We start from the raw sequence: 41,989 nt of genomic DNA, 5'->3' as shown, positions 1-41,989 counted from the left end.
GGCGGCGAGGGCGTGGACGTGCTGGAGGCGCAGCTCACGGTGCTCGGTGATCTCGCCGAGGTCCCGACGGGCGTGCGCGGGGTGCCGTTCCTCGTCCAGCTCCCGGGGCGCGGTCCCGGCGCGGACGCGACCGGGCGGACGGCCGCGCTGCTGCCCGGCCTCCCCGTCGAGCTGGGCCCCCACGGGTGGAAGCTCGCGGACCACGGGGGTGCGGACCTGCGCCGGGCGGACGCGTACCTGCGCGAGGACCTCGAGGCGCTGGCCATCGCGGGCGCAGGGTACTCCGGGCCGCTCGCCGTGACCGTCACCGGTCCCTGGACGCTCGCCGCGGACGTGTACCTCGCGCGCGGCGACCGCGTGCTGTCGGACCGGGGCGCCGTGCGTGAGGTCGTCGAGGCGCTCGCCGTGGCCGTGGGCGAGCACGTCGCGCAGGTGCGCCGGCAGGTCCCCGGGGCGGACGTCGTCGTGCAGGTCGACGAGCCGCTGCTCGCCCAGGTCGGGACGGGCGTGCTCCCGTCGTTCTCGGGCTACTCGCGCCTGCGCGCGGTCCCCGGCCCGGACCTCGTGGACGGGCTGCGGCCCGTGCTCGACGCCGCGCGCGCCGCGTCGGCGTCGACGGTCGTCCACGTGGGTCCGGCGTGGGTGGGCGTGGCGCCCGTCGTGCTCGCGGGCGCGGACGCCGTCGGCCTCGCGCTCGGCACCTGGGACGAGCGGCTGTGGGAGACCGTCGCCCGAGCCGTCGAGCGGGGCGTCGGGCTCTGGGCCGCGCTCCCGCCCGCGAAGGTGTCGCAGTGCGCCGGCCCCGCGCTGGGCGAGCTCGCCGACGCGGTGAGCGTGCCGTGGCGCCGCATCGGGCTCCCGCTCGCCGCGCTCGACGACGTGGCGCTCCTGGGCGCCTCGCGCGCCGCCGGGGGAGGGCCGGGCCGCGGCGTCGCGGGCACCCCCGACGAGCACCGCGCGCTGCTCGCGAACCTCGGCCGCGTCGCCGACGTCCTGGCCGAGCGGGCCCACGCCTGAGCGCTGCCTGGGCGTCGGCTCGGCGGCTTCCCGCACACCGCTCGTCGTGCGTACGCTTGACCTCGCGCGGCGGTCACGACGGCGACGTGCGGACGGCCGCGCCCCGGCTCTCCGGACGGCACGGACGTGGCCCGGCGCCGATCCCGTCCCCTCACCGCGAAGGACCCCCATGCCCTTGCTGCGAGCCGTGCTGTTCGACCTCGACGGCGTCCTCACGCCCACCGCCGAGCTCCACATGCGCGCCTGGGAACGGCTGTTCGCGCCCTACAGCGCCGCGCACGGCCTCGCCCCGTACACCGCCGCGGACTACTTCGCGTCGATCGACGGCAAGCCGCGGTACGACGGCGTCGCGACGTTCCTCGCGTCGCGCGGCGTCGAGCTGCCGCGCGGCGAGGTCACGGACGCGCCCGGCGAGGGCACGGTGTGCGCGCTCGGCAACCGCAAGGACGAGATCGTCAACCGCATGTTCGCCGACGAGGGCATCACGCCCTACCCGGGCTCGGTCCGCTTCCTCGACGCCGTGACCGGGGCGGGCGCAGCCGTCGCGGTGGTGTCGTCGTCGCGCAACACGCCCGCGGTCCTCGCGGCGGCGGGCCTGGCCGACCGGTTCGCGGTCGTCGTCGACGGGAACGTCGCGGCCCGCGAGCACATCGCCGGCAAGCCGGCCCCCGACACGTACCTCTACGCGGCGCAGCTCCTCGGCGTCCCGGCCGCGGAGGCGATCGTCGTGGAGGACGCGCTCTCGGGCGTCCAGGCCGGCGCCGCCGGGGACTTCGGGCTCGTGCTCGGCGTCGACCGTGGCGTGGGCGCGGACGCGCTGCGAGCCCACGGGGCCGACGTCGTCGTCACCGACCTGGGCGAGCTGGACGCGACGGTCCTCGACCGCCCGCGCACCGCCGCGGCGTCGACCACGGCCGCACGACCCGACGAGGAGAGCGCGTGATCCGCAAGACCGCCGACGAGCAGAGCACCGTGGACCGCCTGCGCTTCCCGGCCGAGCCGTGGCGCCTCGTCGAGTCGCAGTTCTCCGCCGAGGACCTCGGCGTGACCGAGACGCTCTTCGCCGTCGCGAACGGCTACCTCGGCATGCGCGGCAACGTCGAGGAGGGGCGCGAGTCCCACTCGCACGGCACGTTCGTCAACGGATTCCACGAGACGTGGTCGATCCGGCACGCCGAGGAGGCGTACGGGTTCGCGCGCGTCGGGCAGACCATCGTCAACGTCCCCGACGCGAAGGTCATCCGGCTGTACGTCGACGACGAGCCGCTCCTGCTGCCCGTCGCGGACCTCGTCGACTACGAGCGGTCGCTCGACCTGCGCGACGGCGTCCTGCGCCGCGAGCTGCTGTGGCGCACGCCGTCGGGCAAGCGCGTGCAGATCCGCTCCGAGCGCATGGTGTCGTTCGTCGAGCGCCACCTGGCGATCATGACGTTCGAGGTCACGCTGCTCGACGCCGCGGCACCCGTCGCGATCTCGTCGCAGATCCTCAACCGGCAGGACGGCCAGGACGAGTACCACGTGCGCTCCGCGTCGCTCGGGGAGGGGTTCGACCCGCGCAAGACCGACCAGTTCTCCGGTCGGGTGCTCCAGCCGCAGTCCCAGTGGGGCGACGACGAGCGGCTCGTGCTCTCCTACCGCGCCACGAACTCGGGCATGACGCTCGCCGTCGCGGCGGACGACCTGCTCGAGACCGAGAACGAGTGGGACGTCCGGACGCAGGTGGACGAGGACCTCGCCAAGCACGTGTTCCGCGTCCACGCGGAGCCCGGCCGGCCCATCCGGCTCACCAAGCTCGTGGCGTACCACACGTCGCGCGGCGTGCCGTCGCGCGAGCTCGTCGACCGCTGCCGCCGCACGCTCGACCGCGCGCGCGAGACCGGCGTCGAGGCCCAGGTCGCCCTCCAGCGCGAGTGGCTCGACGACTTCTGGGCGCGCTCCGACGTCGAGGTCCCCGGCCAGCCCGGCATCCAGCAGGCCGTGCGCTGGAACCTGTTCCAGCTCGCCCAGGCGACCGCGCGCGCCGAGGGCAACGGCGTCCCCGCCAAGGGACTCACCGGCTCCGGGTACAGCGGGCACTACTTCTGGGACACCGAGATCTACGTCCTCCCGTTCCTCACCTACACGAGCCCCCGGTACGCGCGCAACGCGCTGCGCTTCCGCTACCAGATGCTCGACGCCGCCCGGCGGCGCGCGGCCGAGCTGTCGCAGAAGGGCGCGCTCTTCCCCTGGCGCACGATCAACGGCGAGGAGGCGTCCGCCTACTACGCGGCCGGCACCGCGCAGTACCACATCGACGCCGACGTCAGCTACGCGCTCGTGCAGTACGTCCGCGCGACGGGCGACATCGACTTCCTGCGCCGCGAGGGCGTCGACATCCTCGTCGAGACCGCGCGCATGTGGGAAGACCTGGGCTTCTGGCGCGCGAACGGCGACGACAACTTCCACATCCACGGCGTGACCGGCCCCGACGAGTACACGACCGTCGTCAACGACAACCTCTTCACCAACGTCATGGCGCGGTTCAACCTCCGCGCGGCGGCGATCGTCGTCGAGCGCATGAAGGCCGAGCACCCCGAGGACTACGCGCTGCTCGTGGACCGGCTCGGGCTCGGCGCGTACGAGGCGGCGGAGTGGGTCCGTGCGGCCGACCACATGTCGATCCCGTACGCCGAGAGCATCGGCATCCACCCGCAGGACTCGCACTTCCTCGAGCGCGAGATCTGGGACCTCGCGCACACCCCCGCGAACAAGCGCCCCCTCCTGCTGCACTACCACCCGCTCGTCATCTACCGCTACCAGGTGCTCAAGCAGGCCGACGTGGTGCTCGCGCTGTTCCTCCAGGGCCAGCACTTCACCGCGGAGGAGAAGCTCGCCGACTTCGAGTACTACGACCCGTTGACCACGGGCGACTCGACGCTGTCCGGCGTCGTGCAGTCGATCGTCGCGGCGGAGGTCGGGTACCACGAGCTCGCGCTCGAGTACTTCGTGTCGTCGCTGTTCGTCGACCTCGCGAACCTCCACGCGAACGCGGCCGACGGCGTGCACGTCGCCAGCGCGGGCGGCACGTGGTCCGCGCTCGCGTGCGGGTTCGGCGGCATGCGCGACTCCGACGGCGAGCTGAGCTTCGACCCGCGCCTTCCCCAGGACTGGGAGTCACTGACGTTCCGGGTCCAGTGGAACGGGTCGCGCCTGCGCGTCACCGTGCTCCCCGACGCGATCGAGCTCGACGCCGAGACCGGCGACGGCGCGCAGGTCACCGTGCGCGGCGAGAAGGTCAAGGTCGTCCCGGGCGAGGTCGCGCGCGTCGCGCTCGACGGTCAGGGCCCCGTGAAGCCCGGTCGCCCGAGCCTGCGCGCGCTCTCCGGCAACCGCCGCGACGACGGCACCCTCATCACCGCGACGGTCCCGCACTCCTGATCCGGGCTCTTCCGGAGCGGCGCTCCGGCCCGCCCAGGTAGAGCCGTGGTCGCGCGAGGGAGAGCCGTGGTTCTTGTGCTCGACGGCGTGTGGTCGCCCTGGGTGGTCGGGGTGGGTGGTGGTGCCGCGTCTACCATCCGCCGCTCGTTCCTCGCGGCTCCCGCCAGGCCCGCCACGACGCGGCACCACCACCCACCCCGCCCTACGTCGTCTCGCCCTGGTCGGTCCTCACCCGGGTGACCGCCCGCCGTGTCGGGTTCGCCTGCACCTTCCCCCTGCCGCACGCGGTCTCCGCCGTGGACCCGGCCATGCCGGCACGGGACCTGGCCTCACGCCGGGGACGCTCGCGGGAACTGCCCGGAACCTCCTCGCGTCGTCCCAGGTCGTGGTGCGCCGACGGCGGTAGGTTGCCGACGAGAGTGGGTCGGTCGAGCGCGGGGGAAAGAGATGAGCGGTCGTCGGTACGGGCGCGCGTGGACCGTTGCGGTCGCGGTCGTCGGCGTGGGGGCGGTGCTGTCGGCGTGCGACGGCGGCGGGGACCTGGAGGTCGCCAACGACAGCGGGGAGGACGTGACCGTCCGGACCGGGGACGAGGAGTCGGAGGTCGACGGGGGCGGTGGGGTCGTGCTCCTCGACTACGGCTGCACGCCGGGTGACGTGACGGTCGTGCGGGCGTCCGGGGCGGAGGAGGTCGTGGACGGGCCGGTGTGCCCGGACGAGAAGATCGTGATCCACGCCGACGAGGTGGTGCTGGTCCCCGTCGACGTGGACGACGACTCCTGAGCGGACGTCAGCCGAGGCGCTCGGCGAGGAAGCGGTAGTGCACCGCGGCCATGTGCGCGGCCTGGGCGTTGTTCGCCGCGCCCCCGTGGCCGCCCTCGATGTTCTCGTAGTAGGTGACGTCCTTGCCCTCGCCGAGCATCTTCGCGGCGAGCTTGCGCGCGTGACCGGGGTGGACCCGGTCGTCCTTGGTCGACGTCGTGAAGAGCACGGGCGGGTACTCCCGCTCGGCGTCGAACAGGTGGTACGGCGAGAACGTGCGGATGAACTCCCACTGCTCCGGGTCGTCCGGGTCGCCGTACTCCGCGGCCCACGACGCCCCGGCGAGGAGCTGGGTGTACCGGCGCATGTCGAGCAGCGGGACGCCGACGATCACGGCGCCGAAGAGCTCGGGGTACTGCGTGAGCATGTTGCCCGCGAGGAGACCGCCGTTGGAGCGACCCTCCATGCCGAGGTGCTCGTGCGTCGTGATCCCGCGGGCCACGAGGTCGCGCGCGACGGCGGCGAAGTCCTCGTACGCGCGGTGCCGGTTCGCCTTGAGCGCGGCCTGGTGCCAGGCCGGGCCGTACTCCCCGCCGCCGCGGATGTTCGCGACGACGTAGACGCCGCCGCGCGAGAGCCAGGCCCGGCCGAGCGCGCCGGAGTAGGCGGGCGTGAGCGAGATCTCGAAGCCGCCGTACCCGTACAGCAGGGTCGGCGCGGTCCCCGTGCCGCCGTCGCCCGCCCCCGCGACGAGGTCCGCGCGGCCCACGACGAAGTACGGCACGCGCGTGCCGTCGTCGGACGTGGCGAAGTGCTGGGCGACGGTCATGCCGTCGGCGTCGAAGAACGCGGGGTTGGACTTGACGACCTCGGGCGCACCGGCGTCGCCGGGACGCTCCCCGAGCGACAGGAGCGAGAGCGTCGTCGGCGTGAGGTAGTCGGTCGTGACGAGCCACAGGTCGTCGGTGTCGACGGGGTCGACGGCCCCGACGGCGACCGTGCCGAGCTCCGGCAGGCCCGGGATCTCGGAGCGCACCCACGGCGCGTCGGCGGTGTCCTGCCCGACGGCGGTCCCGCCGCCCCCGGGCGCGGCGGCCTCCGGCGGCGTCAGCACGTGCAGGCGGTTCTTCACGTCGTCGAGCACGTTGACCACGAGGTGGTGGCGCGTCCACGTCGCGCCGGCGAGCGACGTCGTCGCCGTGGGCTCGAAGAGCACGGTGAAGCCGCGGTCGCCCGCCAGGAAGTCGTCGAACCGTGCCGCGAGGAGCGACCCGGCGCGGTACGTGGTGCCGCCGACCGTCCAGTCGTCGCGCAGCTCGACGAGCATCCACTCGCGCCGCACGCCGACCTCGGCGGAGTCGGGCACGTCGATCTTCGTGAGGCGCTGCTCGGGCGTGCCGGTGCGCTCGGCGAGGTAGAGCTCGTCGGAGTAGAACGCCTTGGAGCGGTGGACGAAGTCGCGCTCGAACCCGGGCGTGTGCGAGCGCCACGCCGAGATGTACATGTCCTCGGCGGTGCCCTCGTAGACGGTCACCGCGGCGTCGAGCGGGGTGCCGCGCGTCCAGCGCTTGACCACGCGCGGGTACCCGGACGGCGTGAGCGTGCCCTCGCCGAAGTCGGTGAAGACATAGACGGTGTCGGCGTCGATCCAGCCGAGCGAGCCCTTGGCCTCGGCGCGGTGGAAGCCGCCGTCCTCCGGCGCGACGAACCGCTTCTCGACGAGGTCGAACTCACGCGTGACGTCGGCGTCGGAGCCGCCGGGGGAGAGCTCGACGAGCGCGTGGCGCCACGGCTCGCCCGCGGCGAGCTGCTCGGGCGTCGGGCGCAGGACGCTCGCGCCGTGCCACACCCACGACTCGCCCTCGGCCGCGGCGAGCGCGTCGAGGTCGAGCACGGTCTCCCACTCGGGGTCGTCGGTGCGGTAGGAGTCCAGCGTCGTGCGGCGCCACAGGCCGCGCTCGTGCTGCGCGTCGCGCCAGAAGTTGTAGTACCGGTCCCCGATCTTGGAGACCTCGGGAATCTTGGCGTCGGAGTCGAGCACCTCACGGATCGCGCGCTCGGTCGTGGCGAACTCGTCGGCGACCTCGAGCGTGTCGGCGACCTCGGCGTTGCGGGCGCGGACCCAGGCCAGCGCCTCGTCGCCCTCGACGGACTCGAGCCAGAGGTACGGGTCGTGGGGCGCGCCGTCGTCGGGGAGAGCGGTCTCGGAGGGGTTCTGGGGCGCGGGCGCAGGGCTCGTCGTCTGCTCGGCGGTCATGGTCCCCCACCCTACGGCGGCGCGGGCGGTGGTGCGGAGGTCACCGAGGGACCGGGACCTTCGACCTCGAACGGCCCTCCAGCCTTGCCCCACCGACAGGCTTGTGAAAACATTCACAAGTAGAGAGACCGCTGAAGGAGCCGGGGCAATCCGGCCCCGGCAGCACCCGCGGCCCGACGCCCGGCCCCGGCTGGGCACCGGAGGGGACGCATGAGCGCGAAGAGCGCCGGCACGAAGGTCGAGAACCGCACCGAGGACACCCGCACGACCCAGGAGATCGACGTCCTCGTCGAGCGAGCGCGCAAGGCGCTCGACCAGTACATGAGCCTCACGCAGGAGGACGTCGACCGGATCGTCCTCAAGGCGTCCGTCGCGGGCCTGCACCAGCACGGCCACCTCGCCCAGATGGCCGTCGCCGAGACCGGGCGCGGGGTGTTCGAGGACAAGGCGACCAAGAACATCTTCGCGTGCGAGCACGTGCCCAACTCGATGGCGAACCTCAAGACGGTCGGCATCATCGGCCGTGACGAGCTCACGGGCGTCGTCGAGATCGCCGAGCCCGTCGGCGTCGTGTGCGCCGTGACGCCGGTGACCAACCCGACGTCGACCACGATCTTCAAGTCGCTCATCGCGCTCAAGACGCGCAACCCCGTCGTGTTCGCGTTCCACCCGAGCGCGCAGCGCTCGTCCGTCGAGGCGGCCCGCATCGTGCGCGACGCCGCGGTCGCGGCCGGCGCGCCCGACGACTGCATCCAGTGGGTCGAGCACCCGTCGATCGAGGCGACCAACACGCTCATGCACCACCCGGGCGTCGCGCTCATCCTCGCCACGGGCGGCAACGGCATGGTCCGCGCCGCCTACTCGGCCGGCAAGCCCGCGCTCGGCGTCGGGGCCGGCAACGTCCCCGCCTACGTCGAGAAGAGCGCCGATCTCGGCCGCGCGATCAACGACGTCGTCATGTCGAAGTCGTTCGACAACGGCATGGTCTGCGCGTCGGAGCAGGCGCTCATCCTCGACGACGTGATCTACGACGACGCGATGCGCGAGCTGGCCCGTCTGCACGCCTACCGCGCGACGCCCGCCGAGAAGGCGATGCTCGAGCGCCTGATCTTCGGGGTCGAGGCGAACGGCACGAACTGTGCCGGCGCCAAGCTCAACCCGAAGGTCGTCGGCAAGTCGCCCGTGTGGATCGCGCGCGAGGCCGGGTTCGAGGTCCCCGACGACACGTCGATCATCCTCGCGGAGATCGACGACGTCGGCCCGGACGAGCCGCTGAGCCGCGAGAAGCTCACGCCCGTCCTCGCCGTGCTGCGCGCGCGCGACACCGAGCACGGCGTCCGCCTCGCGGAGCGCATGGTCGAGCTCGACGGCCTGGGGCACTCGGCCGCCATCCACACGGCGGACCAGGAGCTCGTCGAGCGGTACGGCTCGCGGGTCAAGGCCGTGCGCGTGCTGTGGAACAGCCCGACGTCGCTCGGCGGCATCGGCGACATCTACAACGCGCTGCTCCCGTCGCTCACCCTCGGGTGCGGCAGCTACGGCGCGAACTCGGTGTCGAACAACGTGTCGGCGGTCAACCTCATCAACGTCAAGCGGATCGGGCGGCGCAACAACAACATGCAGTGGTTCAAGGTGCCCGCCAAGACGTACTTCGAGCCGAACTCGATCCAGTACCTCGCGCAGATGCGCGACGTGCACCGCGTCACGATCGTCACCGACAAGGTCATGAGCCGCATCGGCGTCGTCGACCGCGTGCTGGACGTCCTCGCCCGCCGCGAGGAGAAGGTCGCGATCCAGATCATCGACGCGGTCGAGCCGGAGCCGAGCGTCGGCACCGTGAACCGCGGCGCCGAGTCGATGCGGGACTTCGAGCCGGACACGATCATCGCGATCGGCGGCGGCTCGCCGATGGACGCGGCCAAGGTCATGTGGCTGCGCTACGAGCACCCGGAGATCGAGTTCTCCGACATGCGTGAGAAGTTCTTCGACGTCCGCAAGCGCGCGTACAAGTTCCCGGAGCTCGGGGGCAAGGCGAAGCTCGTGTGCATCCCGACGTCGTCGGGCACCGGCGCGGAGGTGACGCCGTTCGCGGTCATCACCGACCCGGAGACGGGCTTCAAGTACCCGCTCGCGGACTACGCGCTCACCCCGACCGTCGCCATCGTCGACCCCGTGCTCACGGACACCATGCCGGCGAAGCTCGCGGCCGACTCGGGCTTCGACGCCCTCACGCACGCGACCGAGGCGTTCGTCTCCGTCTACGCGAACGACTTCACCGACGGGCTGTGCCTGCAGGCGATCAAGATGGTCTTCGAGCACATCGAGGACTCGGTCACCCAGGGTGCGGCCGCCCCGAAGGCGCGCGAGAAGATGCACAACGCGGCGACCATCGCGGGCATGGCGTTCGGCTCGGCGATGCTCGGCATCGTGCACGCCATGGCGCACACCGTGGGCTCGACGTTCCACCTCGTGCACGGGCGCACCAACGCGGTGCTCCTGCCGCACGTGATCCGCTACAACGGCCAGGTGCCCACGAAGCTCACGAGCTGGCCCAAGTACGAGCGCTACGTGGCTCCCGAGCGGTTCCAGGAGATCGCGAAGCACCTCGGCCTCCCGGCCTCCACCCCGGAGGAGGGCGTCGAGTCGTACGCGAAGGCGGTCGAGGAGCTGCGCGCCAAGGTGGGCATCGAGTCGACGTTCGCCGCGCAGGGCGTCGACGAGACGGTGTTCCTGAGCCGCCTGGACGACCTCGCGCTCCGGTCGTTCGAGGACCAGTGCGCCCCCGCGAACCCGCGGATGCCGGTCCTGGAGGACATGCGCGACATCCTCGTCGCGGCCTACCGCGGCAGCAGCCGCGAGGTCGTGCGCGCGGAGCGGCTCGCGGCCCACGAGGCCGCGAGCGCCGAGGACGGGCAGGCGGCGACCCCGCCTGCCGAGACCGTGGCGGCCGGCTGACCCTTCCTGGCCCCACGAAACCCGGAGCCCGACGGCGCGAGTCCCCTTCCGCCGTCGGGCTCCGTGCGTCTTCCGTACGTCCCCCGTTGCGTCCCCTGTGCGTCGCGGGGACGTCAGTCGCGCGTCCCCGGGCGCACGAGCCCGGCCTCGTAGGCGAGGATCACGAGCTGGACGCGGTTGGTCAGCCCGACCTTGGTGAGCAGCGAGCGCACGTGGCTCTTCACGGTCGCCTCGGTGAGGTGCAGCTCCGCGCCGATCTCGCGGTTCGACAGCCCGCGCGCGACGGCGAGCAGCACCTCGCGCTCGCGGGGCGTCGCGGCGTCCAGCCCCGTCACGGGTGCGCCGGTCTCGGCGGCGTCCGGCCCGAGCGGCGCCGTCCGCGCGAGCTCGACGTACGTCGAGATGATGCGCCCGGTGACGGCCGGGTCGAGCAGCGAGTCACCCGCGCGGACGCGGTGCACGGCGTCGACGAGCGTCTGCGGGTCCGCGTCCTTGAGAAGGAACCCGGCCGCCCCGGCGCGCAGCGCGCCGTACACGTACTCGTCGTCGTCGAACGTCGTGAGGACGAGGGTGCGCACGTCCGCGAGCTCGGGGTCCGCGACGAGGCGCGCGGTCGCCTCGATGCCGTCGAGCCGCGGCATGCGCACGTCCATGAGCACGACGTCGGGCCGCAGCGCGCGTGCCATCGTCACCGCGGTCTCGCCGTCCCCGGCCTCGCCGACGACGGTCACGTCCGGCTCGTTGTCGAGGATCATGCGCAGGCCGAGCCGGATCGTCGACTGGTCGTCCACGACGACGACGCGCACGGGAGGCAGCGTGCCGTCGTCCCCGGTCGTGGCGGGCGACGTCGTGCTCACGCCGCCTCCCGGGGGAGGCGCGCCTCGACGGTCCAGCCGCCGCGCCCGTCCGGCCCGGCGGACAGCTCGCCGCCGGCGGCGAGCGCGCGCTCGCGCATGGAGGTCAGGCCGTGCCCTTGGCGCCCCTCGGTGCTCGGCAGGGGAGGGCCCGGGTCGTGGACGCGCAGGCGCAGGTCGGGGGCGTCGTCGGTCAGCGTCACCGTGACGCCGCGGGCGAGCGAGTGGAGGAGCACGTTGGTCAGGGCCTCCTGGGCGATGCGGACGACGGCGAGGCCGGTCTCGGCGCTCGTCGTCGGCCACGGGCGGGGGAGCGTGAGGTCGACGGCGCGGCCCGCGTCGCGCAGGCGGCGCGCGGCCGCGCGGAGCTCGTCGGGCGCGCGGGTGCCGTCGGGCGTCGGGGCGAGGGCCGCCGCCCCGCCGTCGGCCTCGGTGCCGCGGCGCAGCACCTGCACGACCGAGCGCATCGCGGTCAGCGCCTGCTTGCCCTCGTCGCTGATCCAGCGCACCGCCTCGGCGGGAGCCTCGGGCTGGTTCGCCGCGACGCGGTCCGCGGCCTGCGCCCGCACGACGATCGCGGACATGTGGTGCGCGACGACGTCGTGCAGCTCGCGCGCGATCCGTGTGCGTTCGGCGAGCACCGCGCGCTCGGCCAGCTCCGCCTGGAGCGCCTGGAGCTCGGCGTTGCGCTCGCGCAGCCGCTCGGACGTCAGCGCGAGGCGACGGAAGAAGTAGCCGGCCGCGACCGCGCCCAGGACGAGCGCGAGGGCGAGCAGCACGTCCGACGGCGACCGGGCGAGCCCGATCCACAGCGGGGAGAACGGGGTCGGGGGGAACGTCAGGTGCGGTCGGGACCAGAGCTGCATCGCGAACGCCGAGAGGCCGCCGGCGAGGCCGGCGAGCGCCCACGGGACGGCGCCCGAGCGGGTCGCGGCGAACCCCGCGACCAGGAGCGGCAGGAGCTCGAACGGCGTCTGCATGGTCCACGGGAGGGCGAGGGGGTAGAGCATGGCCGTGGCCCAGAAGAGCGGGCCCGGCACGACGCGGCGCAGGGCGAGGGTCAGGACGATCCACAGCCCGGCCACGCGGTACGACTCGGGGTTGCGGGGGTACCAGTAGTCGCCGCTCTCCATCACCGTGATGACCGTGAACCACACGAGGCCCGCGGCGAGCGCGGTCACGAGGTCCTGCGCCCACACGGGCAGACGGGTGAGCTGGGGCACCCGTCCACGGTAGCGGGACGCCCCGTGCCGGAGGACCGTCCTCGGGCGGGCAGGCCGGGGCGCCCGCCTCCGCCCCAGGGCGGAGGTCACGCGGTGCTCCCTGACCGCCCTCGGGCGGTGTGCGTCCCCGCCACCGGGCCGATGCGGCGGTGCGCGAGACCACGGGACGCTCGCCGCCATGCGGAGAATCTCCCAACCGGTCCGCGCACGGGTGGTCACCTACGGCGTCGTCGGCCTGCTCCTGGCGACCGCGGCCACGGGCACCGAGGCGTGGCCGCTCACCTCGTTCCGGCTGTTCAGCATGGTGCGGACGAGCACGGCCACCGAGCTCGAGCTCGTCGCCGTGCATGCCGACGGGGCACGGTCGCCCGTGCGCTTCGGTGCGGGCAACCCCGTTCTCGAGACGACGGCCGACCTCCTCGACGACGTCGTCGACCAGGAGCCGGAGCGGCAGCGCGCCATGGTGCGCGCCTGGCTCGGCGCCGCGCACCTGGCGCCCGACGACGTCGACGTCGTCCGCGTCGAGCGCGTCGAGCGGACGGTGGGCGCCGATCTGTCGCGGACCGAGGTGTCGCGCCAGGTCGTGGTGGAGGTACGGCCGTGAGCTCCCGCCAGGTCGACCCGCCCGTCGCGAGGTCGACCCCCCCGAGGGGCGGTCCCGACCGCTCGGGTCGATCTCGTGGCCGCCGTCGTCCGGCGCGCGCGGATGATCGACTCCGCCCTGCTGGGGCCCGTGCCCGAACGCACGCTCGCCCTCGTCCACGCCCTCGTCGCCGTCGTGATCGGGCTGCGGCTGCTCGGCGGGGACTGGACCCTCGTGGCAGCCCGGCCCGCAGTCCTCACCGGCGGCCCGACGTCGTTCGGCTGGCTCCCGTTCGCCGTGCCCGTGGCCGTTCTCGTCGGGTTGCGGGTCGTGGGTCTCCTCGGCGTGGCGCTCGTGCTCGCACGGGTGCGCGTGCGTGTCGGTCTCGCCGTCGCGTGGGGCGCGTACGTGCTGCTCACGGCCCTGTGGGGGAGCTCGGGAAAGGTGCTGCACAACGACGTCCTGACCATCACGGTGGGCATCGTGCTGCTCGCGGCGACCGTGCCGACGCGACCCCGGCCCGGGACCGTCGCTCGGTCCGGATGGGCGGTCCACGGGGCGCTCGCGGTCGTGGGCTGCATCTACCTCCTCACGGGTGTGCAGAAGCTCGTCCACAGCGGACCGGCCTGGGCGTTCGGCGACAGCATGGCGTGGATCCTGCGGCAGGGGACGTCCCCGCTCGGGGAAGGGCTCACCCGTGCCGTCGCCGACCAGCCGGTCCTGACGCGCGCGCTCGCGACGGGTGCGCTCGTCCTCGAGCTCACCGCGCCCCTCTGGCTCGCCGTCCGCGTCACGAGGATCCCGTTCGCGGTCGCGGTGGCGGCCATGCACACGAGCATCTGGGTGTTCCTCGGCCTGGACTACTCCGCGTGGGTCCTCACGGTCGCCGCGGTCGCGGTGCCGACCGGGCTGCGGGACGCCTCGCGCGCGACACCTCCCGCGGACGGCAGGGCTGGGACACCGCCCGCGGGCTGAGAGGGCGTCGGACCTCGGGTGGACCGGACCGAGGGCGGTGCGCCGGACGGCGGAGATCCGGGTGCCGCCGTCGGGTCGATGTGACGAGGTGGCGCGGCGGGCGAGCCTCGAGGCATGACCACGACACCCTTGCGCCCCGCCCGTCCCGCCCGCCACGTCCCGGGTCGTCCCGGTCCCCGACGCGTCGGCCGCGCCGTCGTCGGCGTCCTCGTCGTCGGTGCGCTCGGTGCGGTGGGGGCGTTCACGTACCTCACCGTGACGACGCGCGCCGGCGGCGCCGTCGCCGACCCGTCGCCCACCCTGCGCCCGCAGACCGCGACCGGTCTCGACCCGGAGCTCGAGCGCCGCTTCGACGCGGCACGCGCCGCCGCGGACGCCGACGGCGTCGAGCTCACCCTCACGTCCGGGTGGCGCACCGCGGCCGAGCAGCAGGAGCTCGTGGACGCGGCGCTGGAGCGCTACGGCTCGGCCGAGGAGGCGCACCGCTGGGTCCTGCCGCCCGAGTCGTCCGAGCACGTCGCGGGGCTCGCGATCGACGTCGGGCCGACGGACGGCGCGCTGTGGCTCGAGCAGCACGGCGCGGAGTTCGGCCTGTGCCGCACGTACGCGAACGAGCTGTGGCACTTCGAGGCCGCGACGGAGCCCGGCGGCACGTGCCCGCCCATGCACGACGACGCGTCCCACGGCTGGGGGTGACCGCCCGTCGGCCGGGTGTCACGACCTGACGGTGGCCTCCTGTCGCTGGAGCCAGGCGAGGATGAGGCGGGTGGTCTCCTCCGGCAGCTCCTGCTGGATCCAGTGGCCGCAGTCCAGCTCCACGACCTCGACGCGCGGGACGAACACCTCGAGGTTCGGCGCCCTCATGACCGTGTCCCGGGCGCCGTAGATCATCAAGGCACGTTGGCGGACGATCGGGTCGACGTCCTTCATCAGCTCCCAGTTGCGGTCCAGGTTGCGGTACCAGTTCACGCTCGGGGTGAATCCCGACGCCTCGAACGCGTCGACGAACACCTCCAGCTCGGCGTCGCTCATCACCGGCTCGCCGCGCGGAGCCTCGGCGTGGGCGAGGCCGAGGAGCCACACGCCCGGCTCCGGCTCGGCCGCGGGCTCGTTCGTGCGGTACAGGTTGCGCAGGAACCGGCGGGCGTTCGCGTCGAACACCGCGTCCGCCACGCCCGGCCGGCGGTTGAAGTGGACGAAGTACGAGTCGCTGCCGGCCACCGCCTCGATGAACGCGAGGGGCGGCACCTCGCCGCGCTCCATGTACGGCACGCTGAGCGCGACCACCTCGTGCACGCGGGTCGGGTGCAGCACAGCAGCGCTCCACACCACGTTCGCGCCCCAGTCGTGGCCCACGAACGTGGCGTCCTCGTACCCGTAGTGGTCCAGGAGCCCGACGAGGTCGCCGGTCAGGTGCACGACGTCGTAGTCGGACACCTCGGCGGGGCGGGACGACCTGCCGAAGCCGCGCTGGTTGGGGGCGATGACGTGGTAGCCCGCGTCGGCGAGCGCGGCCATCTGATGGCGCCACGAGAAGGCCAGCTCCGGCCAGCCGTGGCAGAGGACGACGGGTCTGCCGGCGTTCGCCTGCCCCGCCTCGAAGACCTCGAGCTCGATGCCGTTGACGGCGACCATGGTCGGTTCGGGAAAGTCGAGGGTGTGTGACACGGTGCTTGTCCTTCCGGTGATGCGCCGATGCGCGCGGTGCGGCGATCGATCGGCGCGACCGTAGAGACCATCGCGGACAGGGGCTGTCCGCGGTGCGCGGGAGGCTGGGAACATGTCGACGAATCCCACCGGTCGCGCGCTCAGGCTGCTCTCGCTGCTCCAGACGCACCGGTTCTGGCCGTGTGCCGAGCTCGCCCGGCGACTCGGCGTGACCGAGCGGACGGTGCGCCGCGACGTGGATCGTCTCCGAGGGCTCGGCTATCCCGTCGCCGCCACCTCGGGCCGGTACGGGGGCTATCGCCTCGAGTCCGGAGCGCACCTGCCGCCGCTCGTGGTCGACGACGACGAAGCCGTCGCGCTCGCCGTCGGGCTCGGGTGTGCGGCGGTCGCCGCCGTCGACGGCATGGAGGAGACGTCGCTGCGTGCCTTCGCCAAGGTCGAGAGCCTGCTGCCGCACCGACTGCGCCGGCGGGTGGCGGCGCTGCGCTCCAGCATCAGGCCCGTGCCGTCGCCGACCGACCAGGGCCTGGTCGACCCGGGGGCGCTCAGCGTGCTCGCGGCCGCGTGCCGCGACCACGAGCTCGTCCGGTTCCCCTACCGCGCCGGCGACGGCACCCTGACTCGGCGCCTGGTCGAACCGCACCAGCTCGTCGCCGCCGACCGCCGCTGGTACCTCGTCGCGTGGGACCGGGACCGCGACGACTGGCGCACCTTCCGGCTCGACCGGCTCGCGCGTCCGCAGGCGACCGGGGGCCGCTTCGCGCCCCGCGAGATCCCCCGTGGTGGCGCGGCGGCGCTCGTCGCCCACGCCCTCGGCGCGGTCCCCCGAGAGCGGGTCGCCACCCTCGTCCTGGACGCCGAGCCCGACCACCTCGCCGAGGCGCTCCGGTGGGTGGACCACGACGTGGTCGACGCCGCGCCGCGGGCCGTGGTGGTCCGGATCCGTGGCGAGGACGTCGGGCGGCTGGCCATGACGGTCGCACGGTTGGCTCTCAGCGCCCCCGTGCGCGTGGTCGAGCCCGACGACCTGGCGGACGCCGTCGAGCGCCTCGGCGCCCACCTCGCGCACCGGCGTCGGCCCTGAGCGCGACGGCCTCGCGCCGGCCGCGCCCGACGGGGAGGGCGGCGGATGTCGGCGGTCCGCGCGATGATGTGCGGGTGAGCGAGAGCACCCCCGCGACGTCCGCCCCGACCCCTCCGACCGTGACGGACCAGGAGGTCCCCACGGCCACGTCTGCCGCCGAGCTCGACGAGGCCGCCGCGCAGCGGCGCTGGGCCGAGCTCGTCGCCCAGGTCGAGGCCGACCAGCGCGCGTACTACGAGGAGGACCAGCCCGTCTCCTCGGACGCCGAGTACGACGCCCGGATGCACGAGCTCCAGGCGCTCGAGGCCGCGCACCCCGCTCTCCAGTCGCCCGAGTCGCCCACGCAGCGCGTCGGGGGCCGGGCCGCGGCGGGCTTCGCGACGGTCCAGCACCTCGAGCCGATGCTGTCGCTCGACAACGCGTTCAGCGAGGAGGACCTCGCGGCGTGGGCGGCACGCGTGCACCGCGACCTCGGCGTGGCCGCCGACGCCGAGGTGGACTACCTCTGCGAGGTGAAGATCGACGGGCTCGCCATCGCGCTGCTCTACGAGAAGGGCCGGCTCGTCCGGGCGGCCACGCGCGGGGACGGGCGCACGGGCGAGGACGTGTCCGCCAACGTGCGGACGATCGAGAGCATCCCGCAGCGCCTCGGCGGCGACCCGGCGACCCACCCCGACGTCATCGAGATCCGCGGCGAGGTGTTCATGGGCGTCGCGGACTTCGCGGCGCTCAACGAGAAGCTCGTCGCTGCGGGCCAGGCGCCGTACGCGAACCCGCGGAACACCGCGGCCGGGTCGCTGCGGCAGAAGGACCCGGCCGTCACCGCGAGCCGCAACCTGCGCATGTACGCCCACGGCGTCGGCGCGCTCCAGTGGGAGGCCGGCGAGCACGCCGAGCTCGCGCGGCAGTCCGCCGCGTACGACCTGTTCGAGCAGTGGGGCGTCCCGGTGTCGCCGCACAACCGGGTCGTCCACGGCCTCGACGAGGTCATGGAGCGCATCGCCTACTTCGGCGAGCACCGGCACGACATCGAGCACGAGCTCGACGGGATCGTCGTCAAGGTCGACGAGCTCGCGCTCCAGCGCCGGCTCGGGGCCACGAGCCGCGCGCCCCGGTGGGCCATCGCGTACAAGTACCCGCCGGAGGAGGTCAACACGCGCCTGCTCGCGATCCAGGTCGGCGTGGGCCGCACGGGCCGCGCGACCCCGTACGCCGTCATGGAGCCGGTCAAGGTCGCGGGCAGCACGGTGCGCCAGGCGACCCTGCACAACCAGGACGTCGTCCGGGCCAAGGGCGTGCGCATCGGCGACATGGTCGTGCTGCGCAAGGCGGGCGACGTCATCCCGGAGATCCTCGGCCCCGTCGCGGCGCTCGCGGACGACGGCTACCCGCGCGAGGACTTCGTCATGCCGGCGGACTGCCCCGAGTGCGGCACGCCGCTGCGCCCGATGAAGGAGGGCGACGTCGACCTGCGCTGCCCCAACGCCGAGTCGTGCCCGGCCCAGGTGCGCGGCCGCGTGGAGCACGTCGGCTCGCGCGGGGGGCTGGACGTCGAGGTGCTGGGCGAGGTGACGGCGGCGGCGCTCACGCAGCCGCTCGAGCCCGCCGAGCCGCCGCTGCGGACCGAGGCCGGGCTGTTCGACCTGAGCGTGGACCAGCTCGTGCCGATCCGGGTCGTGGTGCGCGACTCGGAGACGGGGCTGCCACGCGAGTACGACGGCACGGGCGAGCCCGCCGAGATCACCATGCCTGACGGCTCGACCGCGACGGTCAAGTCCGTCTGGCCGTTCCGCAAGAAGCGCAAGCTCTCCAAGGCGGCGGAGCGCGAGGCGATCGAGGCGGGGGAGCCGCTCTTCGAGGCGTCGACGAACGCGACGAAGCTCGTGGAGGAGCTCGAGCTCGCCAAGACGAAGGACCTGTGGCGCATCCTCGTGAGCCTCAACATCCGGCACGTCGGCCCGGTCGCGGCGCGCGCCCTGGCGGACTGGTTCGGCTCCCTCGACGCGATCCGCGCGGCGTCGCGCGACGAGCTCGCCGCGGTCGAGGGTGTGGGCCCGGTGATCGCGGACCAGGTCGTCGAGTGGTTCACGGTCGACTGGCACGTCGAGATCGTCGACCGCTGGCGCGCCGCGGGCGTGCGGTTCGACATCCCGGACCACCCGGGTCCCGGCGCGCGCCAGGAGCCGACGGGCCCGCTCGCGGGCCTGACGGTCGTCGTCACGGGCTCGCTCGAGGGCTTCAGCCGCGACGGCGCCAAGGAGGCCGTGATCGCCGCGGGCGGCAAGTCGTCGGGGTCGGTCTCGAAGAAGACGGACTTCGTGGTCGTCGGTGCGAACGCGGGCTCGAAGGAGACGAAGGCCCGCGACCTCGGCCTGCCGATCCTCGACGAGGAGGGCTTCGTCGCGCTGCTCGCCGGCGGCCCGGACGCCGTGGCCGACCGCGTGCGCACGGGCGACGGTGCCGACGAGGAGGATCCGCGCGCGGACGGCTGAGCCGGACGTCGCGCCGCGGTGCTGCGCGCAGACCGACGCGCCGGGCAAAGGTCCGCTACCCGACGAGCGGCCACCAGTGGCGCTCGACGAGGTCGCCCGGTGCTGCCCGGGGCACCCAGGCGCCCGGGACCCGGACGTCGACGGCGCCGGTGCGGAAGACGACGAAGTGCGCGTGCGGGGTCGGCCAGGGATAGCCGGAGCCGGAGCGCACCGTGTTGCGGACGTAGCCGACGACCGTGAGGTCGCCGGGGGCGCCGAGCACGTCACCGGCCACCCGTCGGGCCGCGGCCCACCCCGACTCGCCGGGCTCGACCCGCGTGGTCGGGAGGTCCCGCTTCCCGGTGCCGTCCCGGGGGACGCAGAACACCGCGTCGTCGCGCTCGACGAGGAGCCGGACGAGGCTCGCCGGCTCGGGGCAGCTCACGCCCTCGGCCCGCACCACGGCGGCGCGCCCGCCGGGCGGCAGCCACGGCGCGTCCGCGACGGTCCGGACGATCTGCTCCGACGCCGTCATCCGGCGGTCGGGCGTCCCGGCCGCCGGGCCACGACCTCGCGCAGCCGCGCGACGCCGTCGGACGGGACGGGGAGCGACGGGCCGCGCGGGGGAGCGGTCGGCACGCCGAGGAGGGTCGCGAGCGCGTGGAACCCGCTCACCGGGCGCAGCGACGCCAGGACGTCCGTGAGCGCGCGCAGCCAGTCCGCGACCTGGGCGTCGGGTGCGGTGCCCGCGGCCCGGGCGCGCCGGAGCGTCACGTACTCGGCGGGCACGAGCGCCGCGAGCCCCGTGTGCCAGGCGTCCGCTGCTTCGGCACCGCCGACGATCGCCGCGTCGCCGCTGAGCCCGACGCTCACGCCGAGACCCTCGGTCGCCGCCCGGAGCGCCGCGACGCGGCCCGCCGGCCGCGCGGGCGTGGCCGCCGGGTCCTTGACGGCCGTGACGGTCGTGGTGCGCGCGAGCCGGACGAGCGCGCCGGGCGTGACGTCGTACGCCGTCTGCACGCTCCGGTTGTAGTAGCAGACCGGCAGGTCGACAGCCGACGCGAGGGCCTCGAACACCGCCACGACCTCGTCCTCGTCGAGCGGGAGGTAGGAGAACGGCGCGAGCACGAGCCCGTCGGCCCCGGCGTCCCGCGCCGCGCGGGCGCGCGTGACGACCTCGCGCGTGGACGCGCCGCTCACGGCGACGTGCACGGGGACGCGCGGCGAACCGGCCGCGGAGCCTGCCGCGACGGCGGCACGCACGGCGGCGTCGCGCTCCTCCGGCGCGAACGTCACCCCCGCTCCCGACGACGCGAGGACGACGACGCCGTCGACCCCCGCGCGGGCGGCACCGCGCACGAGCGCGGCGAGCGCGTCGAGGTCGGGTGCGTCGTCGGGGGTGAGCGGCGTGATCGGGTAGGCGAGGAGGCCGTGGAACGAGGTCACGCGCCGAGTGTAGGGAACGGGGTGCGGGGCGCGCCGGGGGTCAGCGGCTCGCCCAGAGGATCCCGCGCTCCACGATCGTGCGGACGGGCGGGACCTCGAGGTCCGCGAGCTGGTGGCCCGCGGCGCACACGAAGATGCGGCCGGCGCCCCAGCGGCGCGTCCACACGGCGGGGGAGACCACGGGCTCGTGCCACGGGTCGCCGTCGCGCGGGACGATCGTCGTCGTCGCGAGGACCTCGTTGTACGAGTCGGCGAGCACCCAGTACTGCTCGGAGTGCAGCGCGATGGAGCTGATGCCCGCGACGATGGGGTGGTCCGCGTGCTCGGGGGCGATCTCGATCGTGTGGTCGATGAGGTCGTGCGCATGGGCCGCGAACTGCCCGCCCACCATCTGGAGGTAGTCGGTCGCGAGCCGGAACGAGTCCACGATCCCGCCGTGCCAGCCGGCGAACCCGGTGCCGTTCGCGATCGCGGTGCGCAGCCCGCGCATCTCGTCGGGGAGGATCTCGCCCATCGTCCAGCACTGCACGACGAGGTCCAGGCTCGCCATGAACTCCTCGTCGGCGTACGACTCCAACGATCCCTCGAGCGTCACGTCGTAGCCGGACGCCTCCAGGAACGGGACGAACAGCTCCGCCGCCTCCTCGGGTGCGTGCCCGGGCCAACCGCCCCGGACCACGAGCGCTCGACGGTCCCGCTCGGTCATGACTCCTCCTCGTGCCTCGTCACACTCGTCACGCCCGCGTGTCGCGGGCAGCGGCCCCCGGCGACCGCGCTCAGGCGATGAGCGCGTCGATCGCTGCGGGCGAGAGTACGTGATCGACGGCCATGGCGCTCGCACCGAGCACGCCGGCCTGGCCCCGTGCCTGCGACGTGACGATGCGCAGGTGCTGCGTCGCGAGGGGGAGCGACCGCTGGTACACGATCTCGCGGATGCCCGCGATGAGGTGCTCGCCGGCCTCGGCGACGATGCCGCCGATGACGATGAGCGACGGGTTGAGGAGGCTCACGCATGCCGCGAGCACCGAGCCGATGTCGCGTCCGGCCTGGCGGACCGCCTGGCTCGCGGCGAGGTCCCCGCCACGGACGAGGGTGACGACGTCGGCGCTGTTCGTCGCGTCGAGGCCCGCGGCCGCGAGCGCGGCGGCGACCGCCTGGCCGCTCGCGACGGCCTCGAGGCACCCGACGTTCCCGCAGCGGCAGGGGACGTCGGCCGCGCTCGGGACGGCGACGTGGCCGATGTCGCCGGCGGCGCCCTGCGCGCCGCGCCGCAGCTCGCCGTCGGCGATGATGCCGGACCCGATGCCGGTGGCGACCTTGACGAACAGCATGTCGGTCACGGCGGGCCACGCGGTGCGGTGCTCGCCGAGCGCCATGATGTTCACGTCGTTGTCCACGAGGACCGACGCGTTGAACCGCTTCTGGAGGATCCCGGGGACGTCGACGTCGTCCCACGCGGGCATGATCGGCGGGTTGATCGGCCGGCCGGTCGAGTGCTCGACAGGCCCGGGCAGGCCGACGCCGACGCTCACGAGGTCGTCGAGGCTGCGCCCGGTCGTCGCGACGAGCTTCTCGCCCGTGTCCGCGACCCAGGACAGGACGACGTCGGGGCCGTCGGCGATCGCGAGCGCGGCGTCGGTCTCGGCGAGCACGTTGGACGCGAGGTCGGTCACGGCCAGACGGGCGTGGGTCGCGCCGAGGTCGACGGCGAGGACGATGCGCGCCTCAGGGCTGAAGGCGAAGGTCACGGGCGGTCGCCCGCCGGTCGAGCTCGCCTCTCCCGCGGGGGCGATGAGGCCCGCCGACATGAGGAGGTCGATCCGGGCGGCGATGGTGGATCGCGCCTGCCCCGTGATCGCTGCGAGGTCCGCGCGGGTGCGCGGCTGACCGTCCCGGAGCAGCTGGAACATGTCGCCGGCGCCGGTCGGGCGCGGCGCGAACTTCAGCAGTTCCTCCATGGGCACAGTGAATCACGGAGCCTCTCGTCGGTCGTCCGTACATGCCGGACGAGTCATCGGCTTTTGCTTGACGATCGCCAAAAGGTACCCTACTGTCCCCTCCCAAGGCGACACGGACGTCGTCGGAAGTTGTGGAGACCCGAGGACGGGCCTCCCGTCCGGGCGAAACCCGCCCCACGCGCTCGCGCAGACCCCCGCAGCCAGGCCGACATCTCGGCGGTTCGGCTTGTCAGCCGGCCATCGTCCCACGTGTCGACCTGCCTGAGGAATCGCGGCCCGCCCGTCGCGTGGGAGCGTTCCCTCGCCCTCTCAGCGCGCGTCCACTTTTGCTGGTAACGAAGTTGTAACAGCGGCAAAAGGCTGCGATCTTATGATTGACCGTCGTCAAAAGGTCCGCTAGGTTCACCGCATGGTCACTGCAGACCCTCCCCAGCCGCTCCTGCAGATGCAGGGCATCGTCAAGGTCTTCCCCGGGGCTCGAGCGCTCGACGGCGTCGATCTCGAGATCCTCCCCGGCGAGGTCCACTGCCTCCTCGGGCAGAACGGCGCCGGCAAGTCCACCCTCATCAAGGTGCTCGCCGGTGCTCACCAGCCGACGGAAGGGCAGATCCTGCTCGACGGCGAGCCCATCTCCATCTCCGACCCCGTGGCCGCGCTGCGGCACGGCGTCGCGACCATGTACCAGGAGCTCGACGTCGTCGACGGCCTGACCGTCGCGGAGAACGTCTACCTCGGCCACGAGCTCTCGACGCTCGGGTTCTCCCAGCGTCGCGAGGCCGTGCGCCAGACGCGGGCGATCCTCAAGCGGCTCGGCCACAGCGAGATCTCCCCGAACATGGAGGTCGAGCACCTGTCGGCCGCGGGCAAGCAGATCGTCTCGATGGCTCGGGCGCTCTCGCACGACGCGCGCGTCATCATCATGGACGAGCCGTCCGCGGTGCTCGACTCCGAGGAGGTGGGCAACCTCTTCCGCGTGGTCAAGGAGCTGACCAAGGCCGGGGTCGCGGTCGTCTACATCTCGCACCGTCTCGAGGAGATCCGCGAGATCGGGGACCGCATCACGGTGCTCAAGGACGGCCGGACCGTCGCGCAGAACCTCGCCGTCTCCGAGACGCCGACGGCAAAGCTCATCACCCTGATGACCGGGCGCTCCGTCGAGTACGTCTTCCCCGACACCCAGGAGCTCGCGGACGGCGCGCCCGTCGTGCTCGACGTCGCGGGTCTGGCCCTGCGCGGCGTGTTCGAGGATGTCTCGTTCCAGGTGCGCGCGGGAGAGATCGTCGGTCTCGCGGGCCTCGTCGGAGCGGGGCGCTCCGAGATCATCGAGACCGTCTACGGCGCGCGGCGCGCGAGCGCGGGCACCGTGACGGTCGACTCGAAGCGGCTCCGCGCCGGCTCGGTGGCCGCAGCCGTGGACGCCGGGATCGGGCTTGCGCCCGAGGAGCGCAAGAGCCAGGGGTTGCTCCTCGACGAGCCCGTCTACCGCAACGTCACGCTCTCGACGTTCGCGCGCTTCGCGCGATTCAGCCTTCTCGACGAGCGCGCCGAGCGCAAGGCGGCCAAGGAGCAGGCCGACTCGCTCGAGCTGCGCCCCGCCGGCGTCGACCGCGCGATCCGCACCCTCTCGGGCGGCAACCAGCAGAAGGCGATGCTCGCCCGCTGGCTGGTCCACGGCTGCCGGGTCCTGCTCCTCGACGAGCCCACGCGCGGCGTCGACGTCGGGGCGCGGGCCGAGATCTACGCCCTCATCCGCAGGCTCGCCGACGAGGGTGCCGCCGTCGTCGTCGTGTCCAGCGAGATCCCCGAAGTCCTCGGCCTCGCCGACCGCGTCCTCGTCGTCTCCGAGGGTCGCATCGTCCACGAGGGGCCCTCGAGCTCCATCGACGAGCACCAGGTGCTCGACATGGTCATGGAAGGAAGTGTCGCGTGAGCGAGCAGCAGGTGTCGGCCTCGATGCCGACGAACAAGCCGGACGCCGACGAGTCGGCCCGGGTCGAGAAGGCCGCGGGCGAGCGTCGCCGGGCAGGGTTCCTGTCCGGGGCGGCGGGCCGGAACATCGGCCTCGTCGTCGCGCTGCTCCTCCTGTGCGTCGTGGGCTTCGCGACGGGCGGCGAGAGGTTCCTGAGCGTCAACAACCTCATGACCATCCTCAGCCTGGGGTCGGTCCTCGGCGTCGTGGCCATCGGGATGACGTTCGTCATCACGACGGGCGGCATCGACCTGTCGGTCGGTTCCGTGCTCGGGCTCGCCTCCGTCTGGGCGACGACGCTCGCGACCCAGTCGTACGGGTGGGTCGTCATGGTCATCTGTGCGCTCGCGGTCGGCATCGGCGCCGGGCTCCTCAACGGCCTGATCATCGCCTACGGGAGGGTCGTGGCGTTCATCGCGACGCTCGCGATGCTCGTCGCGGCACGCGGCCTCGCCGAGCTCATCGCGCAGAAGCGCACGCAGATCGTCGACGTCGCGGCGTTCAACGACATCTTCCGGGGCAACCTCCTCGGCGTCCCGAAGATCGTGTGGATCTTCGCGGTGGTCGCCGTGCTCGGCTGGTTCTTGTTCAACCGCACGACGTTCGGCCGCCGGACGGTCGCGGTCGGCGGCAACCCCGAGGCCGCGCGCCTCGCGGGCATCAAGGTCAAGCGGCACCTCGTGTACGTCTACGCGCTCTCGGGGCTGACCGCCGGTATCGCCGGGGTCATGATCCTCGCCCGCACGAGCGCCGGCGCGTCGACCAACGGCCTGCTCCTCGAGCTCGACGCGATCGCCGCGGTCGTCGTCGGCGGCACGCTCCTCGTCGGTGGCCGAGGAACCATCGTCGGCACCGTCCTGGGTGTGCTCATCTTCACGACGCTCACGAACGTCTTCATCATCAACAACGTCGACAGCTCGGTCCAGCAGATCGCCAAGGGCGCGATCATCGTCGGCGCGGTCCTGCTCCAGCAGCGCCTCTCCCGACGAACGACCTAGCCGGTCGCGCCACCCGGTCGTCCCTGGCACACCACCCACGACACCACCCACCCCCGCAGTTCCGCAGAGTTCCTCCAGCAGGACAGCATCGAAGGAGATCCCATGTCCGCACGTACCACCCTTCGCCGTCGCATCACGCTCGCGACGGTCTCGGCCGCCTCGATCGCGCTGGTCGCCGCGGCCTGCACGTCGAACACCCCGACCACCGAGGAGACCGGTGACGGGGGCGGTGGCGGGAGCGCGAACGAGGCCGTCTCCGACAACGACGCCCCCGGCGACCCGATCGTCATCGGCTTCTCGGCCCCCGCCGCCGACCACGGCTGGATGGGCGCCATCACGAGCGCCGCCGAGGCCGAGGCCGCCGAGTACGAGGACGTCGAGCTCCGCGTCGCCGACGGCACGAACGACGTCAACGTCCAGATCAGCCAGATCGAGGGCTTCATCAACGACGGCGTGGACGCGATCGTGCTCCTGCCGTTCGACGGCGCGGCGCTCACCGAGGTCGCGACCAAGGCGATGGACGCCGGGATCCCCGTCATCAACGTCGACCGCGAGTTCTCCAGCCCGTTCGCCGCCCGTACCACCGTCCTCGGTGACAACTACGGCATGGGCGTGAGCGCGGGCCAGTACATCTGCGAGCAGCTCGGGGACAACCCCGACGCCGTCGTCGCCGAGATCGCGGGCATCGACTCGCTGCCGTTGACGCAGGACCGCAGCCAGGGCTTCGCCGACGCTCTGGGCGACTGCGGCCTGGACGTCGACAACCGCGTCGCCGCGGACTTCACCGTCCAGGGCGGCGAGGCCGCGACCGCCAACCTGCTCCAGGCCGCGCCGCAGATCGACGCGATCTGGAACCACGACGACGACCAGGGCGTCGGCGTCCTCTCCGCGATCGAGAACGCGGGCCGCGACGAGTTCTTCATGGTCGGCGGCGCCGGCTCGGCGAACGTCATGGAGCACATCAAGGCCGAGGACTCGGTCCTCCAGGCGACGGTCGTCTACCCGTCGACCCAGGCTGCGGACGGCATCAAGCTCGCCCGCCTCGTCGCGCACGAGAAGAACATGAGCGACCTCGCGTCGTCCGGCGTGCCGCGTACCGTCCAGCTCTTCGCGCCGGTCGTGACGAAGGACAACGTCGACCAGTACCTGCCCACGGCGTTCCAGTCCTGACGGACCGCTGACGCCCGTCGTCAGCACGCAGCACGAAAGCACGCGGACCACGTCCACGGTCCGCCCGGGAGGACCCGGCCGGACCGTGGACGTGCTCACGTCACGCGCACAAGAAGGCGCACGGAAGGAACGTCATGGCAGGAAACGACGGCGCGCAGCTCGGCGTCGGCATGGTCGGGTACTCGTTCATGGGGGCAGCGCACTCGCAGGCCTGGCGGACCGCCCCCCGGTTCTTCGACCTCCCCCTCGACCCGCGCATGCGGGTGCTCGGCGGCCGCAACCCGGAGGCGCTGGCCGCCGCCGCCCAGCGGCTCGGCTGGGAGTCCACCGAGACGAGCTGGCAGGCGCTCGTCGCACGGGACGACGTCGACCTCGTCGACGTGTGCACGCCCGGCGACACGCACGCCGAGATCGCGATCGCGGCGCTCGAGGCCGGCAAGCACGTGCTGTGCGAGAAGCCGCTCGCCAACACGGTCGCCGAGGCCGAGAAGATGGTCGCGGTCGCCGAGGCCGCGGCCGCACGCGGCCAGGTCGCGATGGTGGGCTTCACCTACCGCCGCGTCCCGGCCATCCAGCTCGCGCGCCAGCTCGTCGCCGACGGACGCATCGGGACCGTGCGCCACGTCCGCGCGCAGTACCTCCAGGACTGGATCGCGGACGAGAACGCGCCGCTGTCGTGGCGCCTCGACAAGTCGAAGGCCGGCAGCGGGGCCCTCGGCGACATCGGCGCCCACGTCATCGACCTCGCGCAGTTCATCACGGGCGAGCGCATCACGGACGTCTCGGGTCTCCTCGAGACCTTCGTGAAGGAGCGCCCGGTCGCGACGGAGTTCGCCGGGCTGTCCGGCCAGGGCGGCACCGAGCGCGGCCCCGTCACGGTGGACGACGCGGCGGTCTTCCTCGCCCGGCTGTCCGGCGGGGGCATCGGGACGTTCGAGGCCACGCGCTTCGCCTACGGCCGCAAGAACGCGATCCGCCTCGAGATCAACGGCTCGAAGGGCTCCGTCGCGTTCGACTTCGAGGACATGAACGTCCTGCACTTCTTCGACGCCGCGGACGACGCGGCCGTCGCCGGCTTCCGGCGCATCGTCGTCACGGAGCCGGAGCACGCGTACGTCGCGCACTGGTGGCCCGCGGGCCACGGGCTCGGGTACGAGCACGCGTTCACGCACCAGGCGGTCGACCTCGTGGAGGGGATCGCGGCCGGGACGCACCCGGCACCGACCTTCGCGGACGGCCTCGTGGTGCAGCGCGTGCTCGACGCGGTCGAGCGGAGCGCGGCGTCCGGAGGTTGGGTCCAGCCGTAGTATCGAGTCCGGGTCGGCCCGTGGGGGCGGAGGGTCGACCCGGACACCGGACCGACGGTGTCGGCCGTTGCAGCGCAGCACGGCCGGCCGGAACCGGCTCGGAGGAAAGGAGGATGGGCGCGCAACGTTGGCGCACATTTAGTACGACGGGCAATCAAAATTGTCGGTCGAAGATCCCGGGACGGCGGCCGGCCGATGGCGGCACCCGGCGGAGCGCAGCACTGATTCCCCATCTCGACGAGGAGACCTTGTGAGAAACGTGCTAGGAGGATCGCTCGCCATGAGGCGGACGGTCGCGGCGGCCGCCGCGGCAGCGGTCGCACTCCCCCTGACCATGGCGGCGGCGACGTCGGCGACGGCCGCAACGGTGCCCACGGGCGTCGCGGCGGCGCCCGTCGTCACGGCCGCTGACACCGTCCCGTTCGACGTGCTCGTCTTCAGCAAGACCGGTGGCTTCCGCCACGGGTCGATCCCCGCGGGCATCGCGGCGATCCAGCAGCTCGGCAACGAGAACAACTTCGAGGTCACCGCGACCGAGGACGCGGGAGCGTTCACGGACGCCAACCTCGCGCAGTACGACGCCGTCGTGTGGCTGTCCACGACCGGTGACGTCCTCAACGACGACCAGCAGGCCGCGTTCGAGCGCTACATCCAGAACGGGGGCGGGTACGCGGGCATCCACGCGGCGTCCGACACCGAGTACGACTGGCCCTGGTACGGCGGGCTGGTCGGCGCGTACTTCAGCGCTCACCCCCAGAACCAGGACGCGACCATCAAGGTCGAGGACCACGCGCACGAGTCGACGGCGCACCTGCCCGCGCGCTGGGACCGCTACGACGAGTGGTACAACTTCCGCACCAACCCGCGCGACACGGTGCACGTGCTCGCGAGCCTCGACGAGACGTCGTACTCGGCGGGCTCGGGGGCCATGGGCGCCGACCACCCGACGGCCTGGTGCCAGGTCTACGACGGCGGCCGGTCCTGGTACACCGGTGGTGGCCACACCGACGAGTCGTTCCAGGAGCCGGAGTTCCTCCAACACCTCCTCGGCGGCATCCAGACCGCCGCGGGCGTCGTGCCGTCCGACTGCAACGCGACGCAGTCCGACAGCTTCGAGATGGTGCCGCTCGACGAGAACACCGCGAACCCGATGACGCTGGACATCGCGCCCGACGGCACCGTGTTCTACGCGGAGCGTGACGGGCGCGTGCGGGTCATCGACCCCGCGACGAGCCAGACCACCACCGCGGCGACCCTCCCCGTCACGCAGGCGAACGAGGACGGCCTGCTGGGCCTCGTCCTCGACCCCGACTTCGCGGACAACGGCTGGGTGTACCTGTACTGGTCGCCCTCGAACGAGGGCGCGGACGGGCCGCACAACCGGCTCTCGCGCTACGTCTACGACGCGGCGTCGAAGTCGATCTCGCTCGCGACGGAGTCGACGCTCCTCAAGGTCACGACGCAGCGCGAGACCTGCTGCCACGCGGGCGGCGACATGGAGTTCGACGTCGAGGGCAACCTGGTCCTCGCCACCGGTGACAACACCAACCCGTTCGAGTCGGCCGGCTTCACGCCGATCGACGAGCGCGCGGGCCGGCAGAACTACGACGCGCAGCGCACGTCGGCCAACACGAACGACCTGCGGGGCAAGGTCCTGCGGATCCACCCGGAGGCCGACGGCACGTACTCGATCCCCGAGGGGAACCTCTTCGCGGAGGGCACGGACAAGACGCGTCCGGAGATCTTCGCGATGGGCTTCCGCAACCCGTTCCGCATCGGGATCGACCCCGCCACCAACAACGTGCTCGTCGGTGACTACGGTCCCGACTCGGGCGCGGCCGACCCGGCCCGCGGGCCGCGCGGGGCGGTCGAGTGGAACGTCGTGAGCGACGCCGGCTTCTACGGCTGGCCGTACTGCACGGGCTCGAACAACAACTACGTCGACTACAACTTCGCGACGGGCCAGTCCGGCGCGGCGTTCGACTGCGGCGCGGGCATCGTCAACAACTCGCCCAACAACACCGGTCTCCAGCAGCTCCCTCCGGCCATCGCCGCGGAGGTCTGGTACACCGGCGCCACGAACCCCGAGTTCCCGGAGATCGGTGGCGGCGGGGCGCCCATGGGCGGCCCGGTCTACCAGTACGACGCCGACCTCGACTCGGACGTCAAGTGGCCTGAGTACTGGGACGGCAAGGCCCTGTTCGGCGAGTGGAACCAGGGCAAGATGTACTCGTTCCAGCTCGACGGCGAGAAGCGCGACGACCTCGTCGACATCAACCGCGTCATGCCGAAGATCTTCGACCCGTCGGCCGGCTTCGACCGCCCGATGGACTTCCAGTTCGGTCCCGACGGCGCGCTGTACGTCATCGACTGGGGATCCGGCTTCGGTGGCAACAACGACTCGAGCGGCGTCTACAAGGTCAACTACGTCCAGGGCGACCCCGCCCCGATCGCCCGCGCGAGCGCGGACGTGACGAGCGGCGCCGCGCCGCTGACGGTGCAGTTCTCGTCCGAGGGCACCCGTCACCCGGCAGGCGACCCCATCACGCTGCAGTGGACGTTCGGCGACGGCTCGGCGCCGTCGACGGAGGCCAACCCGGTGCACACGTACACCGAGAACGGCAGCTACACCGCCCAGCTCGTCGCGACCGACGAGGACGGCGCCGTGGGCGTGGCGAACGTGTCGGTCGTCGTGGGCAACCAGGCCCCGACCGTCTCGATCACGTTCCCCGAGAACGGTGGCTTCTTCGAGTGGGGCGACCAGGTGAAGTACGAGATCGCCGTGGACGACCCGGACGGGGAGGTCACGTGCGACAACGTCACGCTGTACACGTCGCTCGGCCACGACTCGCACGCTCACCCCATGGAGGAGCTCTCGGGCTGCGAGGGCACGCTCCAGACGGCGCGTGACGAGGGCCACGGCATCGAGTCGAACATCTTCTGGGTGGTCGAGGCGATGTACACCGACGACGGTGGCGAGGTCGGCGTGCCGCTCTCGGCCAACGACCTCCAGATCCTCCAGCCGAAGCTCGTCCAGTCGGAGTTCTTCACGTCGACCGGGCGTCTCGCCGGGTCGACGAGCACCGGCGACCCCGGCGTCCAGACCGAGACCACGGGTGACACCGCGGGCGGCGGCCTGAACATCGGCTTCATCGAGCCCGACGACTGGTGGGCGCACTCCCCGGTGTCGCTCGCGAACGTCGACTCCATCACCCTGCGCGCGGCCTCGCCGGGCGGCGGCGGTCCGATCTCGCTGCGGTGGGACGACCCCGAGGGCCCGGAGATCGGCAGCGTCACCGTCCCGTCGACGGGGGACTGGCAGGTCTACACCGACGTCACCGCCGAGCTGCACGACGTCCCGTCGGGCAGCGGCACGCTGTACTTCGTCCAGACGGCTGGCCAGTCGAACGTCAACTGGATGGTCGTCAACGGGCGCGGCGTGACGGACAACGTCCGGCCCTCGATCGACACGTTCACGGTGACGCCCGAGAGCGGCGACGCGCCGCTCGAGGTGACCGCGACGGTCGAGGCGAGCGACGTCGAGGGCGACGCGATCACGTTCGCGTGGGACGCCGGCCTCGGTGACGGGTTCGTCGACGGTGGCGACACCTTCACGTTCACGTACGACCAGCCGGGCACGTACCGCCTCCAGGTCCGCGCGACGGACGCCAAGGGCGCGTACACGACCGAGTACAAGACGGTGACGGTGAAGACGCCGCAGACCGGGCCGGGGATGTGCTTCTCGGGCCGTTCGGACGACTTCCTCGGTGCTGACGTGGACACGAACCGCTGGACCGTCCAGAACCGCAACCAGGACCTCGTCGTGCGCGACGGGAAGCTGGTCATCCCGACCGCGGCGACGGACTTCTACGGGACCGACAACAAGGCGACCCCGAACCTGGTGCTCCAGGACCTGCCGGACGGGCCGTTCACGGCCACGGCCAAGCTCACGCTGCCGGCTCGCCAGCAGTACCAGCAGGCCGGTCTGGTGATCTGGGAGGACCAGGACAACTACGCGAAGATGGTCGTCCAGGGCCGCTCGCAGTCGGCCGACCCGGCAGCGCGCATCTTCCAGTTCATCCGTGAGGAGAACGCCACCCCGAACGAGGTCGCGGCGTCCAACTCCCCGGCCCTCGGCGCCGACTACCCCGACACGGTCTTCGTGCGGTTCGTCAGCAACGGGGAGAACCTCCAGGCGGCGTACTCGGCCGACGGCGTCGACTTCACGACGATGTCGGAGACCAAGTCGATCGCCGACCTGGAGAACGCGAAGATCGGCCTCGTCTCGTTCAAGGGGAACAACACCACGTCCCCGGTGATCGACGCCGAGTTCGACTGGTTCTCCATCACGCCCGACGACACGGCGTCCGCCCCCGGGCCGGACGACGAGTTCGACGGCAGCGCCCTCGACGCGTGCCGCTGGTCGATCGTCCGCGAGGACCCGACCGGCTACCGCGTGGCGGACGGCTCGCTCCAGATCGACACGACCCCGACCGACATCTACGGGACGGGCAACACGGACGTGCCGAACATCCTGCTCCAGGAGCAGCCGGGCGACGAGTGGACGGTCGAGACCAAGGTCGACGGCTCCGCGTTCGACCGCCAGTACCAGCAGGGCGGTCTGATCGCCTACGCCGACGACGACAACTACGTCAAGCTCGACTACGTGGTCGACAACCAGGCGGGTCAGGCCAAGAACGCCCGGATCGAGCTGCGCAGCGAGGTCGGCGGCGTGGTCCAGAACCCGCAGCCGCAGACGGCGAGCCTCGCCGAGTCGGTCTGGCACCTGCGCCTGTCCCGCTCCGGTGACACGTTCACCGGTGCGTACAGCGCCGACGGCGAGACGTGGACGACGTTCGACCAGAGCGTGACGAACACGGCCGCGGCGGACGCCCAGGTCGGGCTCTTCGCTCTCGGTGCGTCGGCCGCCACGGGCGCGCCCGCGTCGTTCGACTACTTTCGGGTGGTCGGCGACGAGGTCGAGCCGATCGCGGTGACCATCACCGCGGAGACGCGCTGCATGGCCGGCAAGGTGTTCGTCGCGGTCCGCGCGACGAACGACGACGCGGTCCCGGTCGCGATCACTCTCGAGACCCCGTACGGGTCGAAGGAGTTCGCGGACGTGGCGCCGGGTGCGAACGCCTACCAGTCGTTCGCGTCGCGTGCCGTGGGGATCGACGCCGGCAGCGTGACGGTGACCGCGACGGACGCCGAGGGGAGGACGTTCTCCGGGACGGCGGACTACGCCGCCCGGGCCTGCTCCTGACAGGTTCCGGCGGGCCGGTGCCCTGAGCACCGGCCCGCCGGGCACCGCGCTCGGCGTGCCGGCGCTCGGCGGACGGGCGGCCCATCGGCCGGGCCGACCGTACGCTGCCCGTACGACGAGCACGACGGAGACCTCCGGGTCTCCGGCCCCGGCGCCCGGGAACGGGCGCTCCGGCCCGGCGCCGGGGCACCCCGGGGATCGACGACCGCCGTCGGCCCCGGAGCCACCACACGGACCACGACGAGGTGATGACCCGATGTCCCGAACGTCTGCGCAGCCCAGCGGCACCCGCAGCGGCACCAGCTCCAGCACCCGATCCCGGGTCGGGGCGCGCGCTCTTCTCTCCGCGGCGCTCGGCGTGCTGCTCGGCGCCGTCGTCGCGCTGCTGGGTGTCGCGGCCCCCGCGGCCGCGCACGGCGGCGACGTCGTGATCTCCCTCGGTACCGACGGGGAGGGCGGCATCTCCGCCAACCTGACCTGGAAGCTCGACGGCCACCCGGTCGAGGAGGCGGCCGACGTCTCCGTGACCGCGGAGTCCGCGGCCGGCGAGACCGTCGGCCCCCTCACCCTCTCCTCGGCGTCGGAGGGCGTCGGCTGGTACACGTCCGAGCCCGGCGTCCTCGCCGAGGGCAACTGGACCCTCACCGCCACGATCACGCACCCGTCCGAGGCGACCGCGTCCGCGCAGGTCGACGTCGTGCCCCTGCCCGAGCCGGCCCCGGACGCGGACGACGAGGCCGCGGCCGGTGCCCAGGACGGGTCGGGCGACGAGGCGGACGGTGCCGCCGGAGACTCCGACGCCGCGACCGACGGGTCCGGCACCGTGGACGACGAGTCGACCGGGAGCGGCGCCGGCGTGTGGATCGCGGTCGCCGTGGTCGCCGCGCTCCTCCTCGCCGGCGGCTACGTCGTCCTCCGCCGCCGCTCGCGCGCTGCCGCCGCCGACGAGTCGTCGGACGGCAAGCCCCGCTCCCTGACCAGCACGTCCGCCCGGTGACCCCGGGCGCGATACCGAGAACGACCGAAGGAGACACGACCATGGCACGACCGATCACCCTCTTCACCGGGCAGTGGGCCGACCTGCCGTTCGAGGAGGTGGCGCGGCTCGCGTCCGGCTGGGGCTACGACGGCCTGGAGATCGCCTGCTGGGGAGACCACCTCGACCCGTGGCGCTGGGACGACGACGAGTACGTCCAGGGCAAGCTCGACCTCCTCGCCAAGTACGACCTCAAGGTCTACGCGATCTCGAACCACCTCAAGGGCCAGGCCGTCTGCGACGACCCGATCGACCAGCGTCACCGCGACATCCTGCCGGACGTCGTGTGGGGCGACGGCGACCCCGAGGGCGTGCGCCAGCGCGCCGCGGAGGAGATGAAGCACACCGCGCGCCTCGCCGCGAAGCTCGGCGTGAAGACGGTCGTGGGCTTCACGGGCTCGGCGATCTGGAAGTACGTCGCGATGTTCCCGCCGGTCTCGCAGGAGGCGATCGACGCCGGCTACCAGGACTTCGCCGACCGGTGGAACCCGATCCTCGACGTCTTCGACGAGGTCGGCGTGAAGTTCGCCCACGAGGTGCACCCGAGCGAGATCGCGTACGACTACTGGACCACCGTCCGCACGCTCGAGGCGATCGGGCACCGCGAGGCGTTCGGCCTCAACTGGGACCCGAGCCACATGGTGTGGCAGGACCTCGACCCGGTGAGCTTCCTGTGGGACTTCAAGGACCGCATCTACCACGTGGACTGCAAGGACACGAAGAAGCGGATGCACAACGGCCGCAACGGGCGCATGGGCTCCCACCTGGCCTGGGCGGACCCGCGCCGCGGCTGGGACTTCATCTCGACGGGCCACGGCGACGTGCCGTGGGAGGACGCCTTCCGCATGCTCAACACCATCGGCTACGAGGGGCCCATCTCCGTGGAGTGGGAGGACGCCGGCATGGACCGCATGGTCGGCGCGCCGGAGGCCCTCGAGTTCGTCAAGAAGTACGCCTTCGACGCCCCGGACGCGGCGTTCGACGCCGCGTTCTCGACCAAGTAGCACACGCAGTCTCCCGCCGGTCGGCTCCGCCGGTCGGCGGGTGGGGGAGAACAGTCCGACACGCCACCGCCCCCGGCCCCTCGACGGCCGGGGGCGGTGGCGTGCCCGCGTCCGGTGCGTGCCGGTCGCCGCTTCACCGCTCGTCCGATCGGCGCCACGCGTGCGGTCGTGTGATCCTTCACATTTGTTTCGCGGCTTGGGTTATATAACCGTGACGATCGATGTTCGGCTTTTGCTTGACGCTCGACATAAGTACCCCTACGTTGTGATCCATGCGAGCCGACGACGTCGCGCAGGACGTGCGTACCCCGGTGCTGGACCCGGGTACGCCCCTCCCGGGAGCGACCACCACAGGGGCCCCTGCCGCCCGGAGCACCTTCCCCGCCAGCGCCCCGGACGAGGGCGGACTGCCGGCCTCCGGCTACCGTGCGGGGATCCTCGGCGCGGGCTTCATGGGCGGCGTCCACGCGCGGGCCGTGCGCACCGGCGGGGGACGGGTCGTGAGCGTGGCCGCTGCGGACCTCGAGATCGCCCGTGCGGCGGCGCCGGGCCTCGGGGCCGAGCGCGCCGTCGCCACCGCGGAGGAGCTGCTCGCCGACCCTGAGGTCGACGTCGTCCACGTGTGCACGCCCAACCACCTGCACGTCCCCCTCGCCCGCGCCGCGCTCGCGGCGGGCAAGCACGTGGTGTGCGAGAAGCCGCTCGCGACCGACGTCGAGGGCGCGGTCGAGCTCGCGGGACTGGCCGCCGAGGCGCGCGCCGCCGACGGGCGGGTCGCGGTCGTGCCGTTCACCTACCGCTTCCACGCGATGGTGCGCGAGGCGCGCGAGCGCGTGCGCCGGGGCGAGGTCGGCACCATCTCGCTCGTGCACGGCTCGTACCTCCAGGACTGGCTCCTGCGGGAGTCGGACGACAACTGGCGCGTCGACCCCGCGCTCGGCGGCGCGAGCCGGGCCTTCGGCGACATCGGCTCCCACTTCTGCGACCTGCTCGAGTTCACCACCGGGCACCGCATCGCCCGGCTCGTCGCGCAGTCCGCCACCGTCAACCCGCGTCGCCGGGGGCCGGACGGCGTCGTGCACGAGGTGGCGACCGAGGACGCCGTCACGCTCCAGTACGCGACGGACGGCGGGGCGCTCGGGACCGCCGTCATCTCCCAGGTCTCGGCGGGACGCAAGAACCGGCTGTACCTGGAGATCTCGGGGTCGGAGTCGACGCTGTCGTTCGACCAGGAGCAGCCCGAGACGCTGTGGGAGGGCCGCCGCGACGCGTCGCGCCTCCTCGTGCGCGACCCCGAGGCGCTCTCCGCGGCCGCCGCCCGCTACTCGCGCCTGCCCGCCGGGCACGCGCAGGGCTACCAGGACTGCTTCGACGCGCTCGTCGCCGACACGGCGACGGCGATCCGCGGCAGCGTCCCGGACGGCCTGCCCACGTTCGACGACGGCCTGCGCGCCGCCCGGCTGGCCGCCGCCGTGGGCGAGTCGGTGCGCTCGGGCGGCTGGGTGGAGGTGCCGGCATGACCGCGACGACCACGCGCGAGCCCCGGCCGCCGGCGGCGGGGGAGGGCGGCGACGAGCCGATCCTGCGCCTGCGCGGCATCGGCAAGGAGTTCTTCGGCAACTCCGTGCTGCGCGACATCGACCTCGACGTGCGGCCGGGCGAGGTCCACGCGCTCGTCGGCGAGAACGGCGCCGGCAAGTCGACGCTCATGAAGATCATCGCGGGCGTGCACCGCCCCGACGCGGGCACGGTCGAGCTCGACGGCGAGACCACGACCTTCGCGTCGCCGCTGGCCGCGCAGCACGCGGGCGTCTCGACCGTCTTCCAGGAGTTCAACCTCCTGCCCGAGCGCTCGGTCGCGGAGAACGTCTACCTCGGCCGCGAGCCGCGCCGCGCCGGACTCGTCGACCGCCGCCGCATGCACGCGGACATGACGGCGCTCCTCGCCGACCTGGGCCTCACCGGCCTCGCCTCGTGGACGCGCGTCGGTTCGCTCTCCGTCGCGCAGCAGCAGATCGTCGAGATCGTCAAGGCCGTGTCCTACGACGCGCGCATCATCTCGATGGACGAGCCGACGGCCGCCCTCGCCGACCAGGAGGTCGAGCTGCTCTACGAGCTCGTCCACCGGCTGAAGGAGCGCGGGGTCGCGATCCTCTACGTGTCGCACCGCCTCAAGGAGATCTTCGACCTCTGCGACACCATCACGGTGCTCAAGGACGGCAACCACGTCCTGACGACGCCGACGGCGGACATCGACCCCGACCGGCTCGTGCGCACGATGGTCGGCCGCGACTTCGCCGGGTACTTCCCGGACAAGGATCCCTCGACCGTCCCGGGCGAGGTGCGCCTCGCGCTCGAGGGCGTGGGCAACACGCAGGTCGACGACGTGTCGCTCGAGGTGCGGGCGGGCGAGATCGTCGCGCTCGCCGGTCTCCAGGGCTCGGGCCGCACCGAGATCGCGCACGGCATCTTCGGCATCGCGGGCTTCACGCGCGGCCGCGTGCTCGTCGGCGGCAAGCCGGTGGACGTGCGCTCGCCGCGCCAGGCGGTGCGTGCGGGGCTCGCGCTCGTGACCGAGGACCGCAAGGCGGAGGGCCTCGCGCTCGGTCAGTCGATCCTCGCGAACGCGCGGCTCGTGCTCGACGCCGTCGTGCCCGGCCAGGCGGACCGGCGCGCGAGGCGCATCCCCGGCATCCTCTCCTCGCTCGAGCTCGTCGCGAGCTCGCAGGAGGCCGAGGTCCAGTACCTGTCGGGCGGCAACCAGCAGAAGGTCGTCCTCGCGAAGTGGCTGGTCACGGACCCGCAGGTGATCGTGCTCGACGAGCCGACCCGCGGCATCGACGTCGGCGCCAAGCGCGCCGTCTACGACCTCATGCGCGAGCTCACCGCGAGCGGCGTCGCCGTCCTGTTCATCTCCTCCGAGCTCCCCGAGGTCGTCGCGATGGCGGACCGCGTGCTCGTCATGCGCGACGGCCGCCTCGCGGGCGAGCTCCCCGCCGGCAGCGACGAGGAGACCGTGATGGCCCTCGCCACCGGCGCGGGGGAGGACACGTCGGGCGAGCACGTCCAGGTCGACCTCGGCGCCCTCGCGGACGCGGACGACCTTCCCGGCGCCGGGCCCGCCACCGCACCCGGCGGACCGGCGGCGTCCGCCCAGCACCCCACCGACGGCCCGCAGGAGGACCGATGAGCACCGCGGTCGCGACCGCCGCCCCCACCGCGCGCCGCGCCCCCGCGCGCCGGCGCCGCCTGGGGTCGACGGAGATCGTCTATCTCGCCCTCGTCGGGATCCTCGTGATCGCCGGCGTCCTCGTCGCCGTCGGCGGCGGCAACCTGTTCAGCACAGCGAACACGGCGTACATGCTCACGCAGACGAGCCTGCTCGGCTTCGTCGCGATCGGGCAGACGTTCGCGATCCTGTGCAAGTCGCTCGACCTGTCGGTCGGCTACGTCGTGGCGCTCAGCTCGATCGTCGGCGCGACGACCATGGCGGGCGACCCCTCGCGCGTCTGGCTCGGCGTCCTCGCGGCGGTGGGCGTCGCGGCGGTCGTCGGCCTGGTCAACGGGCTCGTCATCGCGAAGCTCCGCGTCAACGCCTTCATCGCGACGCTCGGCGTCGGCCTCATCATCAAGGGCTACCTCGACACGCAGTTCAAGGGCCCGGCGGGGGAGGTGCCCGCCTCGTTCCAGATGTTCGGGTACACGCGCGTCGGCCCGGTGCCGGTCTCGACGATCGTCATGCTGCTCGTCGCGGCCGTGGGCGTCGTGCTCCTGACGCGCACCCGGCCCGGCTACCACATGTTCGCCGTCGGCGGGAACACCGACGTCGCGCGGCTCTCGGGCATCCGGACCGACCGGACGCTGATCCTCGCCCACGTGCTCTGCTCCGTGTGCGCGGGCGTCGCGGGCCTCCTCATCGCCGCGCGCTTCGGCACCGGCAACGCGCTCGTCTACTCCTACGGGCTCGACCTCGACTCGATCGCCGCCGTCGTGCTGGGCGGCACGCTCCTCATGGGCGGGCGCGGCTCGATCGTCGGGACCGTGGGCGGCGTCCTCATCCTCGCCGTGCTCGACACGGTGTTCAACGTGCTCGACGTCGACCCGTTCTTCAAGGACGTGCTGCGCGGCGTCATCATCATCGCCGCCGTCGCGCTGTACGCCCGGCGCCAGATCGACCCGGCGAGCAGCCGGGCCCGCTTCCGCCCGACCCGCACCGGAGGTGCGTCCGCATGACCACCGACACCACGCGCCGGACGATCCCGGCGCGCGCACCGCGGGCCGGCTGGCTCGAGCGCCTCACCGCGGGCGGGAGCTGGACCGTGTTCGCGCTGCTCGTGCTCGTCTTCGCGGTCATCCTCGTGATGAACCCGTCGTTCGGCGAGCCCATGTCGCTCATGGCCTTCGTCAAGAAGGCGGCGCCGCTGGTCATCCTCGCGATCGGGCAGTACTTCGTCATCGTCTCGGGCGAGTTCGACCTCTCGGTCGGCTCCCTGGTCGGCGCCCAGGTCGTCATCGCGGCGAAGCTCATGGACGGCGAGGACTCGATGACGTGGCCCGTCATGGCGCTCATGATCGTCTTCGGCCTCGCGGTCGGGCTCGTCAACGGCCTCGTGACGACGCTCCTCAAGGTGCCGTCGTTCATCACGACGCTCGGCATGATGCTCGTGCTGTACGGCGCGATCCGGCTCTGGACGGGCGGTGCCCCCACGGGCGCGCTGACCGACGGCTTCCGGCAGTGGGGACGCGGGGGCATCCCCGACAACCCGGGCCAGTTCCAGGTGCCGTACGCGCTGCTGATCGTCGTGGTCCTCGGCATCCTCGCCGCCCTGCTCATGCGCAGGCCGTTCGGCCGCACGCTCGTCGCCACGGGCGACAACGACGTCGCGGCCGGCTACGCCGGGAGCTCGGTCTGGTGGGTGCGCACGCGTGCGTTCCTCCTCTCGGGCTTCATGGCGACCGTCGCCGCGATCCTCATCGGCGGCTACGCGGGCGTGACGGCGCAGGTCGGGCAGGGCCTGGAGTTCATGGCCATCACGGCCGTCGTGCTCGGGGGCGTCGTGCTCGGCGGCGGGCGGGGCACCGTGATCGCCGCGATGGCCGGCGCGCTCACGCTGGAGGCGCTGTTCACGCTGTTCAACCAGCTCAGCCTCCCGTCGACGATCCGTCCGGCGGTCCAGGGCGTGATCATCATCGCGGCCGTCGCCTACGCCGCGCTGCCGCGCCGGTCGCGGCGCCGCGCGTCCACCCCCGACGCCCCGCCTGCCGCGGGTCCGACCCCCGCACCGAAGGAGCCCGCCCCCGCGAACGCCTGAGCACCGGCGCCCCGGCGGTCTCCCGCCCGTGCGACCTCGACCACGCCCCGAAAGACCCCTTCCGAGCTGTACCCCCTTCCCCCGCACGCTGCGGGACGACGACGTCTCACCCCCAAGGAGAGAAGGACATGCGACGTACACGAGCACTCCTGGCCGGCGCGGCGGTGGCCACGCTGTTCCTCACGGCCGCCTGCACGACCGACACCCCCACCGACACCGGCGAGGGTGGCGAGACCTCGGCCGAGGAGAGCCCCGCGGGTGAGGAGTCCGGCGGCGCCGACTCCGAGTGGTTCGTCCAGGCGGACTACGACCGTCAGCTCGCCCAGCGCGAGGTCGTGCCCGAGGGTCCGGCCGACCAGCCGTGGCTCCAGGCGATCGAGCCCGAGTACGTGGACACGGCCGAGTACGCGAGCGAGGGCGGCGGCAAGACGCTGTGCTTCTCGAACGCCTCGGTGTCCAACCCGTGGCGCGTGACCGGCTGGATCACGATGCAGCAGCAGGTCGACGTCCTCACCGAGGAGGGCGTGATCGGCGAGTTCCGGGTCTCGGACGCGGCGGACGACGACAACAAGCAGATCTCCGACATCCAGGCGTTCGTCGAGGCGGGCGACTGCGACGCGATCGTCATCTCGCCGTCGACGACGGCGACCCTCACGCCGGCGGTCGAGGCCGCGTGCGAGTCGGGCAAGCCGGTCATCGTGTTCGACCGTGGCGTGAACACCGACTGCATGGTCACGTTCATCCACCCGATCGGCGGCTACGCGTACGGTGCCGACGGCGCCGAGTTCCTCGTCGAGAACCTGGAGCCCGGCTCGAAGGTCCTCGCGCTGCGCATCCTGCCCGGCGTCGACGTGCTCGAGAACCGCTGGGCTGCGGCCGACAAGATCTTCTCGGAGTCCGAGCTCGAGGTCGTGGGCGCGGAGTTCACCGGCGGTGACGGCGCGAAGATCAAGGACATCGTCACGCAGTACCTCCAGCGCGGGGACGTGGACGGCATCTGGATGGACGCGGGCGACGGCGCCGTCGCGGCGGTCGAGGCGTTCGAGGACGCCGGCAAGCCCTACCCGGTCTTCATGGGCGAGGACGAGATGAGCTTCCTGCGCAAGTGGAAGGACACGGACATGACCGCCCTCGGCGCCGTGTACTCGAACTTCCAGTGGCGCACCCCGATCCTCGCGGCCCAGATGATCTGGGCCGGCGAGCAGGTGCCCTCGGAGTGGGTCCTGCCGCAGGCGCCGATCGAGGCCGAGGAGCTCG

30 protein-coding genes are annotated in these 41,989 nt (G+C 72.8%); 22 read left to right on the top strand and 8 right to left on the bottom strand.

Annotated elements, in window-relative coordinates:
* The 4 genes from FB00_RS22440 to FB00_RS17050 all read left to right on the top strand — a co-directional run.
* Positions 1-1,017, top strand: a 1,017-nt coding sequence (locus tag FB00_RS22440; protein ID WP_197088841.1) for a hypothetical protein, incomplete at its 5' end; no start/stop codon positions are given.
* Between the two features lie 169 nt (positions 1,018-1,186).
* A complete protein-coding gene (locus FB00_RS17060; protein WP_047234110.1) occupies positions 1,187-1,960 on the top strand; it encodes an HAD family hydrolase in 774 nt (257 codons plus the stop codon).
* Positions 1,957-4,434: a glycoside hydrolase family 65 protein gene (locus tag FB00_RS17055; RefSeq protein ID WP_047234109.1), complete on the top strand. Its 2,478-nt coding sequence runs from the start codon at positions 1,957-1,959 to the stop codon at positions 4,432-4,434. The genes FB00_RS17060 and FB00_RS17055 overlap by 4 nt, the downstream gene beginning before the upstream one ends.
* Positions 4,435-4,881: 447 nt before the next feature.
* Positions 4,882-5,217, top strand: a complete 336-nt coding sequence (locus tag FB00_RS17050) for a hypothetical protein (RefSeq protein ID WP_047234108.1) — start codon at positions 4,882-4,884, stop codon at positions 5,215-5,217.
* A 7-nt stretch (positions 5,218-5,224) separates the two neighbouring features.
* Here the strand turns inward: FB00_RS17050 and FB00_RS17045 are convergent, their stop codons facing one another.
* The gene (locus tag FB00_RS17045) at positions 5,225-7,453 is read right to left on the bottom strand and encodes a prolyl oligopeptidase family serine peptidase (RefSeq protein WP_047234107.1); all 2,229 of its coding nucleotides are present in this window, start codon (positions 7,451-7,453) and stop codon (positions 5,225-5,227) included.
* A gap of 210 nt (positions 7,454-7,663) precedes the next feature.
* Between FB00_RS17045 and adhE the strand changes: the two genes are divergently transcribed.
* On the top strand, positions 7,664-10,408 hold the full coding sequence (adhE, locus tag FB00_RS17040) for a bifunctional acetaldehyde-CoA/alcohol dehydrogenase (RefSeq protein WP_082141442.1): 2,745 nt from the start codon (positions 7,664-7,666) through the stop codon (positions 10,406-10,408).
* A gap of 113 nt (positions 10,409-10,521) precedes the next feature.
* Here the strand turns inward: adhE and FB00_RS17035 are convergent, their stop codons facing one another.
* Both FB00_RS17035 and FB00_RS21275 read right to left on the bottom strand, forming a co-directional pair.
* The gene (locus FB00_RS17035) at positions 10,522-11,265 is read right to left on the bottom strand and encodes a response regulator (RefSeq protein ID WP_269430024.1); all 744 of its coding nucleotides are present in this window, start codon (positions 11,263-11,265) and stop codon (positions 10,522-10,524) included.
* Positions 11,262-12,485, bottom strand: coding sequence for a sensor histidine kinase (locus tag FB00_RS21275; protein WP_052877743.1), 1,224 nt, complete (start codon positions 12,483-12,485; stop codon positions 11,262-11,264). Before FB00_RS21275 ends, FB00_RS17035 begins: the two co-directional genes overlap by 4 nt.
* A gap of 178 nt (positions 12,486-12,663) precedes the next feature.
* On the opposite strand from FB00_RS21275, the gene FB00_RS17025 reads away from it, so the two are divergent.
* The 3 genes from FB00_RS17025 to FB00_RS17015 all read left to right on the top strand — a co-directional run bounded on the left by FB00_RS17025 (position 12,664) and on the right by FB00_RS17015 (position 14,739).
* Positions 12,664-13,089: a hypothetical protein gene (locus tag FB00_RS17025; RefSeq protein ID WP_156186440.1), complete on the top strand. Its 426-nt coding sequence runs from the start codon at positions 12,664-12,666 to the stop codon at positions 13,087-13,089.
* Between the two features lie 75 nt (positions 13,090-13,164).
* On the top strand, positions 13,165-14,043 hold the full coding sequence (locus FB00_RS17020) for a hypothetical protein (RefSeq protein ID WP_047234105.1): 879 nt from the start codon (positions 13,165-13,167) through the stop codon (positions 14,041-14,043).
* 114 nt (positions 14,044-14,157) lie between these two features.
* Positions 14,158-14,739 carry a M15 family metallopeptidase gene (locus tag FB00_RS17015; protein ID WP_082141440.1) on the top strand — a complete coding sequence of 194 codons (582 nt, stop codon included), beginning with the start codon at positions 14,158-14,160 and terminating at the stop codon, positions 14,737-14,739.
* An 18-nt stretch (positions 14,740-14,757) separates the two neighbouring features.
* Here FB00_RS17015 and FB00_RS17010 read toward each other — a convergent pair whose 3' ends face one another.
* Positions 14,758-15,711, bottom strand: coding sequence for an alpha/beta fold hydrolase (locus FB00_RS17010; protein ID WP_047234104.1), 954 nt, complete (start codon positions 15,709-15,711; stop codon positions 14,758-14,760).
* Positions 15,712-15,823: 112 nt separating this feature from the next.
* Here FB00_RS17010 and FB00_RS17005 point away from each other — a divergent pair, with 112 nt between their 5' ends.
* Positions 15,824-16,795: a helix-turn-helix transcriptional regulator gene (locus FB00_RS17005; RefSeq protein ID WP_047234103.1), complete on the top strand. Its 972-nt coding sequence runs from the start codon at positions 15,824-15,826 to the stop codon at positions 16,793-16,795.
* A 74-nt stretch (positions 16,796-16,869) separates the two neighbouring features.
* Entirely contained in the window at positions 16,870-19,287 is a 2,418-nt protein-coding gene (gene ligA / locus FB00_RS17000; RefSeq protein WP_395980634.1) for an NAD-dependent DNA ligase LigA, read from the top strand.
* A gap of 55 nt (positions 19,288-19,342) precedes the next feature.
* Here the strand turns inward: ligA and FB00_RS16995 are convergent, their stop codons facing one another.
* From FB00_RS16995 to FB00_RS16980, 4 genes are all read right to left on the bottom strand, one after another.
* The gene (locus FB00_RS16995) at positions 19,343-19,801 is read right to left on the bottom strand and encodes an NUDIX hydrolase (RefSeq protein WP_047234102.1); all 459 of its coding nucleotides are present in this window, start codon (positions 19,799-19,801) and stop codon (positions 19,343-19,345) included.
* Complete coding sequence (locus FB00_RS16990; protein WP_047234101.1) at positions 19,798-20,712, bottom strand: dihydrodipicolinate synthase family protein; 915 nt, start codon at positions 20,710-20,712, stop codon at positions 19,798-19,800. The genes FB00_RS16995 and FB00_RS16990 overlap by 4 nt, the downstream gene beginning before the upstream one ends.
* Positions 20,713-20,752: 40 nt before the next feature.
* Positions 20,753-21,418 (bottom strand): ThuA domain-containing protein, encoded by a 666-nt coding sequence (locus FB00_RS16985; protein ID WP_047234100.1) that lies wholly within the window; start codon positions 21,416-21,418, stop codon positions 20,753-20,755.
* 70 nt (positions 21,419-21,488) lie between these two features.
* Complete coding sequence (locus FB00_RS16980) at positions 21,489-22,670, bottom strand: ROK family transcriptional regulator (protein WP_047234099.1); 1,182 nt, start codon at positions 22,668-22,670, stop codon at positions 21,489-21,491.
* 409 nt (positions 22,671-23,079) lie between these two features.
* On the opposite strand from FB00_RS16980, the gene FB00_RS16975 reads away from it, so the two are divergent.
* The 12 genes from FB00_RS16975 to FB00_RS16920 form a co-directional block, all read left to right on the top strand.
* Complete coding sequence (locus FB00_RS16975) at positions 23,080-24,600, top strand: sugar ABC transporter ATP-binding protein (protein WP_197088840.1); 1,521 nt, start codon at positions 23,080-23,082, stop codon at positions 24,598-24,600.
* Entirely contained in the window at positions 24,597-25,637 is a 1,041-nt protein-coding gene (locus FB00_RS16970; protein ID WP_231581913.1) for an ABC transporter permease, read from the top strand. Before FB00_RS16975 ends, FB00_RS16970 begins: the two co-directional genes overlap by 4 nt.
* Positions 25,638-25,739: 102 nt before the next feature.
* Positions 25,740-26,807, top strand: coding sequence for a substrate-binding domain-containing protein (locus FB00_RS16965; RefSeq protein WP_047234098.1), 1,068 nt, complete (start codon positions 25,740-25,742; stop codon positions 26,805-26,807).
* Between the two features lie 134 nt (positions 26,808-26,941).
* The gene (locus tag FB00_RS16960) at positions 26,942-28,114 is read left to right on the top strand and encodes a Gfo/Idh/MocA family protein (protein WP_047234097.1); all 1,173 of its coding nucleotides are present in this window, start codon (positions 26,942-26,944) and stop codon (positions 28,112-28,114) included.
* A gap of 280 nt (positions 28,115-28,394) precedes the next feature.
* Positions 28,395-33,380: a ThuA domain-containing protein gene (locus FB00_RS16955; protein ID WP_052877742.1), complete on the top strand. Its 4,986-nt coding sequence runs from the start codon at positions 28,395-28,397 to the stop codon at positions 33,378-33,380.
* A gap of 256 nt (positions 33,381-33,636) precedes the next feature.
* Positions 33,637-34,377 carry a hypothetical protein gene (locus FB00_RS16950; RefSeq protein WP_156186439.1) on the top strand — a complete coding sequence of 247 codons (741 nt, stop codon included), beginning with the start codon at positions 33,637-33,639 and terminating at the stop codon, positions 34,375-34,377.
* 41 nt (positions 34,378-34,418) lie between these two features.
* The gene (locus FB00_RS16945; protein WP_047234095.1) at positions 34,419-35,420 is read left to right on the top strand and encodes a sugar phosphate isomerase/epimerase family protein; all 1,002 of its coding nucleotides are present in this window, start codon (positions 34,419-34,421) and stop codon (positions 35,418-35,420) included.
* Between the two features lie 272 nt (positions 35,421-35,692).
* On the top strand, positions 35,693-36,940 hold the full coding sequence (locus FB00_RS16940; RefSeq protein WP_082141438.1) for a Gfo/Idh/MocA family protein: 1,248 nt from the start codon (positions 35,693-35,695) through the stop codon (positions 36,938-36,940).
* A complete protein-coding gene (locus tag FB00_RS16935) occupies positions 36,937-38,610 on the top strand; it encodes a sugar ABC transporter ATP-binding protein (RefSeq protein WP_047234094.1) in 1,674 nt (557 codons plus the stop codon). Before FB00_RS16940 ends, FB00_RS16935 begins: the two co-directional genes overlap by 4 nt.
* Positions 38,607-39,653 carry an ABC transporter permease gene (locus FB00_RS16930; protein ID WP_047234093.1) on the top strand — a complete coding sequence of 349 codons (1,047 nt, stop codon included), beginning with the start codon at positions 38,607-38,609 and terminating at the stop codon, positions 39,651-39,653. Before FB00_RS16935 ends, FB00_RS16930 begins: the two co-directional genes overlap by 4 nt.
* Positions 39,650-40,732, top strand: coding sequence for an ABC transporter permease (locus tag FB00_RS16925; protein ID WP_047234092.1), 1,083 nt, complete (start codon positions 39,650-39,652; stop codon positions 40,730-40,732). The genes FB00_RS16930 and FB00_RS16925 overlap by 4 nt, the downstream gene beginning before the upstream one ends.
* A gap of 128 nt (positions 40,733-40,860) precedes the next feature.
* Positions 40,861-41,989: substrate-binding domain-containing protein (locus FB00_RS16920; protein WP_047234111.1), on the top strand; the 1,129-nt coding region annotated here is incomplete at its 3' end.

The organism is Cellulosimicrobium funkei (genome assembly GCF_001019615.1).
Taxonomy (GTDB): Bacteria; Actinomycetota; Actinomycetes; order Actinomycetales; family Cellulomonadaceae; genus Cellulosimicrobium; species Cellulosimicrobium cellulans_E.
The sequence above is the reverse complement of the archived record's forward strand: the minus strand, read 5'-3'. Positions and strand labels throughout refer to the sequence as shown.

Coding starts and splice junctions, on each gene's coding strand:
- FB00_RS17060 (WP_047234110.1), top strand. CDS start 1,187: ATGCCCTTGCTGCGAGCCGTGCTGTTCGACCTCGACGGCGTCCTCACG.
- FB00_RS17050 (WP_047234108.1), top strand. CDS start 4,882: ATGAGCGGTCGTCGGTACGGGCGCGCGTGGACCGTTGCGGTCGCGGTC.
- FB00_RS17045 (WP_047234107.1), bottom strand. CDS start 7,453: ATGACCGCCGAGCAGACGACGAGCCCTGCGCCCGCGCCCCAGAACCCC.
- adhE (WP_082141442.1), top strand. CDS start 7,664: ATGAGCGCGAAGAGCGCCGGCACGAAGGTCGAGAACCGCACCGAGGAC.
- FB00_RS17025 (WP_156186440.1), top strand. CDS start 12,664: ATGCGGAGAATCTCCCAACCGGTCCGCGCACGGGTGGTCACCTACGGC.
- FB00_RS17015 (WP_082141440.1), top strand. CDS start 14,158: ATGACCACGACACCCTTGCGCCCCGCCCGTCCCGCCCGCCACGTCCCG.
- FB00_RS17005 (WP_047234103.1), top strand. CDS start 15,824: ATGTCGACGAATCCCACCGGTCGCGCGCTCAGGCTGCTCTCGCTGCTC.
- FB00_RS16995 (WP_047234102.1), bottom strand. CDS start 19,801: ATGACGGCGTCGGAGCAGATCGTCCGGACCGTCGCGGACGCGCCGTGG.
- FB00_RS16985 (WP_047234100.1), bottom strand. CDS start 21,418: ATGACCGAGCGGGACCGTCGAGCGCTCGTGGTCCGGGGCGGTTGGCCC.
- FB00_RS16980 (WP_047234099.1), bottom strand. CDS start 22,670: ATGGAGGAACTGCTGAAGTTCGCGCCGCGCCCGACCGGCGCCGGCGAC.
- FB00_RS16975 (WP_197088840.1), top strand. CDS start 23,080: ATGGTCACTGCAGACCCTCCCCAGCCGCTCCTGCAGATGCAGGGCATC.
- FB00_RS16965 (WP_047234098.1), top strand. CDS start 25,740: ATGTCCGCACGTACCACCCTTCGCCGTCGCATCACGCTCGCGACGGTC.
- FB00_RS16960 (WP_047234097.1), top strand. CDS start 26,942: ATGGCAGGAAACGACGGCGCGCAGCTCGGCGTCGGCATGGTCGGGTAC.
- FB00_RS16955 (WP_052877742.1), top strand. CDS start 28,395: ATGAGGCGGACGGTCGCGGCGGCCGCCGCGGCAGCGGTCGCACTCCCC.
- FB00_RS16950 (WP_156186439.1), top strand. CDS start 33,637: ATGTCCCGAACGTCTGCGCAGCCCAGCGGCACCCGCAGCGGCACCAGC.
- FB00_RS16945 (WP_047234095.1), top strand. CDS start 34,419: ATGGCACGACCGATCACCCTCTTCACCGGGCAGTGGGCCGACCTGCCG.
- FB00_RS16940 (WP_082141438.1), top strand. CDS start 35,693: ATGCGAGCCGACGACGTCGCGCAGGACGTGCGTACCCCGGTGCTGGAC.
- FB00_RS16935 (WP_047234094.1), top strand. CDS start 36,937: ATGACCGCGACGACCACGCGCGAGCCCCGGCCGCCGGCGGCGGGGGAG.
- FB00_RS16930 (WP_047234093.1), top strand. CDS start 38,607: ATGAGCACCGCGGTCGCGACCGCCGCCCCCACCGCGCGCCGCGCCCCC.
- FB00_RS16925 (WP_047234092.1), top strand. CDS start 39,650: ATGACCACCGACACCACGCGCCGGACGATCCCGGCGCGCGCACCGCGG.